At 68.9% G+C, this 57671-nt stretch carries 51 protein-coding genes (1 of these 51 running past the window's edge); 23 read left to right on the top strand and 28 right to left on the bottom strand.

The window, feature by feature from the left end; genetic code table 11:
* Window positions 1-214: 214 nt before the first annotated feature.
* Entirely contained in the window at window positions 215-1885 is a 1671-nt protein-coding gene (locus tag AB0878_RS14700) for a hypothetical protein (RefSeq protein ID WP_366579984.1), read from the top strand.
* Window positions 1886-1902: 17 nt separating this feature from the next.
* Window positions 1903-2580 carry an SDR family oxidoreductase gene (locus AB0878_RS14705; RefSeq protein WP_366579986.1) on the top strand — a complete coding sequence of 226 codons (678 nt, stop codon included), beginning with the start codon at window positions 1903-1905 and terminating at the stop codon, window positions 2578-2580.
* Between the two features lie 4 nt (window positions 2581-2584).
* Here AB0878_RS14705 and AB0878_RS14710 read toward each other — a convergent pair whose 3' ends face one another.
* Both AB0878_RS14710 and AB0878_RS14715 read right to left on the bottom strand, forming a co-directional pair.
* Window positions 2585-3892 carry an amidohydrolase gene (locus tag AB0878_RS14710; protein WP_366579988.1) on the bottom strand — a complete coding sequence of 436 codons (1308 nt, stop codon included), beginning with the start codon at window positions 3890-3892 and terminating at the stop codon, window positions 2585-2587.
* Between the two features lie 34 nt (window positions 3893-3926).
* Window positions 3927-4397 carry a hypothetical protein gene (locus tag AB0878_RS14715; protein ID WP_366579989.1) on the bottom strand — a complete coding sequence of 157 codons (471 nt, stop codon included), beginning with the start codon at window positions 4395-4397 and terminating at the stop codon, window positions 3927-3929.
* 141 nt (window positions 4398-4538) lie between these two features.
* On the opposite strand from AB0878_RS14715, the gene AB0878_RS14720 reads away from it, so the two are divergent.
* Entirely contained in the window at window positions 4539-5561 is a 1023-nt protein-coding gene (locus tag AB0878_RS14720; RefSeq protein ID WP_366579991.1) for a CHRD domain-containing protein, read from the top strand.
* A 61-nt stretch (window positions 5562-5622) separates the two neighbouring features.
* On the opposite strand, the gene AB0878_RS14725 is transcribed toward AB0878_RS14720, so the two are convergent.
* Window positions 5623-6276: a response regulator transcription factor gene (locus AB0878_RS14725; protein WP_366579993.1), complete on the bottom strand. Its 654-nt coding sequence runs from the start codon at window positions 6274-6276 to the stop codon at window positions 5623-5625.
* Window positions 6273-8072, bottom strand: coding sequence for a histidine kinase (locus AB0878_RS14730; protein WP_366579995.1), 1800 nt, complete (start codon window positions 8070-8072; stop codon window positions 6273-6275). The genes AB0878_RS14725 and AB0878_RS14730 overlap by 4 nt, the downstream gene beginning before the upstream one ends.
* A gap of 178 nt (window positions 8073-8250) precedes the next feature.
* Here AB0878_RS14730 and AB0878_RS14735 point away from each other — a divergent pair, with 178 nt between their 5' ends.
* Together AB0878_RS14735 and AB0878_RS14740 are read left to right on the top strand one after the other, a co-directional pair.
* Complete coding sequence (locus AB0878_RS14735) at window positions 8251-8961, top strand: ABC transporter ATP-binding protein (RefSeq protein ID WP_366579997.1); 711 nt, start codon at window positions 8251-8253, stop codon at window positions 8959-8961.
* Complete coding sequence (locus tag AB0878_RS14740) at window positions 8958-11222, top strand: ABC transporter permease (protein ID WP_366579998.1); 2265 nt, start codon at window positions 8958-8960, stop codon at window positions 11220-11222. The genes AB0878_RS14735 and AB0878_RS14740 overlap by 4 nt, the downstream gene beginning before the upstream one ends.
* Window positions 11223-11345: 123 nt before the next feature.
* Here AB0878_RS14740 and trmB read toward each other — a convergent pair whose 3' ends face one another.
* The 8 genes from trmB to AB0878_RS14780 all read right to left on the bottom strand — a co-directional run bounded on the left by trmB (window position 11346) and on the right by AB0878_RS14780 (window position 18549).
* Complete coding sequence (trmB, locus tag AB0878_RS14745) at window positions 11346-12053, bottom strand: tRNA (guanosine(46)-N7)-methyltransferase TrmB (protein ID WP_366580000.1); 708 nt, start codon at window positions 12051-12053, stop codon at window positions 11346-11348.
* 119 nt (window positions 12054-12172) lie between these two features.
* Window positions 12173-12667, bottom strand: coding sequence for a hypothetical protein (locus tag AB0878_RS14750; protein ID WP_220245320.1), 495 nt, complete (start codon window positions 12665-12667; stop codon window positions 12173-12175).
* Between the two features lie 284 nt (window positions 12668-12951).
* Complete coding sequence (locus tag AB0878_RS14755) at window positions 12952-13695, bottom strand: hypothetical protein (RefSeq protein ID WP_366580002.1); 744 nt, start codon at window positions 13693-13695, stop codon at window positions 12952-12954.
* Window positions 13692-14600: an ATP-binding cassette domain-containing protein gene (locus AB0878_RS14760; protein WP_366580004.1), complete on the bottom strand. Its 909-nt coding sequence runs from the start codon at window positions 14598-14600 to the stop codon at window positions 13692-13694. Before AB0878_RS14760 ends, AB0878_RS14755 begins: the two co-directional genes overlap by 4 nt.
* Before the next feature lie 158 nt (window positions 14601-14758).
* On the bottom strand, window positions 14759-15511 hold the full coding sequence (locus AB0878_RS14765; protein WP_366580006.1) for an ABC transporter permease: 753 nt from the start codon (window positions 15509-15511) through the stop codon (window positions 14759-14761).
* Between the two features lie 38 nt (window positions 15512-15549).
* On the bottom strand, window positions 15550-16491 hold the full coding sequence (locus AB0878_RS14770) for an ABC transporter ATP-binding protein (protein WP_366580008.1): 942 nt from the start codon (window positions 16489-16491) through the stop codon (window positions 15550-15552).
* Between the two features lie 202 nt (window positions 16492-16693).
* A complete protein-coding gene (locus AB0878_RS14775; RefSeq protein ID WP_366580010.1) occupies window positions 16694-17350 on the bottom strand; it encodes a response regulator transcription factor in 657 nt (218 codons plus the stop codon).
* Window positions 17347-18549: a histidine kinase gene (locus AB0878_RS14780; protein ID WP_366580535.1), complete on the bottom strand. Its 1203-nt coding sequence runs from the start codon at window positions 18547-18549 to the stop codon at window positions 17347-17349. The genes AB0878_RS14775 and AB0878_RS14780 overlap by 4 nt, the downstream gene beginning before the upstream one ends.
* 200 nt (window positions 18550-18749) lie before the next feature.
* On the opposite strand from AB0878_RS14780, the gene AB0878_RS14785 reads away from it, so the two are divergent.
* The 9 genes from AB0878_RS14785 to AB0878_RS14825 all read left to right on the top strand — a co-directional run bounded on the left by AB0878_RS14785 (window position 18750) and on the right by AB0878_RS14825 (window position 28918).
* Window positions 18750-20249 (top strand): dynamin family protein, encoded by a 1500-nt coding sequence (locus AB0878_RS14785; protein ID WP_366580537.1) that lies wholly within the window; start codon window positions 18750-18752, stop codon window positions 20247-20249.
* 32 nt (window positions 20250-20281) lie between these two features.
* Entirely contained in the window at window positions 20282-20908 is a 627-nt protein-coding gene (locus AB0878_RS14790; RefSeq protein WP_366580012.1) for a hypothetical protein, read from the top strand.
* A gap of 203 nt (window positions 20909-21111) precedes the next feature.
* Window positions 21112-21441 carry a nucleotide exchange factor GrpE gene (gene grpE / locus AB0878_RS14795; protein ID WP_285974398.1) on the top strand — a complete coding sequence of 110 codons (330 nt, stop codon included), beginning with the start codon at window positions 21112-21114 and terminating at the stop codon, window positions 21439-21441.
* The gene (locus AB0878_RS14800) at window positions 21438-23264 is read left to right on the top strand and encodes a dynamin family protein (protein WP_366580014.1); all 1827 of its coding nucleotides are present in this window, start codon (window positions 21438-21440) and stop codon (window positions 23262-23264) included. The genes grpE and AB0878_RS14800 overlap by 4 nt, the downstream gene beginning before the upstream one ends.
* A 98-nt stretch (window positions 23265-23362) precedes the next feature.
* Window positions 23363-24058 (top strand): hypothetical protein, encoded by a 696-nt coding sequence (locus tag AB0878_RS14805; RefSeq protein ID WP_366580016.1) that lies wholly within the window; start codon window positions 23363-23365, stop codon window positions 24056-24058.
* A 354-nt stretch (window positions 24059-24412) separates the two neighbouring features.
* Window positions 24413-26233: a phosphoenolpyruvate carboxykinase (GTP) gene (locus AB0878_RS14810; RefSeq protein WP_366580018.1), complete on the top strand. Its 1821-nt coding sequence runs from the start codon at window positions 24413-24415 to the stop codon at window positions 26231-26233.
* 137 nt (window positions 26234-26370) lie between these two features.
* Window positions 26371-26976, top strand: a complete 606-nt coding sequence (locus tag AB0878_RS14815) for an ABC transporter ATP-binding protein (protein WP_366580539.1) — start codon at window positions 26371-26373, stop codon at window positions 26974-26976.
* A gap of 43 nt (window positions 26977-27019) precedes the next feature.
* On the top strand, window positions 27020-28297 hold the full coding sequence (locus AB0878_RS14820; RefSeq protein WP_366580020.1) for a DUF6297 family protein: 1278 nt from the start codon (window positions 27020-27022) through the stop codon (window positions 28295-28297).
* Window positions 28298-28342: 45 nt separating this feature from the next.
* Complete coding sequence (locus AB0878_RS14825) at window positions 28343-28918, top strand: EndoU domain-containing protein (RefSeq protein WP_366580022.1); 576 nt, start codon at window positions 28343-28345, stop codon at window positions 28916-28918.
* Here the strand turns inward: AB0878_RS14825 and AB0878_RS14830 are convergent.
* Window positions 28915-29190 (bottom strand): helix-turn-helix transcriptional regulator, encoded by a 276-nt coding sequence (locus AB0878_RS14830; RefSeq protein ID WP_366580024.1) that lies wholly within the window; start codon window positions 29188-29190, stop codon window positions 28915-28917. The two genes, AB0878_RS14825 and AB0878_RS14830, sit on opposite strands and share 4 nt — an antisense overlap.
* Window positions 29191-29563: 373 nt before the next feature.
* Between AB0878_RS14830 and AB0878_RS14835 the strand changes: the two genes are divergently transcribed.
* Window positions 29564-29842, top strand: a complete 279-nt coding sequence (locus AB0878_RS14835; protein WP_285971437.1) for a DUF3311 domain-containing protein — start codon at window positions 29564-29566, stop codon at window positions 29840-29842.
* Window positions 29839-31500, top strand: coding sequence for a monocarboxylate uptake permease MctP (mctP, locus tag AB0878_RS14840; protein WP_366580026.1), 1662 nt, complete (start codon window positions 29839-29841; stop codon window positions 31498-31500). Before AB0878_RS14835 ends, mctP begins: the two co-directional genes overlap by 4 nt.
* A gap of 3 nt (window positions 31501-31503) precedes the next feature.
* Here mctP and AB0878_RS14845 read toward each other — a convergent pair whose 3' ends face one another.
* Window positions 31504-32163: a hypothetical protein gene (locus AB0878_RS14845; protein ID WP_366580028.1), complete on the bottom strand. Its 660-nt coding sequence runs from the start codon at window positions 32161-32163 to the stop codon at window positions 31504-31506.
* A gap of 70 nt (window positions 32164-32233) precedes the next feature.
* On the opposite strand from AB0878_RS14845, the gene AB0878_RS14850 reads away from it, so the two are divergent.
* Window positions 32234-32803 carry a peroxidase-related enzyme gene (locus tag AB0878_RS14850; protein WP_366580030.1) on the top strand — a complete coding sequence of 190 codons (570 nt, stop codon included), beginning with the start codon at window positions 32234-32236 and terminating at the stop codon, window positions 32801-32803.
* Here the strand turns inward: AB0878_RS14850 and AB0878_RS14855 are convergent.
* The 5 genes from AB0878_RS14855 to AB0878_RS14875 all read right to left on the bottom strand — a co-directional run bounded on the left by AB0878_RS14855 (window position 32791) and on the right by AB0878_RS14875 (window position 37349).
* Window positions 32791-33078, bottom strand: coding sequence for a hypothetical protein (locus AB0878_RS14855; RefSeq protein ID WP_366580032.1), 288 nt, complete (start codon window positions 33076-33078; stop codon window positions 32791-32793). The genes AB0878_RS14850 and AB0878_RS14855 overlap by 13 nt on opposite strands.
* Window positions 33079-34008, bottom strand: coding sequence for a bifunctional helix-turn-helix transcriptional regulator/GNAT family N-acetyltransferase (locus AB0878_RS14860; protein ID WP_366580034.1), 930 nt, complete (start codon window positions 34006-34008; stop codon window positions 33079-33081).
* A gap of 245 nt (window positions 34009-34253) precedes the next feature.
* Window positions 34254-34403 carry a hypothetical protein gene (locus tag AB0878_RS14865; protein ID WP_162836041.1) on the bottom strand — a complete coding sequence of 50 codons (150 nt, stop codon included), beginning with the start codon at window positions 34401-34403 and terminating at the stop codon, window positions 34254-34256.
* A 255-nt stretch (window positions 34404-34658) separates the two neighbouring features.
* Window positions 34659-35849 (bottom strand): ATP-binding protein, encoded by a 1191-nt coding sequence (locus AB0878_RS14870; protein WP_366580037.1) that lies wholly within the window; start codon window positions 35847-35849, stop codon window positions 34659-34661.
* 750 nt (window positions 35850-36599) lie between these two features.
* Window positions 36600-37349 (bottom strand): MerR family transcriptional regulator, encoded by a 750-nt coding sequence (locus AB0878_RS14875; protein ID WP_366580039.1) that lies wholly within the window; start codon window positions 37347-37349, stop codon window positions 36600-36602.
* Window positions 37350-37538: 189 nt separating this feature from the next.
* Between AB0878_RS14875 and AB0878_RS14880 the strand changes: the two genes are divergently transcribed.
* Window positions 37539-38042, top strand: coding sequence for a DoxX family protein (locus AB0878_RS14880; RefSeq protein WP_366580041.1), 504 nt, complete (start codon window positions 37539-37541; stop codon window positions 38040-38042).
* A 34-nt stretch (window positions 38043-38076) separates the two neighbouring features.
* Here AB0878_RS14880 and AB0878_RS14885 read toward each other — a convergent pair whose 3' ends face one another.
* Window positions 38077-39366 carry an acetyl-CoA C-acetyltransferase gene (locus AB0878_RS14885; RefSeq protein ID WP_366580043.1) on the bottom strand — a complete coding sequence of 430 codons (1290 nt, stop codon included), beginning with the start codon at window positions 39364-39366 and terminating at the stop codon, window positions 38077-38079.
* Window positions 39367-39460: 94 nt separating this feature from the next.
* Between AB0878_RS14885 and AB0878_RS14890 the strand changes: the two genes are divergently transcribed.
* Both AB0878_RS14890 and AB0878_RS14895 read left to right on the top strand, forming a co-directional pair.
* Complete coding sequence (locus AB0878_RS14890; protein WP_366580045.1) at window positions 39461-40795, top strand: 3-oxoacyl-ACP reductase; 1335 nt, start codon at window positions 39461-39463, stop codon at window positions 40793-40795.
* A 1-nt stretch (window position 40796) separates the two neighbouring features.
* A complete protein-coding gene (locus AB0878_RS14895) occupies window positions 40797-41633 on the top strand; it encodes a MaoC/PaaZ C-terminal domain-containing protein (protein WP_366580047.1) in 837 nt (278 codons plus the stop codon).
* On the opposite strand, the gene AB0878_RS14900 is transcribed toward AB0878_RS14895, so the two are convergent.
* Window positions 41622-42296 (bottom strand): TetR/AcrR family transcriptional regulator, encoded by a 675-nt coding sequence (locus AB0878_RS14900; RefSeq protein ID WP_366580049.1) that lies wholly within the window; start codon window positions 42294-42296, stop codon window positions 41622-41624. The two genes, AB0878_RS14895 and AB0878_RS14900, sit on opposite strands and share 12 nt — an antisense overlap.
* A 117-nt stretch (window positions 42297-42413) precedes the next feature.
* Between AB0878_RS14900 and AB0878_RS14905 the strand changes: the two genes are divergently transcribed.
* Window positions 42414-43028, top strand: coding sequence for an SCP2 sterol-binding domain-containing protein (locus AB0878_RS14905; protein ID WP_366580051.1), 615 nt, complete (start codon window positions 42414-42416; stop codon window positions 43026-43028).
* Between the two features lie 19 nt (window positions 43029-43047).
* On the top strand, window positions 43048-43647 hold the full coding sequence (locus AB0878_RS14910) for an SCP2 sterol-binding domain-containing protein (RefSeq protein ID WP_366580053.1): 600 nt from the start codon (window positions 43048-43050) through the stop codon (window positions 43645-43647).
* A 63-nt stretch (window positions 43648-43710) separates the two neighbouring features.
* Here AB0878_RS14910 and AB0878_RS14915 read toward each other — a convergent pair whose 3' ends face one another.
* From AB0878_RS14915 to AB0878_RS14930, 4 genes are read right to left on the bottom strand one after another with little or no spacing between them, the layout of a single operon-like run.
* Window positions 43711-45519 carry a DUF1998 domain-containing protein gene (locus AB0878_RS14915; RefSeq protein ID WP_366580055.1) on the bottom strand — a complete coding sequence of 603 codons (1809 nt, stop codon included), beginning with the start codon at window positions 45517-45519 and terminating at the stop codon, window positions 43711-43713.
* Entirely contained in the window at window positions 45500-48682 is a 3183-nt protein-coding gene (locus tag AB0878_RS14920) for a helicase-related protein (RefSeq protein ID WP_366580057.1), read from the bottom strand. The genes AB0878_RS14915 and AB0878_RS14920 overlap by 20 nt, the downstream gene beginning before the upstream one ends.
* The gene (locus tag AB0878_RS14925; protein WP_366580059.1) at window positions 48679-50199 is read right to left on the bottom strand and encodes an NERD domain-containing protein; all 1521 of its coding nucleotides are present in this window, start codon (window positions 50197-50199) and stop codon (window positions 48679-48681) included. Before AB0878_RS14925 ends, AB0878_RS14920 begins: the two co-directional genes overlap by 4 nt.
* The gene (locus AB0878_RS14930) at window positions 50196-54863 is read right to left on the bottom strand and encodes a DEAD/DEAH box helicase family protein (RefSeq protein WP_366580061.1); all 4668 of its coding nucleotides are present in this window, start codon (window positions 54861-54863) and stop codon (window positions 50196-50198) included. Before AB0878_RS14930 ends, AB0878_RS14925 begins: the two co-directional genes overlap by 4 nt.
* Before the next feature lie 619 nt (window positions 54864-55482).
* On the opposite strand from AB0878_RS14930, the gene AB0878_RS14935 reads away from it, so the two are divergent.
* Entirely contained in the window at window positions 55483-56592 is a 1110-nt protein-coding gene (locus tag AB0878_RS14935) for a DNA cytosine methyltransferase (RefSeq protein WP_366580063.1), read from the top strand.
* Window positions 56593-56595: 3 nt separating this feature from the next.
* Here AB0878_RS14935 and AB0878_RS14940 read toward each other — a convergent pair whose 3' ends face one another.
* The 3 genes in view from AB0878_RS14940 to AB0878_RS14950 are tightly spaced (at most 49 nt apart) and all read right to left on the bottom strand, a layout consistent with a single transcriptional unit that may run on beyond the window.
* Window positions 56596-57018 (bottom strand): very short patch repair endonuclease, encoded by a 423-nt coding sequence (locus AB0878_RS14940; RefSeq protein WP_366580065.1) that lies wholly within the window; start codon window positions 57016-57018, stop codon window positions 56596-56598.
* A gap of 27 nt (window positions 57019-57045) precedes the next feature.
* Window positions 57046-57510: an FxsA family protein gene (locus AB0878_RS14945; RefSeq protein ID WP_366580067.1), complete on the bottom strand. Its 465-nt coding sequence runs from the start codon at window positions 57508-57510 to the stop codon at window positions 57046-57048.
* Between the two features lie 49 nt (window positions 57511-57559).
* Window positions 57560-57671, bottom strand: partial view of a DNA topology modulation protein FlaR gene (locus AB0878_RS14950; RefSeq protein ID WP_366580069.1) — the 3' end only. The gene runs 389 nt beyond the window's last position; only the last 112 of its 501 coding nucleotides appear in the window; its start codon lies beyond the right edge, outside the window — the gene reads right to left on this strand; the stop codon is at window positions 57560-57562.

The following is a 57671-nucleotide window of genomic DNA, read 5'->3' on the forward strand; positions in this document are numbered from 1 at the left end:
TCGCAAATCCAGTCCTACCAGCGGCCCCACGCCTCACCTCACGGCAACACGCACCCCCACCTCGCCCTACTGAGAAAACCTCAATGTGGCGTTCGTTGCGTTCAGCGCACCGAACGCCGCATTGGGTGCGTTGAGCGCAACCAACGCCGCATTGGGGCGCTTGCCGTCCAACCCCGGATGCGAGACTGGGAAAAGACCACAGGGGAGAGGGGCCATGACGACAGCCACCACCGCCACGACGAAATCCGTGGCGGCGCCCACGCCGTGGCTCAAGTCCCCGACCACGTGGCTGACTTTCGCGACGCTGGCGCTCTACGCGTACCTCGCCTGGCGCCGCCGCTGGATGTCGGACGACGGGTTGCTCGTCCTGCGCACGGTCCGGCAGATCCTCGCCGGTCACGGGCCCGTGTTCAACGTCGGCGAGCGCGTCGAGGCGAGCACCAGCCCGTTGTGGACCTGGCTGCTGGCCGCGCTCGGCACGATCCCGGGTCCGGCGCTGGAGTGGCTGTCCGTCGTCACCGGCCTGGTCTGCGCCGTCGGCGGGCTGTTCTTCGCGATGGACGGCGCGCGTCGGCTCTACGACAGCCCGGTCGTCCCGGCGGGAGCGCTGATCGTGTGCGCGCTTCCGCCGTTCCGGGACTTCGCGACGTCCGGCCTCGAAACCGGGCTGGCGATGCTGTGGATCGGGCTGACGTGGTGGCTGCTCGTGCGCGGCAAGGCGCCCAAGGCCACGGCGTTCGTCATCGGTCTCGGGGTGCTGGTGCGGCCCGACCTGGCGTTGTTCAGCATCGTCGCGTTCGTCGCGTTGGTCTTGCTGCGCCGCCCGCGCCTGCGTGCCGGCCTCGGCTGGCTGGGCGTCGGGCTCGCGTTGCCGGTGGCGTACCAGGTCTTCCGCATGGGCTACTACGGCCTGCTCGTGCCGAACACGGCGCTGGCCAAGGAAGCGGGCACGAGCAACTGGTCGCGCGGGTTCGACTACCTGCTCGACCTCGTCGACCCGTACTACCTCTGGCTGCCGATCCTGGCGCTGGCGGTCGCAGCGTTCCTGAGCCGGAAGTCGCGGATCCTCACGCTCACGCCGGTGGTGGGTGCGGTGCTGCTGGCCGCGTACGTGGTGCGCGTCGGCGGCGACTTCATGCACGGCCGGATGCTGCTGCCCGCGTTGTTCGCGCTGCTCCTGCCGGTGATGGCGGTGCCGTTGACGCGCAAGACGTTCGCGCTGCTGGCGGGCGTCGCCGTGTGGTCGGTGGCCGCGGCGGGGTGGCTGCGCGTGCCGTACGCGAACGACCACGCGGCCGTCGGCGTCACCGACGAGCGCGCGTACTGGTCGTGGGTCACCGGGCACGAGCACCCGGTATTGGCGTCGGACTTCCTGGGCGAGCCGGTGATGCGCGCGGCCGTCGAGGCCACCGACGCGACGCGCGCGCCGGCCGTGCTTGTGTACAGCTACGGGGAAAAGCGCTGGTACACGTTCCCGACGGACCGCCCGTACGTCACGCTCGCGGCCGACAGCATGGGCGCGATCAGCAACCTGGTGTCGCTCGACGTGCGGGTCCACGACGGCTACGGCCTGGCCAGCGACCTCGGCTCGCACTCCACGTCGATCCCCGGCGGGCGGCCCGGGCACTCGAAGTGGCTCACCGCCGCGTGGGAGATCGCCGACGCCGGCCGCGGCGACGTCGCAACGGACGGGCAGATGCACGTCTTCACCCCGGCCGAGATCGAAGCCGCCCGGCAGGCGCTGCGCTGCCAGGGCGAGCAGGACGTGCTCACCTCGACGCGCAGCCCGTTGACCTTCGGTCGATTCGTCGACAATTTCGCGGGATCTTTCAGCCGTACGGGCATCCGGTTCGACCGCGACCCCCGCGCGGCGGCGTCCTGCTGACGCTTACGGTGGATCGCATGACCGATCTTCCACTCGCCCTGGTCACCGGTGCCTCGCGTGGCATCGGCGCCGCCGTCGCCCACCAGCTCGCCCCGACCCACCGCCTGCTCCTCGGCGGCCGCGACGAGGCCGCGCTCGAGAAGGTGGCCGCCGAGCTGCCGGGCGCCGCGCCGTGGCGCGTCGACCTCACGGACGAGGCTTCGCTGGCGGCCGCCGCTGCGCAGGTCGAGCGCCTCGACGTCCTCGTGCACTCGGCCGGCGCCGCCCGGTTGAACACCGTCGCCGAAGCCACCGCCGAGGACTGGCGCGTGAACTACGAGGTCAACGTCGTCGCCGTCGCCGAGCTCACCCGCCTGCTGCTGCCCGCGCTGCGCGCCGCTCGCGGCCATGTCGTCGTGATCAACTCCGGCTCCGGGCGCACTTCCCGCGCCGGCTGGGGCCCGTACGCTGCGAGCAAGTTCGCCGCCCGCGCCTTCGCCGACGCCCTGCGCGAGGAAGAACCGGACCTGCGCGTCACCACCGTGTACCCGGGCCGCACCGACACCGACATGCAGCGCGCGGTCATCGCCCACGAGGGCGGTGAGTACGACTCGGCGCGCTTCCTCCGCCCCGACTCCGTGGCGACGGCCGTGCTCACCGCGGTGAGCGCGAGCCCGGAAGCGCACCTGACGGAAGTGATCCTGCGCCCGCGCTGACCGATCAGGCGCGCAGTCGCGCAGCGGTGTCGGCGACCGACGCCTGGATCTTCGCGCGGTCCACGCGCGTCGGCTCGGCGTCGGCGACGACCTGCTCGCCCGCGACCCAGACGTCGCGCACGCGGCGGGAACCCGCGGCCCACACGAGGTTGGACAGCAGCTGCTCGTCGGGCACGTCCAGGCCGGCCGCGAAGGCTGGGTCGTCGAGGTCGACGTGGACGAGGTCGGCCCAGCGGCCCGGCTCGAGGGCCCCGATGTCGATGCGGCCCAGCGCGTCGGCGCCGCCACGGGTGGCCATGACGAAGACGTCGGCGGCGGTCAGGACCGTGGAGTCGTCGTTGGCGAGACGGGCGAGCATGGCCGTGAGCTGGAGCTCTTCCCACAGGTCGATGTCGTCGTTCGACGCCGGGCCGTCGGTGCCGAGGCCGACGGCGACGCCGGCCGCGCGCAGGTCCTTGATGCGGGCGATGCCCGACGCGAGCTTCGCGTTCGAGCCCGGGCAGTGGGCCATGCCGACGCCGCGGGCGGCGAAGAGCGCGATGTCCTCGTCGGACAGGTGGATGGAGTGCGCGGCGAGGGTGCGGCCGGCGAACATGCCGAGCGAGTCGAGCAGCGCCGGCACCGAGCCGTACTCCTTGCGCTGGGCGAGGTCCTCGTTCGCGGCCTCCGCCACGTGGATCTGCACCAGCGCGCCGCGCGCGGCCGCCGATTCCGCGGTGGCGCGCAGGCCGTCGGGGTTGAGCATGTACGCCGAGTGCGGGCCGTAGCCCAGCTCGATGCGGTCGCCGGGGCCGAAGCGCAGGCCGTCGGCGTCGATCCAGCGGTCGATGGCCGCCAGCGACGTGCGCCAATCCATGCCCGGCAGCTCCATCACCGGCGGCGCCACGAGCACGCGCCCGCCGGTGGTGAGCACCGCGTCCACGAGCTGCTCGCCCTCGAAGTACATCTCGGCGCTGGTCGTGACGCCGTGGCGCAGCATCTCGACGGACCCCAGCAGCATGCCGGTCCGCACGTCCTCGGGCCGCAGCTTCGCCTCGGTCGGCCAGATGATCTCGCGCAGCCACCGCAGCAGCGGCAGGTCGCCACCCATGCCGCGCAGCAGCGTCATCGGGCTGTGCGCATGGGTGTTCACCAGGCCGGGCAACAGGATCCCGCCGAGCCGCGTCACCTCGCCGGTGAACTCGGGTGCCTCGGCGACCGGGCCCACGAACGTGATCCGGCCGCTGTCGTCGACGTCCACGACGGCGTCGCGCAGCAGCGAGCAGGCGGGATCGGCGGGCAGGACGACGGGCGCGTGGAAACGGTGCGACATGCGGAGATAGTACGGGCGTCCCAGACAGCTGTGGTCAGGGTGTCTTCTTGATCAGCTTCCCGTCGGCCCCGACGACGAACCACAGGTTGTCCACACCCTGGCCGTCGATGTCACCGGGACCCTGGTCGCCGACGTAGTAGTACAGCGGCCACACCCCGTACTTCGCCTGCTCGACACCCGGCGTCCGTTCCGTCGCGGTGAGCAGTTTCTGATCCGCGCCCGCGCCCGCGGTGAAATTCTTGTCGCCGGTCAGCGCGGGCCACGTCGCGAGGCAATCGGACTCGCACGTGCTGGTTCCCGTTTTGTCATCCGCGAAGGCATAAAGGGTCCGACCCTCGGAGTCGGTCAGAATGGGGCCGACGCTGGACTGCCCGATCTTCACGGCGCCCACTGGCGCCGGCGTCGACCCTTCGGGTGCCGAAGCAGATCCGCTGGTCGCGGTGCTTCCGCAGGCAGCGAGGGTGCCGAGCAGGGCGGCACCGGCCAGGACGATCGAGACACGCATGAGAACTCCTCCACCGATTCACGTCGAATTCGCGACGAGACACGGCGGGCGCGGCGAAACGGTTCAATCGAATTTTTCCCTGAACCGCCGAACGCTGGATTCCGTGTCGGCTGCGGAATCCGACGTGAAAGGACGAACCTGATGCGAGCACGAATCGCGGCACTGGCCGCGCTGACCGCCGGCCTCGGCCTGCTCGGCGCCGTCACCGCCACCGCCAGCCCGATGCCCGGCACCCCGACCACACCCGACATGCCCGGCATGAGCGGGATGAACATGGACATGCCCGGGATGGACATGTCCGGCCAGGGCGCCTCGACCCCGGCCAAGGCGCCGGCCAGCCTGTCGACGGCCATCCAGCGTTCCCAGCAGAAGCCGATCTTCCTGCAGGCCAAGCTCACCGGCGCCAACGAGGTCCCGGTGGCCGGCAAGCCCGCCGTGGGCGACCCGAAGGGCAGCGCCACCGGCATCGTCGAGGTGCAGGGCGACAAGGTCACCTACGCGTTCTCGTGGAAGGGCATCAGCGCCCCCACTCTCGGCCACATCCACGAGGGCAAGGCCGGGGTGAACGGTGACGTGAAGGTGCCGCTGTTCGGCACCGCGATGCCCGACACCGTGACCGCGGCCGCCGGCACCGCCACGATCACCGACCAGGCCACGGCCGACGGCCTGCGCAAGAACCCGTCCGGCTTCTACCTCAACCTGCACACCAAGGAGTTCCCCGGCGGCGCCGTCCGCGGGCAGCTCACGCCGCTGCGCTCCTCGGTCGACATGCTGAAGCTGCTGCAGGGCGGTGGCCTGCACGCGTTCATGTCCGGCAACCAGGAGGTCAAGGCCGCCCCCGGCGAGCCGAAGGCCGGTGACCCGAAGGCCAACGCCGTCGGCTTCGTCCGCCCGACCGGCACGCAGGTGCAGTTCTCCTTCGCGTGGTTCGGTTTCCAGCCGACGCTCGCCCACATCCACAAGGGGAACTTCGGCAAGAACGGCGCCGTGGTGGTGCCGCTGATCGGCACGACCGTGCCCGCGGGCGTGTTCGCCGTGTCCGGCACCGCGACCGGTCTCGACTCGGCCCTGGTCAAGGACATCGCGCGGCACCCGCTGTCGTACTACGCGAACCTGCACGACGCCGCCTTCCCCGGTGGCGCCGCGCGCGGCCAGCTTTTCTGATCCAGCACTGAAAACGGGGGCCGGCTCACCAGCCGGCCCCCGTTTTCCTTGGCGAGAAAACTCAGTTCACGACCCCGCTGCGCCAGGCCCAGGCGGCGATCTCCACGCGGTTGCGCGCCCCGACCTTGCCCTGCACCGAAGCCAGGTGGGTCTTCACCGTCGAGAGCGACAAGTACAGCTCCGCGCCGATCTCCGTGTTCGTCAGGCCACGAGCGGCGGCCTTCACCACGTCGAGCTCACGTGCGGTGAGCGGTTCGGACGGCGGCGGCACCTCGCGCTTGTGCCCGTTGGCGCCGTCGAAGTGCTTGAGCAGCCGCACGGTGATCTGGGGCGACACGAGCGCGTCGCCGCGTTCGGCCGCGCGGATGGCCTCGATCAGCAGCGCCGGGCCGGCGTCCTTGAGCAGGAAGCCGCTCGCGCCGTTGCGCAGCGCGGTGTGCACGTACTCGTCGAGGTCGAACGTGGTCACGACCACGACCTTCAGCGGGTCGGTGACGTCCGGGCCGGCGAGCTGCCGCGTGACCTCGAGGCCGTCGAGGCCCGGCATGCGGATGTCGAGCAGGCAGACGTCCGGGCGCAGCTCGCGCGCCTTGGTGACGGCCGAGACGCCGTCGGCGACGTCGGCCACCACCTCGATGTCGTCCTGCGCGTCCAGGATCATGCGGAACCCCATCCGCACCATCTCCTGGTCGTCCGCGATCAGAACCCGGATCACCCGTCATCCCCGTTCGCCTCGAGTGGCAGCCAAGCTTCCACGCGCCAGCCGCCGTCGGGCCCGCGCCCGGCCGTGAGCCGGCCGTGCAGCAGGGCGACGCGCTCGCGCATGCCGACCAGACCGTAGCCGCCCGACCCGCCGGCCGGTCGGTGAGCCTTCTCCCGGCCGTCGTCACGCACCGACAGGTGCAGCTCGCGGCCGGTGACCTCGGCGTGGACCAGCGCTTCGGTCGCGTCGGCGGCGTGCTTGCCGACGTTGGTGAGCGACTCCTGCACCAGCCGCAGCGCCGAGCGTCCGACCTCGTGCGGCAGGTCCGGCGGCAGGTCCAGCACCAGCGTGGTCTTCACGCCGTGGTTGGCGCCGTCGACGAGCTTGCGCAGGTCGGCGGCCAGATCCGTGGTGGCCTGCTCGCTCAGGTCGCTCGCGCCGGCGGGCGCGTCGCCGCGCATGCTGCGCACGAGCCGGCGCATCGCCGCGAGCGCTTCCGTGCCGGCGTCCTCGATGCGGCCCATCGCCTCGAGCGCGAGCTGCGGGTTCTTCTCGCCCATCATCCGCGCGGCCTGGGCCTGCACGACGATGCCGGTGACGTGGTGGGCCACCACGTCGTGCAGCTCGCGCGCGAGCGCCATCCGCTCGGTGGTCTGGGCGTCGGTGACCGCGGCCTTCATCACCTGCGTGCGCTCGGAGTCGCGGGACCGCAGGAACATCCCGACCGCGATGGAGATGCCGAGCACCAGGCCCGCGCCCACCGCGAACGAGCCGATCTCCTGCGGATCGGTAAGCGGGGAGAAGCTCGACCGGCGCGTGTTGAGGATGGTCCCGACGGCCACCACGGCCGACAGCACGGCGATGCGCGGCCACGCCTTCACCAGCGGCACGGCGCGGACCAGGTTCACCACCACGCCGATCCCGGCCGCCATCTGCGCCGGCGGGATTCCACCCGCCAGCTGGTAGTCGTAGCCGAGTTTCAGGAACGGCATGACCAGCGCGGACAGCAGCATCAGCCCGGCCACGCCGAGCATCGCGTCGCCCGGCCGCCGGGGCGAAAGCACTGCCACCACCGCGGCGCCGATCGAGCAGAACAGCACCGGGAAGCCCGATGCCCCGCCGTCGTAGGTGAACCCGAACTCGAACAGCAGCGTGATCGCGAGCGCGCCGATCAGCGGCCACTGCCCCATCGCCAGCGCGTTGACGCGGCGCAGCTTGCGCAGCCGCTGCTCGCGGACTTCGCGCCGTCCGTCCGACTGCGTGCGGCCCGCCACCCCGATCACGACGGCCGCGGTGAGCAGGGTGGCGCCGAACAGCATCGCGGACACGATCGTGGAGGACGAGACGTCGCCGTAGGTGTAGCGCCCGAACACTGCGATCAGCGCGCCGACCACGAGCGACGAGATCGCCGCGAACGCGACTCCGGGGCGGGCTCGGCGGGCGAGGTAGTAGACCATCTCCGTGCCCGCCACCACGTCGGTGATCGAGAGGTTCGCGAGCACGCTCGAATACGCCGGCGTATGCAGGTAGCGCTGGAAGATCGTGAAGAACGCGAGCGCGAAGGCCGCGACCATCGCCGCCACTGCCGCGCGCCGGCGGGCCCAGATGGCGCATCCCGCCATCGCGAAGATGCCGGGGAACAAGGCGAAGTCGACGAACTTGGGGCCGTGGTTGTCCAGCGCCGCGTCGGTCACGAACACCAGGTCGAACAGGAGCGCCGCGAGCAGCACCACCACGGGCATGCCGAGGCGGCGCACGACCTCGGTCACGCGCGTGGAAAAGGAGGAAGACGGCGGAGCTTGGGACACAACCGAACGGTAGAGGATCTCGGGCCGCGCGCACCTTGGCCAGGTGGTTCGAGCCGCATCGGCCGATCGGCCGATGCGGGTGATCGCCGGACTGGCCGTCTGCCCGAAGTGGACACCGGCCCCGATCCGTGAAGGTGGTTCCCGACAAGCCGATGATCAACGAGGGAGAAGCACCCGGATGAGCAATCCACAGTGGACTTCCGGCCCGGTGCTGTCGGGGCGGGGGCTGGTGAAGCGGTACGGCGGGCAGTACGCGCTGGCCGGTATCGACATCGACATCCAGCCCGGCGACGCGGTGGCCATCGTGGGGCCGTCCGGGTCGGGCAAGACGTCGCTGCTGCACGTGCTCGCGGGCATCCTCCGCGCCGACGGCGGCGAGATCCACCTGATGGGCCGGCGCATCGACAACCTGAACGAGAAGAAGCGCAGCGAGCTGCGGCGCACGGAGTTCGGGTTCGTCTTCCAGTCCGGGATGCTCGTGTCCGAGCTGACGGCCGAGGAGAACGTGGCGCTGCCGTCGCTGCTCGCGGGCAAGGCCCGGCGGGAGTCGATCGCCGCGGGCCGCGAGTGGCTGGCGCGCCTCGGCCTCGCCGGCAAGGAGCAGCGTCGTCCGGGTGAGCTCTCCGGTGGTGAGGCCCAGCGCGTGGCCATCGCCCGGGCGCTCACGCACCGGCCGAAGGTGATCTTCGCCGACGAGCCCACCGGCGCCCTCGACACGCGGACCGGCCGCGAGACCATGCAGGCGCTGCTCGGTGCCGCGCAGGAGTCCGGCGCCGCCGTGATCGTCGTGACCCACGACCGCGAGCTCGCCGAGTCGATGCCGAAGACCGTGGCCATCCGCGACGGCCTCATCGCGGCGGCGTCTCAGCAAAAGAGGTTGGCGGTATGAACTCGCTCCAGCTCGCCCTGCGCGTGCTCCGCGTCGACCGGCGGACCCGCACCTCCGCGATCCTCACCGCGGTCGGCGTCGCCGTCGCGACCGGGCTCGTGCTGCTGCTCGCGTCACTGCCCTTCGCGACGCAGGTGCGCGAACAGCGCGGCATCTGGCAGTCGTACTACAACTTCGACACCAGCGGCACGCCCGTCATGCTCGTCACCGGGGCCAAGGACTACTTCCACGGCCAGGAGATCATCCGCGTCGACGTCGCGGCCACCGGCAACACGGCCGGGGTGAAGCTGCCGGCCGGGATCCCGAAGCTGCCCGGACCGGGCGAGACGCTCGTGTCGCCCGCGCTGGGCCGGCTGCTGAACAACACGCCGGCCAACCAGCTCGGCGACCGGTTCGGCAAGCCCGTCGCCGCGCTGGGCGACGAGGCGCTGAAGTACCCGGAACAGCTCGTGGCGCTCGTCGGCCACAGCGAGCAGGAGCTCAGTGCGACGGAGGCCGAACGCGCGACGGAGGCCGTCGCGCAGCCGGTGAGCGCGTTCCCGGACCAGAAGGCGAAGGCGGATCCGCTGCTGACGCTGCTGGCTTGGGTCGGCATCATCGTGCTGCTCGTGCCGAGCCTGGTGCTCGTCGCGTCGTCGGCGCGGCTGACCGCGGCCCGGCGTGAACGCCGGCTCGCCGCGATCCGCCTGGCCGGTGCGACGCCGGGGCAGGTCACGTCCATGGTCGCCGGGGAAACGATCCTGTCCGCGGGCGTCGGGGCCCTGCTCGGCCTGGGGATCAGTCCGGCGCTGCACGGCCTGGCGAGTTTCGTCCCGTGGGACGGCGGCACGTGGCTGGCCACGGACTTCACGCTGCCGATCCCGCTCGCGGTGTTCATCGTGATCGCCATCCCGGCGCTCGTGGTGCTGGCCGGCGTGCTCGGCCTGCGGCGCGTGCTGCGCAACCCGCTCTTCGCGACCGGCGGCCACACGGTGAAGCCGCTGCGCTGGTGGCGCCTGCTCGTGCTGCCGGTGGCGGGCCTGTTCTTCCTCTACGCCGTGGTCGGCTCCCGGGACGGCGGCTCGGCCGACATGGTGCTGGTCGGACTGTTCCTGCTGATCGCGTCGGCGATCGTGGTCGGTCCGTGGGTGACCTCGGCGGTCGGCGGTACGTTCGTGCGGGGCTGGCGCGGACCGTCGGCGCTGCTGGCCGGGCGCAGGCTGCGTGACGACCCGAAGGGCGCCTACCGCGCCACGGCGGGCATCGTGCTCGCGGTGTTCACCGGCTCGATGGCGCTCACGCTGCTGCCGTCGTTCGAGTCGCTCGCCGGTGGCGGGCGGACGTACGCCGACTCGGTGCTCTACGCCGACAGCACCCCGGACAAGGCCGCGGCCGTCGTGGACCACGCCAACTCGACACTGGCCCGCTACGGCCAGCAGGAACGCGCGATCGCCGTGGGCCAGGTGTACCTCGTGCAGGGCACCGGCAACGAGCGGTCGTACCAGCGGGCACTGGTGATGTCCTGCGCCGACGCGGCCCGGCTCACCCGGCTGGGGATCACCGCGGCCGACTGCAAGCCCGGCGTCGGGCTGTATGCGCCGTACGAGCTGAACCCCGCCGAGTACCACGTGGTCGGCGACCCCGAGCCCAGCGACCCGGGCCAGCCGCTCGGCTCGGTGCCGGTCGGGACGTTCAAGATGAGCGACAACGTGAGCAGCTCCTACCTGCTCGACCCGGCGGCAGTGCCGGCCGGCGTGAAGCTCGGCGCGGCCACCGTGATCGCCCCGACGACGGACGCCGACCGCGAGATCGTCCGCACCGCCCTGGCCTCGGCCGCGACGGGCGCGGAGGTCGGCAGCCGCGACCAGTACCTCTACGACCAGCAGACGCAGCTCTCGGACCTGCGCCGGGTGACCGTGATCGGCCTGGTGGCCGCCGGCATCCTCGCCGGCTGCAGCGCGGCCGTCGCCACGGCCGGCTCGATCATGGACCGGCGCCGGACGTTCGGGGCTCTGATGGCGGCCGGCACCCCGGTGAAGGTGCTGTCGAGGGCGCTGCGCATGGAGACGGCGCTGCCCGCGCTGGTCGCGACGATCGGCGCCGGCGTGGTCGGCATCCTCGTCGGGATCGGGCTGTTCAGCACGGCCGGAGAGGGCGGCGTCGTGTTCAGCCCGTGGATCTTCGCCCCGGTCGTGCTCGGCGTCGGGGTGGCGCTGCTCGGAGCCTCGATCTGCACGCCCGCCCTGCGGCGCGTGCAGGCGGAACCGCTGGCCGACGAGTAGCGGGCGGTCCGCCCTTCACGGGGTGGGGCGGACGCTGGGGGTGAAAAAGGGGGAGAAAAGGGCCGCTGCCGGGGGTGGGAACCCGGCAGCGGCCCTTTTCGAAGACCTTTTTACGACAAATTGTCAGCGTTTCTCGAAAATGAGGTCGTGTGACACGCGGCCTTCGGCGTCGGCGCGCTGTTCGAACTTCGTCCGCGGCCGCCATTCGGGCCTCGGTGCCCAGCCGCCCGGTTCGTCCGCGTAGCGGTTGCGCAATGCGGGCTCGGCTGAACACACTTCCAGCATCTGCTCTGCGTAGTGCTCCCAGTCGGTGGCGAGGTGGAAGGTGCCGCCCTGCGCGAGCCGCGACGCGACGAGAGCCACGAAGTCCGGCTGCACGATCCGGCGCTTGTGGTGGCGCTTCTTCGGCCACGGGTCCGGGAAGTACAGCCGCACGCCGGCGAGCGCACCGGGCTTGACGTGCTCGGTCAGCAGCACCACCGCGTCGCCGTGCATCAGCCGCAGGTTCTCGACGCCGAGCTTCTCCGCGCGCAGCATCAGCTGGCCCAGGCCGGGGTCGTAGACCTCGGCGGCCACGTAGTTGAGCTCGGGCGCGGCCGCCGCGAGCTGCGACGTCGTCTCGCCCATGCCGGAGCCGATCTCCAGCATCACCGGCGCCTCGCGGCCGAACCACTCGGCGAAGTCGACGGGTCCGGCCGGCAGGTCGGCGACCGTGCGGCCCAGCTGCGGCCAAAGTTCGTCCCAGGCACGCTGCTGGCCGACGGTCATCCGGCCGCCGCGGTTGACAAAGCTGACCACGCTGCGCAGCCGGGGCTGGTCCTCGTTCTCCACCCCGACAAGATACTGATCCGGCCAAAAGCAGGCCGACGCCCACGCGGCACGTACGGTTGCAACGAAGCCATTCGGCGTGACTGTGGTCGGTTCAGTATCCCTCGGCGCAGCCGGGCGGGTCAGCGGACCGCTTCGAACTCCCCGAGCCGGGAGCGCAGGCCGGCGAGCCCGGACACGGCGATCGGGTGCGGCGTCGTGCCCGTGTGGGCGGGCAGCACGTCGATCCAGCCGGGATGGCGATCGGTGTTCAGCACGGTCGTCGGGACGGAGTGCCCGGACTTCCCGCGCTCGGACGGCATGAACTCCCAATAGCCCGATTCGCCGTCGGCGGCCCAGGGCACGAACTCCCAGCCGGAGCGGCGGGAAAGCAGTTGCTGGATGCGGTCTTCGATGCGGAACCCGAGCTCACGCGACTCGAGCCGGCCGCTCGCGACGGCGCGCAGCCACCACGGCGCGGGCAGCGGACCCTGCATGCCGCTGGCTCTCCGGTAGAGGGCGAGCACCAGGTCTTCGGCCGCGCGGTGCACCCACGCCTGGCGCAGGTCGCCGGGTTTCATCGCGGGCTGCGCGAACCGGGGCAGCTCGATCGCCTGCGACCATTCGAGGTCCAGCATCGGTTCGAGCCGGGGTTGGGGCGCCGCTTCGTTGTGGCTTTGGGAGGCCGCTTCGGTGCGGGCCGAGGGAATGGGACTCATGAGCCCCTGACCAGCGTCCACCGTCAAGGTTCACCTCCGGGGAGCTGAGACGGACGAGCACGCTCTTGATCTCGAATATCCTGGGGACTTTGCCAGTATGTCCGCTCCCTGTGAGAGAAGCCACAACGACTTAACGCGGTCTTAATCCGTTTGCCTCGTGGACACCTGTTCTGCACGTGCAGATTAACGCGAATGTGCTCTCGTCAGGCGTCGCGGCGGTTCGCGGTCACCACGCCGGCGACGAAGAACGCGAGACAAATGCCGCCGAAATACGCGAGGTAGCCCCACGGGCCGAAAGCGGGCGTCACGTTCAGCGCCGCTTGCGTGAAATCCCCACCGGCGAACTGCCCGGCCGCGAAGAACGGCAGCCACGGGTAGACGTCGGGGCCGACGCGCGGGATCAGCAGCACCAGCCCCTCCACGAGCTGGGTCCAGACGAGCACGAGCGTCAACGCGAGCGCGGTGCTCCGCAGCAGCAGCCCGACGCCGACGCCGAGCAGCCCGGTGAGCGCGAAGGTCACCGTCTGCCCGAGCACCAGCCGCCAGTCGCCCGCGGAGTGCAACGCGAGGTCCGCGTCGGGGCGGATCAGCGCCGCGATGCCCCACGAGCCCACGCCCGCGAGCAGCCCGAGCACCGCGCAGACGACCAGGACCACGGCGCCCTTGGCCAAGAGCGCGGGCACGCGCGTCGGCACGGCCTGGAACGTCAGCCGGAGCGTGCCCCAGCTCGTGTCGGAGGTCGCGGCGAGCACGGCCAGCACCAGCGCGACCGTGCGGCCGATGCCGGTGGCGAGCTGGGTGTTGCCGACGCTCGCGGTGACCTCCGAACCGGCGAGCGCGAAGAACAACGTCGTGAACGCCAGCGGCGCGAGCACCGAGAGCGCGCCGCACCACCAGGGCGCGCGGGTGGAGAAGAGCTTGATCCGTTCGGCCCGCAGCACGTTCACCGGGCACCTCCGCTCGTGAACTCGGCCGTCTGGCCCGTCAGCTCCAGGTATGCCTGCTCCAGCGACCCGGCCAGCGGGCTCAGCTCGTGGAGGGTGGCACCGACCGTGAACGCGACCTCACCCACGGTGTCGCTGTCCACTTCGGACACCACGAGCGCATCGCCCTCGTCGGTGAACGTGATCCCGCGCTCGGTCAGCGCGGTGCGCAGGGCGCCGGCCTGGGGCGTGCGCACGCGGACACCGCGGGAGCCGGCGCGGTGGACGAAGTCGGCCATGGTGCCCTGGTAGGTGAGCCGCCCGCGGCCGATCACCACGAGGTCCTGCGCCGTCTGCTCCATCTCCGGCAGCAGGTGGCTCGACACGAACACGGTGCGTCCGTCGGCGGCCAGCGAGTGCATCAGCTGCCGGACCCACAGCACGCCTTCGGGGTCGAGACCGTTCACGGGCTCGTCGAACAGCAGCACCTTCGGGTCGCCCAGCAGCGCGGTCGCGATGCCGAGGCGCTGCAGCATGCCGAGGGAGAACTCGCCCGCGCGTTTCTTCGCGACGGACCCGAGGCCGACGAGGTCGAGCACCTCGCCCACGCGCCGCTCGGGCAGGCCGTTGGTCGCGGCGAGCCAGCGCAGGTGCTGCCGGGCGCTGCGGCCGGGGTGGCGCCAGGTCGCGTCGAGCAGGGCGCCGACCGTCCGGAGTGGATCAGCCAGCTGCCGGTAGGGCTTGCCGTCGATGTGCGCGGTGCCGGCCGTGGGCGTGTCGAGACCGAGCAGCAGCCGCATCGTCGTCGACTTGCCGGCGCCGTTCGGGCCGAGGAAGCCGGTGACGCGGCCCGCTTCGGCGGTGAAGGTGAGGTCGTCGACGGCCAGGGTTTCGCCGTAGGACTTGGTCAGCCCGTGGGTCTCCAGCACGCGGGCACCCTACCGAGCCGAGCGCGTGCCGAAAACGAAAAGATCCGGGTCGCCCCCCGAATTGGCGACCCGGATCTTTCTTCTATCCCCTTTTCCCCCGTTCAGCCGGTTTCGGCCCCCGCCGCTTCCGCCCGAACGTCCCTGTGGTGGGTCTTTCGTCAGGCGTCGCGCTTCTTCGCGACGCCGATCGCGATGGCCAGGAGCACGATCGCGATGCCCGCGAAGTAGGCCAGCGACCAGCCCTGCGAGAGCACTGCGTCGGACTGCGGCGGGCCGCCCCGCGTCGCCCCGCCGCCACCGCGGAGGAACTTCTCCGCGACGTTGAACGGCAGCCATTCGTGGATCTTCGGGCCGACGGTCGGGATCAGCTGGACCAGGCTTTCCACGGCCAGCACGTAGATCAGCAGCAGCGCGATCGCGCCGGCGCTGTGGCGGATCAGGATGCCGACCGCCACCGCGATCACCGCGGCGAAGGCGAAGAGCACGCCGACGCCGGCCACGTTGATCCACTCGGCCGAGGTGTCGAGCGCCAGTGCGTCCGACGGGCGGATGGCGTAGCCCAGTGCCCAGGCGCCGAATGCGCCGACCTCACCGATCACGAGCGAAAGCAGCGCGACGACAGTGGCCTTGGCGATGAGCACCGACGTGCGGCCCGGCACGGCCTGGAACGTGGTGCGGATGGTGCCGAAGCGGTACTCGGTGGTCACCGAGAGCGCCGCCAGCACCATGATCACGGCGATGCCGAACTGGTAACCGAACTGGGTCGTCGCGACGTCGATGGTCTCGTCGCTCGACGCCGCGCTCGCCACGAGCGCGGAGAAGCCGGCGGTGAGGATGATGGCGATGAGAGCGCACCACCACGGTGAGCGGGTGGTGAACAGCTTGATGCGTTCGACCGCGAGCAGAGTCATGGTTCTTTTCCCCGGAATCCTTGTCGTACGAGTGGTCGTCAGCGGGCGGTGGGCTGAAGGGCTTGCTGCGCCTCGGCCTCGAGCCCGGTGTGGTACTCGACGGAGTCGCCGGTGATCTGCATGAAGGCCTGTTCGAGCGAACCGGTCTGCGGGCTCAGCTCGTGGAGCACGACGTTCGCGGAAGCCGCGAGCTCGCCGATCTTGGCACTGTCCATCCCGGACACGATGAGCGCTTCACCCGAGTCGGTCACCTGGGCGCTGGCGCGCACCAGCGCCTCGCGCAGCACGGGCAGCTGCGGCGAGCGCACCTTCACGGTGTTCTCGGCGGCGCGCGCCACGAACTCCTCGGTGGACGACTGCGCGATCAGCTGACCCTTGCCGATCACCACGAGCTCGCTCGCGGTCAGCGCCATCTCCGAGAGCAGGTGGCTCGACACGAACACCGTGCGGCCGTCGTCGGCCAGGCGGTGCATGAACTTGCGGATCCAGAGGATGCCCTCGGGGTCGAGGCCGTTCACCGGTTCGTCGAACAGGAGCACCTCCGGGTCGCCCAGCAGCGCGCCCGCGATCCCCAGCCGCTGCGACATGCCGAGCGAGAACCCGCCGGCGCGCTTGCCGGCCACGCTGGTGAGACCGACGACGTCGAGCACTTCGTCCACACGCGACGCCGGGATGCGGTTGGACTTCGCCATCCACGTCAGGTGCGCGCGGGCCGAGCGGTTGGGGTGCACCCACTTCGCGTCGAGCAGCGCGCCGACGGTGCGCAGCGGGTCCTTCAGCTCGTGGTACTTCTTGCCCCCGATGCGGACCTCGCCGCCCGTGGGGTTGTCCAGCCCCAGGATCATGCGCATGGTGGTGGACTTGCCGGCGCCGTTCGGGCCCAGGAAGCCGGTGACCTTCCCCGTGGCCACGCTGAACGACAGGTTGTTCACCGCCAGCGTGTTCCCGTAACGCTTGGTGAGACCTGATGCCTCGATCATTCCTGCTCCCTCGTTGACGGCTGTGCCGCTGTACCCGCAACATCGTGACCGAGCGAGACCGGTCTTCGCGTCATCCTGTGGGTCGAACTCGTCACCCGACCTGAGTAGTACCCAACCGCTCCGGCGGTGGATGTGCGATCGGTGAAACCCCTGAGACGACCCTGAACTTCAGCGTCCGAAATGGATCAAGTGGATCAAGACCTCAGCCGAGGCCGGGGCGCGCGAGGCCGGTCTCGTAGGCCAGCACCACGGCCTGCACGCGGTCGCGCAGGTCGAGTTTCGCCAGGATACGGCCCACGTGCGTCTTCACGGTGGCTTCGGAGAGGAAGAGGGTTTCCGCGATTTCGAGGTTGGACATGCCCTTCGCGATGAGCACGAGGACTTCGCGCTCGCGGTCGGTCAGCACGTCGAGCTCGCTCGCGTCGCGCACCGGGGAGCCGCCGGCGCCCACGAAGCGGTCGAGCAGCCGCTTGGTCACCGAGGGTGACACCACGGCGTCGCCCGAAGCCACCGACCGCAAAGCCGACACGAGGTGGTCCGGTGGCGTGTCCTTGAGCAGGAAACCCGACGCGCCGCCCTGCAGGGCCGCGTAGACGTACTCGTCGAGGTCGAAGGTGGTCATCACGAGCACCCGCGCGGTCCCTGCGGCCACGATCTGCTTCGTGGCCTCCACCCCGTCGAGCACCGGCATGCGCACGTCCATGAGCACGACGTCGGGCCGCAGCTCGTCGGCCAGCCGGATGGCCTGCGCGCCGTCGCCGGCCTCGCCCACCACGTCGATGTCGGACTGCGCGCCCAGCACCATGCGGAAGCCGACGCGCATCAGTTCCTGGTCGTCCACGACCACCACTTTGATCACGGCGCCAACCTAACGGGCAGCACGGCCCGCACCTGCCACCCACCGGCGGGCGCGGGGCCCACCTCCAGCGTTCCGCCGTACACGTTCGCGCGCTCCCGCATCCCGATCAGCCCGTTGCCGCCCGCGACCTGCAGCCGTGGGGTCTTCTTCGACGGCGCCGCGGCACCCACCGTCACCTGTTCGAGCTGGCGAGCGCGGCCGGCGCCGTCGTCGCGGACGAGCACCTCGACCACGTCGCCGGTCTTGCTGTCACCCTTGCGGTGCACGTGGACCTCGGCCCGCGCACCCGTGCCGGCGTGCTTGAGCGTGTTCGTGAGCGACTCCTGCACGATGCGGTAGACGCCGAGGGAGACGCCGGCGGGCAGGTCGGCGAGGCCTTCGCCCACTTCGAGGTCGACAGGCACGCCCGCGCCGCGCATGCGTTCGGCCAGCTCGCTCAGCGCGTTGGCGTCGGGCTGCGGCACGCGGGGCTCGCCGTCGCCGTGGTCGCCGCGCAGCACCTCGAGCAGCCGGCGCAGCTCGCCGAGGGCGCCGCGGCCGGTTTCGGAGATCGTGTGCAGCGCGCGCCCGGCCAGCTCCGGGTTCGTGGGCAACGCGAGCGCCGCGCCGTCGGCCTGCACCACCATCACGCTCACGGAGTGGGCGACCACGTCGTGCAGCTCGCGCGCGATGCGGCCGCGTTCCTCGGCCACGGCGATGCGCGTGGCCTGGTCGCGTTCGGTCTCCAGCAGGTGCAGGCGGGCTTCCACTTCCAGCTGGTACGCGCGCCGCGCCCCGACGAACTCGCCGAGCGTCCAGCACAGCGCGATGCCGAAGGCGGTGAACAGCGCGTTGCCCAGCCACGGGGTCGACTTGTCGGTGAACACCTCGACCCCGGTCATCAGCACGAGCGCGCCGACGTAGATCAGCCCCTGCTTGCGCCCGATGTAGACGAGGATCGAGTACAGGCTCATCGCCAGCGCCGCGACGGAGGAGAAGCCGAGCGACAGCGCCGCGTGCGCGATGGCGACGAAGTACACGACGTAGGCCGAGGCCAGCGGTTTCTTCCGCCGGAACACGAGTGGCGCCACCATCGCGATGTCGATCGGCAGCGAGATGAACCACGGTGGCGGGTGGTTCTCGGTGCCGACGGTGCCGCCGACGAACAGCATGAAGTCGATGAACAGCAGGACCACGGCGAGCAACGTGTCCCCCGCCATGGGGTGGGCACGCATCCAGAGGCTCAGCCGTCGCACCCGACAAGATTAGGTCGGCACTCGGGCACGCCGCGTCATCCTCGGGTAGCACTGTCGGTAGCACTCGCGGCGACGTGGCATGGCACGATTTCCCGGCGAGAGCAGCCGGGCGAGAGGGGACTGGGGCCGTGACGGAGCCGGGGCGCCTCGCGGGCCCGCTGTCGATGTCGGTCGCCAACCTGTGCCACCGGCTCGCCTCGCAGGTCTCGCCACGTACGGCCGCCGGGTTCGCCGAGGTGCAGCGCCGGCTCGCCGCGCCGCTGCAGGTGGCTGTGGCCGGGCGGATCAAGTCGGGCAAGTCCACGCTGGTCAACGCGTTGATCGGCCGCCGGGTCGCGCCCACCGACGTCGGTGAGTGCACGCGTCTGGTCACGCGCTTCCAGTACGGCACGGTCGACCGGGTCGAGGTCGTGTTCACCGACGGCACCAAACAGGTGCTGCCGTTCGCCGCCGACGGGTCGATCCCGGCCGAGCTGGGCGTGGACATCAAGAAGGTCTCGCACCTCGAGGCCTACCTGACCAACGCGGTGCTGCAGGGCATGACCGTGATCGACACTCCGGGCCTGGGCTCGCTCGACGCCGCGTCCGTCTCGCGCACGGAGCAGCTGCTGGGTGCCGCGCAGGAGGACACCGGTTCGGACCACCTCGACGACACGTCCCGCAACGCCGTCGCCGGCGCCGAAGCCGTGCTCTACGTGGTGACGCAGGGCGTGCGCGCCGACGACCAGCAGGCGCTCGCCGCGTTCACCGCCGCCACCGCGAGCCGCGAGGCGGGCCCGGTGAACGCGATCGCCGTGCTGAACAAGGCGGACACGATCGTCGCGGAGACCGTCGAGGGGTCGGGTGGCGACATCTGGCTGGCGGCGAAGTTGCTGGCGGAGAAGCAGGCGAGCACGCTCAAGCCGCGCGTGGCCGACGTGCTGCCGGTGATCGGCCTGATCGCCGAGTCCGCCGAATCGGGCGGCTTCACCTCGGCCGATGCCGACGCGCTGCACCAGCTCGCCGACCTCGAAGACGACGTCCTCGAGACCATGTTGATCTCGGCCGACATCTTCACCAGCTGGGAGTGCGACGTCCCCGCCGGCGTCCGCCTGCGGCTGCTGGAGAAGCTCGACCTCTACGGCGTCCGCCGCGCCGTCGACGCGATCCGCGCCGAGCCCGCCATCACCGCCGGCGCGCTGCGGAGGGTGCTGCTCGACGCGTCGGGACTCGACGCCGTGCGGCAGCGCCTGGCCGTCGTCTTCGCCGCGCGCGCCGACGGGATCAAGGCGGCCGCGGCGCTCGCGTCGGTGACCGCGCTGGCCCACGCGTCGGGCGATCCCGGCGAACGCCAGCGTGTGCACGACGCGATCGAAGTCCTGCTCGCGAAGCCGGAGGCGCACCAGCTGCGGCTGCTGGAAGCGTTGACGCTCGTGGCCTCCGGAGCCGTCGACATGCCGGAGGACCTCGCCGAAGAGGTGCTGCGCGTCGGCAGCAACGCCGATCTCGGCGCGCAGCTCGGCCTTCCCGGCGCCGCCCGGCCGGAACTGGCGGCGCACGCTCTCGAACGCGCGGGCTGGTGGCGCTCCTTTGCCTCGTTCGGCGCAACGCCCGCGCAGAGCCGCGTGGCGCACGTCGTCCACCGCGCCTATTTCCTGATCTGGCAACAGATCCGCATGCCCTAGGTTTGTCGCCGTTCACGCGTAGGGTGGATTTCGTGCGGCTGGAGAACACCACCTCGTGGCGGGCGTCCTGGGGGAGCGAGCAGGAGATCGACATCGCTCTGTACCTCCGGGACGTGCTCGCGCTGTCGGTCGCCGAGGGCCAGCTCCTGCCACCGGTGGAGCCCGCGGTGCCGGTGCGGGTGCCGCCGGCCATCGACCGCGCCGCCGTGCAGGCGCAATGGGCGGACTGGTGGACCGATCTCCTGGAGTTCGTCCGGCTCCGCGGTGAGTCGGGTTCGCGGACGCCACGCGGCCGCTTCGGCCGGCCTGCTCCCGGCGACGGCTCGGCCATCGACCTGGCCATCCAGCACTTCACGCCCGCGGCCGCGCGCCACTTCACGGAGGCCCGGCGGCCCGCGCTGCACGCCGCGTTGGGCGCCGCCGGCTTCTACCGGCGCCAGATCGTGGCGGGCGACCGGCTGGGGCAGCTCGTCCGCGAGACCGAGGTCGACCTGGGCCGGCGGGCGCGGCCCTTTCGGCTGTCGGTCATCGAGATCTCCGTGGCGGGCCGCGTCTGGCTCCGGACGGCCGAGGACCAGATCCTCGTGTCTTCGCGCTTCGCCGAAGACGTGCCTTCGCTGGAACAGGCGATGCGCTCGGTGATCCGCGACCTCGCCTGACGCCGTTCGCAAGCGTTTGCGCTCCCGGATTCGCGCCCGACTGGCGAAGATCTGCTCCAGACTGGTGCAATCCCGGTGGGCCGAACGGGCGGTCCGCGGGGCGAGGCGGGGGTGAGGGTGTGGCCTGGTTCCGCAACCGCGGCACGGAACCCGTCGACGGGGAGCCCGGAACCACCGCCGACCCGGCCACGTCGAACACGGATGTGGACGTCGTAGCTGCCCCCGGTGATCTCGAACGCGCGCTGGCCGATCGTCAGGCGCTCATCCAGCTCTGCCTCTACGCGCTCGACCGCGCCCGCAGCGGCGGCGTCGTCCAGCGGCTCGAACACGGCCTCGCCGACATCGGCGTCACCGCGCTGCGCCCCGACGGCGAGCGCTTCGACCCCTCCTGCCACGAGGCCGGCGGCGCGATCCCCACCGACGACCCGGCGCTCGACGGCGTGGTCGCCGAGACCGAGGTGATCGGGTTCGCCGAGGGCGAGCGGCTGCTGCGCGCGCCCGTCGTCACCGTCTACGCGAAGCGAGCCCAGTGACCTCTCCCAGCCTTCCCGCCCAGGTCCAGGCCGCGCGCGAGCAGCTGCTCACCGTGGTCCGCGACGCCGACCCGCAGGCCGCCAAGTGGGTGGACGACGTGCGCCGGGCGCGCGCGGCGAAACCGTCGGTCGTGGTCGTCGGCGAGACCAACCGGGGCAAGAGCACCCTGGTCAACGCGCTGCTCGCGGCCCCGGGACTGTCCCCTGTGGACGCCGACGTCGCCACGGCCACGTACCTCGTCTTCGAGCACGCCCAGGAGTGGGGCGCGCAGGCCTGTTACCCCGGGCAGCTCGCGCCCGTGCCCATCCAGCTGGGCGAGCTGGTCAACTGGGTCTCGGCCGCCCACGAGCTGCCGCCGGGACAGATCCCGCCGCGCTACGTCGAGGTCTCCGGGCCGGTGCCGCTGCTGGAGCGCCTGACGCTCGTCGATACCCCGGGCGTCGGCGGCCTCGACTCGCTGCACGGCGAGCTGGCCCGCGAGGCGGCGGCGAGCGCGACGGCCCTGGTGTTCGTGCTCGACGCGTCGGCGCCGTTCACCTCCACCGAGCTGCAGTTCCTCCGCGATGTGGCCGACCGGGTCGAGACCGTGCTGTTCGTGCTGGCCAAGACCGACGCGTTCCGCGGCTGGCGCGAGATCCTCGAAGCCGACCGCCGGCTGCTCGCCCAGCACGCTCCGCGCTTCGCCGACGCGGTGTTCCACCCCGTCTCGGCACGCGTGTTCGAAACGGCCGCGAAAGCGCCGAACGAGCAGGTCGCGGCCATGCTGCGGGAGAAGTCGGGCATCGCCGCCGTGCAGGTGGCGCTGCAGGAGATGCTCGTCGGCCGCTCGATGATGCTGGCCGAGGCCAACACCCTGCGCGCGCTCTCCAGCGCGTTGGCCGGCATCAAGGCGAAGCTGCAGGCCGAGAGCCGGGCGCTCTCGGCGGGTGAGGCCGAGGCGGAGCAGCTGCGCGAACGCCGGGACCACCTGCAGGCCGAACGCCGTTCGTCCACCCGCGGCTGGCAGCTCAAGCTGCGTGGCGAGATCCAGCGCACCCGCGTGGAGGTGGGCCACGAGAGCAGCCGCGAAATGCGCGACGCCCAGACCCACTTCCGCCAGCGCATCGACTCGGCGAAACGCGACGAGCTGGCCGCGTTGCCGCAACAGGTGGACCTCGCGTTGCAGACGACGTCGCAGCGCGTCTCGATGCTGCTTTCGCAACGGCTGAACCACGTGACCAACGTGGCGTTGTCCGAGCTGTTCTCCCCCGAGGAGCTCGACGTGATCCGCGCACAGTTCGCTCGGGCCGGCGGGCCGCCCGTGGTGCTGCGGCCGCCGGACAAGAAGCCGCCGACGGCCGAGGACAAGCTGCTGGTGTTCATGGGCATCTCGGGTGGCGTCGGCGCGGGCAAGATCGCCGCGTTGCCGCTGGCCGGCGTCGCGATCCTGAACCCGGTGGTGCTGCCGGCCACGATCATCATCGGCCTCGGCGCCGGCTGGTGGATGGCCCGCACGCGCAAGCACGCCGCCGACAAGCAGCACATGAAGCAGTGGCTGGTCGAGGCCATCGCCGACGCGCGATCCACGCTCGACCAGCTCGTGGCCGAGCAGCTCATCGAAGCCGAGCAGCAGCTGTCGATGGCGCTCGACGAGGCGCTGAGCCGCCGCATCGAGGCGATCGAGGCCGAGCTCAAGGACGTGGACCGCACGATCAAGATGGGCGCGCAGGAGCGGGCGAAGAACATCGCGATCACCGCCAAGCGCCTGAAGGAGGCCACCGACGGCCACGCGAGGGCGGAATCGCTGCTCGGGCGCATCCGAACGCTGCGTGACCGGGGTTGATCAGCTTGTGGACGGGAACCGAACCGGCCTAACGTGAGTCCTACCGATCGACAGCAGACGCAGCCGGCGAGACCCGGTCCTAAAAGGGGGCTTTTCCCATGTGGGTCGACGAGAGTGGCGGCACCGACACCGACGCCAACGGACCCGAGTCCATGACGGTCCACGTCGAGGGCCAGGACTACCAGGCGGAGGTCAACTACGACGTCGACTCCGACGGCGTGAACGACACCGCCATCGTGGAGCACGACGACGGCACAGCGCAGGCGTTCATCGACTCGGACGGCGACGGCGTCGCCGACCAGTACGCCGTGCTGGACAGCTCCGGCCACGCCGTGGACCAGGCGGTCTACGACGAGGCGAGCGGCGCGTGGGTCGAGTCCGGCGGCGCTGAGCACCCGGGCGGCACCGACACGCACTCGCAGGACGACTCCACGACCGGCCACATCCACGCCGACCTGCCCGACGGCGAGGTCGACGCCGGCGTCGCCACGATCGACACCGACCACGACGGCCACAACGACACCGCCATCGTCGAGACCAAGGACGGCGGCACGATGGCTTTCACCGACACCGACGGAGACGGCGAGGCCGACGTCGCGGTGGAGATCGGCGCCGACGGCAGCACCACCACCTACGAGCACACCGGCGCCGGCCAGTGGACCGAGGCCGAAAGCGCCGGCGTCCGCGCGGCCGACCCGGCGAGCGACTCCATCTGGGGCGGCGACGGCACGCAGCTGCTTTCGGGAGTCGCGAAGATCGATTCGGGAACCGGGCAATGGATCAGCCCCAACTGACCCATTTGTAACTCACGTCACAACGGGCCCGGCACTCGCCGGGCCCGTTGTCGTTTCCGCGCCCGCTGACCCTCGTCCGAATTGGGTACCCCGCATCGAAAGGATTTCCGGCACTGGACCAATCCGGTGACAACTGAATCGATTCCCTTATCGTTCTTGTGAGAGAACCGACAGGTCAGCTCTCGGTTACCTGCCGGTCATCCGGCTACAGTCGAGGAATCCCAAAAACCCGCACACCGGCTCACCCCCGGTGTGCGAAGCCATTCGGTCGCCGGCAACGAGGCCCGCACCCGGACATCGCGGTCCGGCGTGTGGGCTTATTTGTCGTCGGAAGTTCGGAAGTCAGGAGTAGAGATGACCGCAGTCGCCATCCCCGGACTGGACAATGCGCCGACGACGCACAGTGGCGTGCTGTCCTGGGTCCGGGAGGTCGCCGAGCTGACCACCCCGGACCGCGTGGTGTGGGTCGACGGGTCCGACGAAGAGGCCGCGAAGATCAACGACGAGCTGGTCGAGGCCGGGACCTTCGTGAAGCTGAAGGCCAAGCCGAACTCCTACTGGGCCACTTCCGACCCGGGTGACGTCGCTCGTGTCGAGGACCGGACCTTCATCTGCTCGCAGCGTGAGGAGGACGCCGGCCCGACGAACCACTGGGTCGCGCCCGCCGAGATGAAGGCCACGATGACCGAGCTGTACCGCGGGTGCATGCGGGGCCGCACGATGTACGTCATCCCGTTCTGCATGGGACCGCTTTCCGACGAGAACCCCAAGCTGGGTCTGGAAATCACTGACTTCGCCTACGTCGTGGCGTCGATGCGCGTGATGACCCGCGCGGGCAAGGCTGCACTGGACAAGTTCATCAACCCCGACGGCACCGAGCGCGAGTTCGTGCCGGCGCTGCACTCGGTGGGTGCGCCGCTCGAGCCGGGCCAGAAGGACGTCGCCTGGCCCTGCAACGACACCAAGTACATCTCGCACTTCCCCGAGGAGCGCGCGATCTGGAGCTACGGCTCGGGTTACGGCGGCAACTCCTTGCTGGGCAAGAAGTGCTACTCGCTGCGCATCGCCTCGGTCATGGCGCGCGACGAGGGCTGGCTCGCCGAGCACATGCTGATCCTCAAGCTGATCTCGCCCGAGGAGAAGGTCCACTACGTCGCGGCGGCGTTCCCGAGCGCCTGCGGCAAGACCAACCTCGCGATGCTGCAGCCGACCATCCCGGGCTGGCGCGCCGAGACCCTCGGCGACGACATCGCGTGGATGCGCTTCGGTGAAGACGGCCGCCTCTACGCCGTGAACCCGGAGTTCGGCTTCTTCGGCGTCGCGCCGGGCACCGACTGGCACACCAACCCGAACGCCATGCGCACCATCGAAAAGGGCAACACGGTCTTCACGAACGTCGCCCTGACCGACGACGGCGACATCTGGTGGGAGGGCATGGAGAACACGCCCGAGCACGCCACGTCGTGGAAGCACCAGGACTGGACGCCGGCGTCCGAGGAGAAGGCCGCGCACCCGAACTCGCGCTACTGCACGCCGATGTCGCAGTGCCCGATCCTCGCGCCGGAGTGGGACGACCCGCAGGGTGTGCCGATCTCGGCGATCCTGTTCGGCGGTCGCCGCAAGACCACGGTGCCGCTGGTGAACGAGGCCCGCGACTGGCAGCACGGCGTGTTCATGGGCGCCACGATGTCGTCGGAGACCACGGCGGCCGCGGCCGGCGCGGTGGGCAACGTGCGCCGCGACCCGATGGCGATGCTGCCGTTCCTCGGCTACCACGCCGGTGACTACTTCAAGCACTGGCTGACGCTGGGCAAGAACGCCGACGCCAACAAGCTCCCGAAGATCTTCTACGTGAACTGGTTCCGCCGCGGCGACGACGGCCGCTTCCTGTGGCCGGGCTTCGGCGAGAACTCGCGCGTGCTCAAGTGGGTCATCGAGCGCGTCGAGGGTAAGGGCAACGCCGTCGAGACGCCCATCGGTTTCGTGCCGCGCGCCGAGGACCTCGACACCGAGGGCCTCACCGAGCCGGCCGCCGACATCGAGGCCGCGCTCGCCGTGCACCCCGAGGAGTGGCGCGAGGAGCTGCCGCTGATCGAGGAGTGGTTCGCGAAGATCGGCGAGGTGCCCACCTCGCTGCGTGACGAGCTCGACGCGCTGGCCCAGCGCCTGAGCTGACGTTCTGTCCGAAGGGGACGTTCGCACCGTTGTGGCGCGAACGTCCCCTTCGTGCTGCCCGTGGCCCCAAGATCGTCGGCGGCGCCCGGTAGCGTGAGCCGCATGCAAGCGTTCGCGCACGGGTGGTCCTGCCGATGATCATCGACGCCCGCGGCCTCGGCGTGAAGGCCGGCGACCTGTGGCTGCTCGACGACCTGGACTTCTCCGTCGACCCCGGCGAGTGCGCCGTGCTGGTCGGCCCCAACGGCGTCGGCAAGTCCACCCTGCTCCGCTGCCTGTACGGCATGCAGGAACCCCAGCGCGGCCGCGTCCGCATCGACGGCGAAAAGCCCGACGAACGCAGCGTCGCCTTCCGCCGCAAGGTCTCCGTGCTCTTCGACGACTCCGACTTCTTCGCGGAGCTCACGCCGATGCAGCACCTGGAACTCCTGGCCGGCTCCTTCGGAGTCGATCTGGGCGACTTCGACGCGCTGCTGGCCGACGCCGGCCTCGCCGACCGCGCCCGCGTCACCGCCGGCCACTTCTCCGCCGGCCAGCGCCGCCGCCTGCTGCTGCTCGGCGTCACGGCCCGCCCGCACAAGGTCCTGCTTCTGGACGAACCCGAACGCGCCCTCGACACCGCGGGCAAGGACTGGCTCGTGGACCTCATCAAACGCTCCACGTCCTCCGGCGCCGCCGTCGTGGTCGCCACCCACCACCAACCCCTCCTCGACGCGGCCGACAGCGTCCTCGAACTGTGGTGACCTCGAACTGCCCCGCGTGCGCGGCCGAGAGCGGGGCCCTCCCGTGGTAGCCCTCGCCACCCGCCTGCGCGTCCCCGGCCGGAAGCGCTTCGGCGGGATCTTCAGCGGCGACAGCGCCACCTTCGTCCTCATCTTCGGCGTCGGCTTCCTCTTCACCGCGTTCTTCCGCACCGAGGCCTGGCATCGAGTCCTTTTCGGACCGTCCCCTGTGGACTACCCCGCCGTGCTCGGCCTGGTCACGCTCTGCTGCGCCGTCGGCTGGCGAAGCCTGCTCCGGCGGGGCTTCGTCTGGACCGAACCCGCCGAACTCACGTGGATGGACTTCGCCCAGGTCGACCGGCGCCGAGTCGTGGCGGCGCGGCTGGCGGGCGGCCTGACCGGCTTCGTCATCGTCGTCGCGTACCTCGCCGGGCTGATGCTGGCGGTGGGCGGCAGCTCCCTGGACCTGTGGCGCGCGGCGCTCGCCCTGGTCGTGAGCAGCGCGGTCCTGGTGTTCGCGACCGCGCGGCGCACGGCGTTGCGGATCGACACCGCCGGGCCGGTGCTGCTGGCCGTGCTGGGTGTCGTGGTCGCGGCCGCGCACCTCGGGCCCGTCGCGGTGCAGTACGCGGGCGGCGGCATCCTGTTGTGCGCCGTCGCGTTGTCGTTCGGCGGTGAACCGGTCACGCGTGCGGGCCGGGCGATCCTGCTGGACGGCTGGAACGCGCGCGTGCTGCGCTCGGTCGCCGTCACGTTCCTCGACCCGATGATGATGCTGCCCGAGGCCACGGCGTCGGGCCGGTGGTCGCTGGGCCGGCCGACGCCGCTGAGGCTGGCCGTCGCGGGCATCGCCGGTCGTTCGCGCTACGCGGGGATGCTGCTGCTCGTCGCGCTCGCCGTCGCGGTGGGGCACGTGGCCGTGCCGACGTTGCCGGGTTCCGTGCTCGTGGGCCTCGGGGGTTACGTCGCGCTGACCCCGTTCGGCGCCGGTCTCGGCGTGCTGTGGCGCAACCCCGGCCGCCGGCGTTGGCTCGGCTCCACGGATTCCGAGCTCGTCGTCGCCCACGGCGTGGTGCTCACCGTCGTCGCCGTCGTGTGGTCGGCGCTGCTCGCGGCCGCGCTCGCGGCGCTCGGCACGTCGGTCGACGCGCGGTCGTGGGTCACCGTGGCACTCGCTGTGCTGTCGGTGTTGCGCACGGTCACGCGCAAGCCGGTGGACTACAGCAGCGCCGGATTCGTCGACACCCCAGCCGGTCCGCTGCCCGCCAACCTCGCCCGCCAGCTCTTCCGTGGACCGGACCTCCTGGTGGTCGGAATCGCGGCGCTCTCACTGCTCGGCTGACCCGCGTCCGGCGGGTTAGGCTCCCACCGGACGAGAGGAGCTGACGTGGGCGGTGGACACGCTCCGGGCACCGGCCGCCGGGCAACCAGCGAGTTCCCACCCGGCTGGAGCGACGAGCAGATCATCGCGGTGATCAAGGACGTCGCCAACGATCCGAGCGAACCCCGCACCCGGCAGTACAACGGCCGCTGGCGCTGCGTCGGCGAACGCTACGGCGTGCAGGTCGTGGTGCTCGTCGACCCGGAGGGCTTCGTCCACACGGGATACCCCATCGCCGGCGACGGCGTGATCCGCAACCCGGACACCGCGCGCGACCCCGCGAACCCGACGGTGGCCGACCGCGCCGAGAACCGCATCAGCTACTTCACCGACAGCCTGCTCGACCTGCTGTCCGACCGACTCCCGCCCGAGGACCTGGCGCACTACCGCACGCTGCAGTGGGCCGGCGAATGGGAAGAGCTCACCGACACCCTCGCCGCCCACATCACCATCGCCGACGTGCCGCTCAACCCGGACGAGACCTCGGACCTCGAGAAGCTCCTGAACTCCTTCGACCTCCCGGTGCGCGCGTGCGCGTTCATCAACGACCGGGAGCACATCCTCGCGAAGCTGCGCGCCTAGCTGGCCTGCGACATCTTGAACGCGGGGTCCGGCTCCTCGCACGCCGTCCGCAGCACGTCCAGCGGCACCCCCACCGCCTTGGCGATCGCCGAGACCGTGAAGAACGCCGGCGTCGGGATGCGTCCGGTCTCGATCTTCCGCAGCGTCTCCACCGAGATCCCGGCCTCGGCCGCGACGTCGACCATGCTGCGGCCCGCGCGGGCAGCGCGCAGCGCCACCCCGAGGCGCTCACCGCGGGAGCGCTCTTCGTCCGTCAACGGCACCCGAACCATGCCTCGCAGTCTAGTCGAAAGTTGTCCACTGCCTGTGGACAACTCTGTGCACAAGGTGTGGAAACCGCCGCGAGCCACGCAACCACAACACCTGGGCGACGCCGAGCCGGGCGCCCACAGCCCCTAGATCAACGCCGAAACCGTCCCCAGGCAGCTGTCCACGAGGTTGTCCACAGCTCGGATCCGGACACTTCGTCCCCCGAAGGCCGGATTGACCGGGTCGGCGCAAGTGCCCTGGAAACGGCCCCGAAGACCGTTCCCAAGTCGTTGACCTGGGCTGATCAAATCGTTGTGCCGTTCACGTGACGCCCGTGTGGCCGAAGTTCTAGGGTCAGGCCCGTCGCGTGTTGCGTGAGTGTTAGGTGAGGTCCCGATGTCCACAACAAAACCGGACGGGCGGGTGCGCGGGTTCCAGTTCAGCCCGTGGAACCTGTTGCTGATCGTCCCGCTGTTGATCCTGGTCACGCCGTTGTTCAACTTCGACGGCCCCCGGCTCTTCGGCATGCCGTTCTTCTACTGGTTCCAGCTCGTGTTCGTCGCCGCAGGCGTGCTGTGCACCGGCATCGTCTACTGGGCGACCCGCAAGGAGCCGACCACCGACGAGCCGGACAAGCTGAGCGTGGACGACCTCGACGAGGGTGAGAGCCGATGACCATCCAGTGGGTCCAGCTGACCATCTTCATCATCCTCTTCGCGCTCGTCACCGTGCTCGGGTTCGTCGCGTCGCGCTGGAAGGCCGGCGCGAACTTCGACCACCTCGACGAGTGGGGCCTCGGCGGCCGCAAGTTCGGCGCGTGGATCACGTGGTTCCTGCTCGGCGGTGACCTCTACACGGCGTACACGTTCGTCGCCGTGCCCGCGCTGGTGTTCAGCGCCGGCGCGCTCGGCATGTACGCGCTGCCCTACACGATCGTCGTCTACCCGATCGTGCTGCTGCCGGCGCTGCGCATGTGGTCCGTCAGCCGTTCGCGCGGCTACGTGACGCCGGCCGACTTCGTGCGCGGCCGCTTCGGTTCGCCGACGCTCGCGTTCCTCATCGCCATCACCGGCATCGTCGCGACCATGCCCTACATCGCGCTGCAGCTGGTGGGCCTCGAGGCCGTGCTGCGCACGATGGGCATCAACGGCTCCGGCATCGTCGGGCACCTGCCGCTGCTGGTCGCGTTCCTGATCCTGGCGCTGTACACGTACCAGTCGGGCCTGCGCGCGCCGGCGCTGATCGCGTTCGTCAAGGACATCCTGATCTACATCGTGATCATCGTGGCGATCGTGTACCTGCCTTCGAAGCTCGGCGGCTGGGACCACATCTTCAACCAGGCGGCGACGAAGCTGGCCACGCCGAGCCCGGCCACCGGCAAACCGGCCGGCTCGATCCTGCTGACGTCGACGAACCAGCTGCAGTACGCCACGCTGGCCCTCGGTTCGGCGCTCGCGCTGTTCCTCTACCCGCACTCGCTCACGAGCGTGCTCGCCTCGCGCGGGCGCAACGTGATCAAGCGCAACATGGTCGCCCTGCCCGCATACTCGCTGGTGCTCGGCCTGCTCGCGCTGCTCGGGTACGTCGCCATCAGCGCCGGCGTGAAGCCGCTGACCAACAACGCCACCGGCAAGCCCGACGGCAACACCATCGTCCCGCTGCTGTTCGACTCGCAGTTCGCGCACTGGTTCGCCGGCATCGCGTTCGCCGCGATCGGCATCGGCGCGCTGGTGCCGGCCGCGATCATGTCGATCGCCGCGGCGAACCTGTGGACGCGCAACATCTACAAGGAGTACATCCGCAAGAACGCGACGCCGAAGCAGGAAGCCAAGCAGGCCAAGCTCGCGTCGCTGATCGTGAAGCTCGGCGCGGTGCTGGTGATCATCCTGATCGACCCGCAGTTCTCCATCGACCTGCAGCTCATCGGCGGTGTCCTGATCCTGCAGACGCTGCCGGCCGTGGCGCTCGCGCTGTACACGCGGTGGCTGCACAAGGCCGGCCTCATCGCCGGCTGGGTCGTGGGCATGGGCTGGGGCCTGATCATGCTGTACGGGATCCCCAACCCCGCCAACGGAAAGCTGCACTTCGGCGGCTCGGCGCTCGCGATGGGCAACCTGTCGATCTTCGGCTGGCACCCGTTCTCGGGCACCGGCCTGGCAACGGTGCAGATCTACCCGGGCTTCGTGGCGCTGATCGCGAACATCCTGGTCGCCGTGATCGTCTCGGCCATCGCGCACGCGGCGAAGTGGAACCCCGGCGTCGACGAGACCCAGCCGGAGGACTACCACGCGGACGAGCACGACAAGGACCTGCGGCCCATCGGCGTGCACTGAGTTCTAGTCCACTGTGGACGGCCCCCTCGCCGGATTCGGTTCCGGCGAGGGGGCTTTCTCTTTGCCGATCATCGCGTTCGACACCACGTAGAGCACCACGGCGTTGAGCAGGTGCCACAGGAAGTGCGTGCCGACGGGGAAATCCCCGCACACGACGCCGTCGATGGTACGGAACGCCAGCGACAGCGCGAACACCGCGCCCGCCACGGCGAAGTGCGTCCAGTACGGGTCGCGCGCGTACGCGAGCACGCCGGCGAACACCGCCAGCCCGATCAGCGCCGGCAGGTACAGCCCACCGCCGAGCGCCGCCAGCGCGGCCGTGAGCACCACGAACGCGGGCGCGGCGAGCCAGGACCATTTCGGCCTGACGCCGAGGAAAACGTGGGGGAACTTCGCGGCGTAATAGAGCACGAACACGAGGATGAAGCCGGAGTCGGCGGCGCCGCCCCAGCGCGTCGCGAGCAGGTGGAACACCGTGCTGGCCAGGAACACCAGCCCGACGAGCACCGCGAGCGTCCGCCCGATCCGCCGCCCGTCGGCGCGCCACCACACGGCGATTGCCGACACGAGGAACGCCAGGTTGGTGACGTCGTTCAGCGGCTCGCCCCACGGCCCGGGCGCGAGGCGTTCGCAGTAACCGTCCACGTATGCGGTCCAGTTCACGGGGTAAGCAAACTCCACCCGGGTGAACGCGTGGTGCCAAGGGTGGCGTGTTTGGCGTTAGCGTGGGGCTATGAGCGACAGCCGGTTCCCCGTGACCGAACTCGAAGACCTGCCCGAAGACCTGCGCGCGCGGGTGGCCGCGATCGCGGAGAAATCCGGCTTCACGCCGAACATCTTTCGCGCGCTGGGCCACCGGCCGGCGGAGCTACGGGCGTTCATGGACTACCACGACGCGTTGATGGAGCGCGAAGACGGCTTGACGAAGGCCGAGCGCGAACTGGTGGTCGTCGCGACGTCGGGGGCGAACCACTGCACGTACTGCATCGTCGCGCACGGGGCGATCCTGCGGATCCGCGCGAAGGACCCGGAGCTGTCCGACCGCGTCGCGGCGAACCCGTGGCAGGTGGAGCTGGACGAGCGCGGCCGGGCGATCGTCGACCTCGCGCTGGCGCTGGCGCAGGATTCCGCCCTGTTCGGCGAAGCCGACCTCGAGGCGGCGCGCGACGCGGGGCTGACCGAGGACGAGATCTGGGACGTCGGCGCGATCACGGCACTGTTCGCGATGTCGAACCGGCTGGCGCACCTCACCGCGCTGAAGCCGAACCCGGAGTTCTTCCTGATGGGGCGTCAGAAGCGGTAGAACGGGCCGGGCAGGTCGCGGCTCACCTCGAAGTGGCCGCGCAGCCAGGAGCGCAGCTTGTTCATCGGTTTGGTCCAGATGCGCGGCGCCGGCCCGAAGTAGCGCGGGTCTTCGTGCGGGGTGAACGCGTCGCCGGTCAGGATCACCACGTCGTGGCCGCGCGGGCAGTGGCCGGACACGGAGATCATGCCGCGCGTGAGGTTCTCGACCCACTCGACCTCGTCGACGCCGAGCAGGGTGCGGCGATCGCAGACGGCGCAGTAGACGACGAACATCTAAAGCTCCATCCGCCAGGTCTCGCCGGTGACCGGCGGGCCGAAGTCGCGGGTGGGTTCCGCGGACTGGAGTTCGAACCCGGCGCTGCGGTAGATGCCGCGGGCGGCGTCGAGGGCCGAGAGCGTCCAGAGCTCCATGGCCGCGTAGCCGCGGCCGCGGGCGAACTCGACGCATTCGTGCACGAGCCGTTTGCCCACGCCGTGGCCGCGGGCGGCGGGTTCGAGCAGCAGGAGGCGGAGTTTGGCCGTGCGTTCGTCCGCGCTCGGCATGCAGAAGATGCTGCCGACGCGTTCGCCGGCGAGCTCCGCGATCCACGCGGCCTGGCGCGGGTCGTCGCGGTGGTCGGCGAAATCGGCGACCACGCGGGCGACGAGGGCTTCGAAGCGTTCGTCGAGGCCGTACTCGCGGGCGTAGAGGGTGCCGTGGCGGTGGACCACCCAGCCGAGGTCGCCCGGTCGCGGGGTGCGCAACACGAGCGTGGGGTCGGTGGCTTTCTCACCGACGAGCTGCGTGATGGTCCCCATCGCGCCGAGCAGGCGGCGCTGGTCTTCGTCGGGGAAGCGTTCGAGGAGGCCGCCGATCTGGCGCACCGAGCGGCCGTCGAGGTCGGCGAACGCCTCTCGGCCGGCGTCGGTCAGGCGCACGATCTGGCGGCGGGCGTCTTCGCCGCTGCGCTCGCGGAGGACCAGGCCGCGGCTCTCGAGGCGGCCGAGCAGCCTGCTCGCGTAGCCGCCGTCGAGATCGAGGCGTTTTCGCAGGTCACTCACGTGGAGCTCGGTTTGTTGGGCGACCTCGAACAGCACCCGCGCTTCACTCAGCGAATATTCGGCGTCGGCCGGTCCTTCGTCGAGGACGCCGATCACCCCGGTGTACAGGCGGTTGAACGCGCGCACGGTGGCAACGCGCTCGGCCAGGCTCACGTCGTTCATTGACCACCTCAACCAAATCGTTGACGGAGTCAAGCATCGCGCCGCAAGCCGGTTCGCGCAAGGGTTTCGGGGAATCGGACAAAGGGTCCAGACATATGGAAACCCCGTGATGCTGCCAGGTCGGGGGTCCGCCAGCATCACGGGGTCGTAGTGGGTATCGATGCCGCGAGTCGCGGCGTTACACCCACAGCACTTTGTGGTCTAGGTCACTCATGTGAGTGACACACTAACCAGTTACGGCTGGGTCAGCGCATGAACGGCTGACGCGCCTGGGCGAGGGCGATGAGCTCCTGGCGCACCGTCGAGGTGGCCGCGGTGTCGATCGCCCGGTTCAGTGCCCGGCGAGTACGAGCCTCGGCGCGACGAGCACGGAGCTTGGCGGCGATGTTGCTCATTGTTTCTGCATCCCCTTTGGAGGTTCTCGGTGGCTGTGTCTCTAGTATGCGCCTTTTTTCACATGGATGCCAACGAATCAGCGGTGACGTGGCTTACTTGCCGATGAATCATCGGCAATATCCGGGTTTGCGCCGGACAAATCGCGTGTCTCGGGTCACTTTGCGGTAACGGCCTAGCGGCGTATCGGATCGTCTAGCGTTATTGCTAGATATTGCTAGGCAGCGTCATACAGCGGTAGTGAGGGAAGACGGCGCTCAGTCGCGGCCGAGCAGGTAGTGCCCGAAGTGGGGCACCGTGAAGGCGATCTGCCCGCGTTCGGCGGAGTAGACCAGGCCCTTCTTCATGAGGCTGTCGCGCGCCGGCGACAGCGAGGAGGGCTTGCGCCCCAGGTAGACGGCCACGTCGGCGGTGCCGGCGGCCTCGTCGCGGCCTTGGGTCAGCTCGGCCATCGCGAGCAGGTACTCGCGCTCGGCGGGCGTCGCGCGCTCGTAGCGCGAGCCGAAGAACCCCACGGCCAGCTCGGACTCCGCCTCGGGCGCCGCGACCTGCACGTCCTTCACCGTGATCGGATCCGCGGGCGCGGCGTCCCACGCCGCTTTGCCGTAGGCCTGGATGAAGTAGGGGTAGCCGCCGGACGCGTCGAACAGCGCGTCGAGCGCCTCGGGCTCGATGCCGGCTTCCTCGCGCTCGATCGGCGCCATCACGGCGAAGTCGGCGTCCTCGCGGCTCAGCCGATCGATCCGTGCGTAGCGGAACAACCGTTCCGAGTAAGACTTCGACGCACTCAACACGGCCGGTACATGCGGCAGTCCAGCCCCGACCACCACCAGCGGCGCCCCGGACTGCGACAGCTCATGGCACGCGGCGCACAGAGCCGAAACGTCGTCGGGCTGCAGATCCTGGATCTCGTCGATCAGGAGCGCCACCCCGGTGCCCACGTCGGCGGCCAGCTCGGCGACGTCGGTGAACAGCTCCACCAGATCGATCTCGATGTCGCCGGAATCGGCCCGCCCCTGTGCGGCCGGCGCCTCGATCCCGGGCTGCCACCGATCCCTCAGCTTCGCGTCGGCCTTGTTCGCCTTCAACGCGAACGCCTTCAGCACCCCCAGGACCTCTTCAACCCGGTCCGGCGCCCGGTGCCGGACCGCGAGATCCCGAATCGCCCGGTGCAGCGCAGCCGACAACGGCCTCCTGAGCTCCGCATCCGGCCGCGCCTCGATCTTCCCCGCACCCCACCCGTGCCGAATGGCCATCGACCGCAACTCCCCGAGCAGCACGGTCTTCCCCACACCCCGCAGCCCGGTCAACACCAGACTCCGCTCCGGCCGCCCCCTCGCGACACGCTCCAGGACCACCTCGAACGCCCTCAGCTCACGCTCCCGCCCCGCCAACTCAGGCGGCCGCTGCCCAGCCCCGGGCGCGAACGGATTGCGGATGGGGTCCACTCTGCCACCGTATCGGCCTATCTAGCGTGGGCCCGATATTGCGCCATATCCCGCTAGCGCGTGTCGCCCCTCGCCGCGCTGCGGCCGTTTGGTCTGCACGACCGGTCCCCTCACCCCGCCCCGACCTCGCGACCGTCCCCTTCGCCCCGGCCTCGGAGCGCGAACGGACCCCTCACACCACGCCCGCACGCGAACGGACCGTTCGCACCGGCGCCCCTCCCGACAGACCCGTCGCATCGGGCGAAATGCCCGAGTGGACCCTTCGCGCCCACGCCGCCACGGGATGGGTCCGCCTGCACCGGTTCCGCCGCGAACGGACTCTTCGCCCTCGGCCGCGTGCACGACAGGACCGTTCGCGTCAGTGCGCGGCGCGAGGGGACTGTTCGTGCCCGGTCGGCCGGGACGGCTGGACCGTTCGCCGTTCCCCTGGCGCGCGAGGGGACTCTTCGCGCCGTGTTGCGTGTGCGAGTGGACCGTCGCGCGAAGTCACCTTTCGTGCCGGTGCGAGGGGTGCGACTGGACCGTTCGCACCGACGCCGCACGAGGGGTCCGTTCGCGTCTGCGCGCGGCGCGAGGGGACCGGTCGTGCCGGGCCCAAGGGCGCCACTGGACCGGTCACGAAGAGACCGGTCGTGCCAGTCCAGCAGGCGCCACTGGACCACTCGCCAACACCGACCAACCCAAGCCAGAGGGATGGGCGGGTCTGCAGCCCCGACCATCCCCACCCCCAGCGCTCACTCCGACGTCGCCCTACTCCGTCAGGTTCCGTTCCGCATAGATCCGCATCGCGTCCCGGATGTACGCCGCCGTTCCGGGGCCGAAGTCGGCGTCGTAGGACCCGTACCGCGGATCGTCGACGTACAACTGCCCCAGCCCCGCGAAGTACCCGCGCGACACCGTCTTCACCGCCGGCCGCAGCCAGGCGTGGAGCCGGCCCACGATCGCCTGCGCCTCGGCAGACTCAACCGACAACCCCGCAGCCCGCGCCGCACCGAAAGCGGTCGCGATCTCGCCCTGCTCCCGCTGGTGCGCCGCACGCTCCGAAGCCGACAACGACCGCCACCACCGGTCACCGGTGCGGTAAGCCGAAGCGCCCCAACGGGACGTCACCTCAGCCTCGTGCACCGTGTGGTCGAAGCCGTCGAAAACTTCCTCCGCCATGAGTGGTTCACCTCCCTCCAGTTTCCTCAACGTGGTCCGCACGGAGTCGATCTGCCGCCCGATCCGCGCCCGCTCCTGTTCCAGCAACGCGAGGTGCGTCGACAAGGCGACAACGCTGTCGCGCTCGTCGTCGAGCACGGAAGCGATTGCGGGCAGCCCCAAGCCGAGCTCACGCAGCAACAGGATCCGCTGCAGCCGCACCAGGGCGGCCGAGTCGTAGTAGCGGTAGCCGTTGCCGCCGATGCGGCTGGGCGCGAGCAGCCCGACAGCGTCGTAGTGCCGCAGCGTCCGGCTGGTCGTGCCCGCCGCTCGGGCGATGTCCTGGATCGACCACTCCATGTCGTCAACGGTAGAAGTTGACGCAGCGTCAAGGTCAAGCAAGACGGAGCCGCTAAAGCCCTCTAAGTAAATCTAGTAAAAACACGATAGATACCTAGGCAACGCTAGCGCGGTTCGGCGACCCGCCGGCGGGGAATCCCGGTTGTAGGTTCGACCAGCACCGAAGACCTCGCAGGAAAGGCGACGACCGTGATACTGCGCCGGGTGGCCCGTCCACTGCTCGCGTCGACGTTCATCTATGGCGGTATCGGCATGCTCCGCGACACCCAAGGGCACGCGAAGGCGATCGAGCCGTTCCTCACCGAGACGTTCGACAAAGTCGAGGGCCTCGTCCCCGAACAGGTGCCGCGGGATCCCGCAACGCTCGTGCGCATCGACGCCGCCGTGAAGATCGGGGCCGGCCTCGCGCTCGCGGCGGGCAAGGCGCCGCGGCTGGCGTCGCTCGCGTTGCTGGGCACGCTCGTGCCCACGACGGCCGCCGCGCACCGGTTCTGGGAGATCAAGGACCCCGCCGAGCGGCAGGCGCAGCAGGTGCAGTTCCTCAAGAACGCGGGCATCGCCGGCGGCCTGCTGCTGGCCGCGAGCGACACGGCGGGCAAGCCGTCGCTCGGCTGGCGCGCCCGTCGCGCCGCGAAGCAGGCCGGCAAGCAGGCAGAAAAGCTCAGCAAGAAGGCCGAAAAGCAGCTCAGCTGACGACAGGCGGGCCCCACGCCGGGGGCCCGCATCGTCACTTCTCCAGAATCGCCGTCACACCCTGGCCGCCGGCCGCGCAGATCGAGATCAGGCCACGCCCGGATCCCTTCTCGTGCAACAGCTTCGCCAGCGTCGCCACGATCCGCCCGCCCGTCGCGGCGAACGGGTGTCCGGCGGCGAGCGACGAGCCGTTGACGTTCAGCTTCGCGCGGTCGATCGAGCCCAGCGGCGCGTCGAGACCGAGCTTCTCCTTGGCGAACGCCGGGTCCTCCCACGCCTTCAACGTGGCCAGCACCTGCGACGCGAACGCCTCGTGGATCTCGTAGAAGTCGAAGTCCTGCAAGGAAAGTCCCGCGCGCTCCAGCATTCGCGGCACCGCGTATGCGGGCGCCATCAGCAGCCCTTCGGCGCCGTGGACGTAGTCGACGGCCGCCGTCTGCGAGAACGTCAGGTACGCCTGCACGGGCAGGTTGTGCGCCTTCGCCCACTCGTCCGTCGCGAGCAGCACGGTCGACGCGCCGTCGGTCAGCGGCGTCGAGTTGCCGGCCGTCATGGTGCCGTCCGGGCCGCCGTACACGGGCTTGAGCTTGGCCAGCTTCTCGACCGTCGAATCCGGCCGCAGGTTCTGGTCCTTGGCCAGTTTGAGGAACGGCGTCACGAGGTCGTCGAAGAACCCGCGGTCGTACGCGGCGGCGAGGTGCTGGTGGCTGGCGGCGGCGAGCTCGTCCTGCGCCTCGCGCGTGACGTCCCAGACCTTCGCCGTGAGCGCCGCGTGCTCGCCCATCGACAGGCCGGTGCGCGGCTCGGCGTTGCGCGGGATCTCGGGCACGATCTGGCCCGGCCGCAGCTTCGTGAGGAGCTTGAGGCGGTCGCCCAGCGTCTTCGCGGAGTTGAGCTGCACGAGGATCTTGCGCAGGTCGGCGTTCACAGCCAGCGGAGCGTCACTCGTCGTGTCCACGCCACCCGCGATGGCGGAGTCGATCTCCCCCAACGAGATCTTGTGCGCCACGTTGATCACGGCCTGCAACCCCGTGCCGCACGCCATCTGGACGTCGGACGCGGGCGTCGCGGCCGAGAGCCGGCTGCCGAGCACGCTCTCGCGGGCGAGGTTGAAGTCTTTGGAGTGCTTGAGCACCGCGCCCGCGGCGACCTCGCCGATCACCTCGTCCTGCAGCGCGAAGCGGCTGACCAGGCCGTCGAGCGCGGCGGTGAACATGTCCTGGTTCGACGCCTTCGCGTACGGGCCGTTCGACCGCGCGAAGGGGATGCGGTTGCCACCGATGATCGCGACCTTGCGGACCGCGGCGGTTTTCCTGGTCGCCATGGCGTCCACCTCTCTGAGTCGTCCCTTTCACACTGTAACCTACTAGCGAGTAGGTTAGACTGCGACGTGACGCAGACGGCACGGGAGGCGCTCGATGGCTGACAGGTACCAGCAGTTCACGAAAACCCCGGTGGGGAAGTTCGTGGTGCCGAAGCTCGGCCTGCCCAACCCCGCCACGCTGCGCCGGTACCGCGCCGGCCAGCCCGCACTCGAGGGTCCCGCACTCCTCGGCGCCGCGCCGGGCGGACGGCTCGAAAAGACCCTGAAGAGTCAGCTCGACGATGCCGGCATCGAGGTTCTTTCGACTGCTGCGGACCGCCACGCGGCCCTCGTCTTCGACGCCACCGGCATCACGGACCCCGCCGATCTGCGCGAGGTCTACCGCTTCTTCCACCCGGTGATCCGCAAGGTCGGGCCGTCGGGCCGGGTCGTCGTGTTCGGCACGCCGCCGGAGCTGGTCGAGGGCCGCGAGCGGATCGCGCAACGAGCGTTGGAGGGCTTCGTGCGCTCCGTGGGCAAGGAGCTGAAGCGCGGCGCCACGGCGCAACTCGTGTACGTGGCCGAACGCGCCGAAGCCGCGGCCGAGTCGACGGTGCGGTTCCTGCTGTCGGCGAAGTCGGCGTTCGTCGACGCGCAGGTGATCCGCGTCGGCACGCACAGCACCTCCGCCACGGCGCCCGCCAGCTGGGAAAAGCCGTTGGCGGGCAAGGTCGCGCTGGTCACCGGCGCGTCGCGCGGCATCGGCGAGGCCATCGCGGAGACCCTCGCCCGCGACGGTGCCCACGTTGTCGCCCTGGACATCCCGGCGCAGGGCGCGGATCTGTCCACAGTGGCCAATCGCGTCGCCGGATCCGCGCTGCAGCTGGACATCACGGCGGCCGACGCGCCGGCCAAGCTCGCCGAGTACCTCACCACGCGCCACGGCGGTGTCGACGTCGTCGTGCACAACGCCGGCATCACGCGCGACAAGACGCTCGGCAACCTGACCGAGGGCGGCTGGGACGCCGTGCTCACCGTGAACCTCGCCGCGCAGCTCTCGGTGAACGACAAGCTGCTCGCCGACAAGGTCCTGCGCGAAAACGGCCGCATCATCGGCGTTTCGTCGATCGCGGGCATCGCCGGCAACGTCGGTCAGACGAACTACGCGACGTCGAAGGCCGGCGTGATCGGCATGGTCAACGTCGGCGCGCCACAGCTCGCTGAGTACGGCGGCACGATCAACGCCGTCGCGCCGGGCTTCATCGAGACGAAGATGACCGCCGCCGTCCCGCTGTTCATCCGCGAAGCCGGGCGGCGCCTGTCGAGCCTCGGCCAGGGTGGCCTGCCGGTCGACGTCGCCGAGACCATCGCCTGGTACGCCAACCCGGCGTCGGCCGCGGTCAACGGCAACGTGGTCCGCGTGTGCGGCCAGGCCCTGCTGGGGGCGTGACATGTCCGTTCGCGAGCTGACCAGCGCCCCCAGCCTGGCGACGCTGTACCCGAAGGCCCTGCTGCGCCGTGGCGGCGGCTCGACCCTGCCGGACATCGAGCTGGTGCGGCCGTCGGTCACGGTGTCCTCGGAGCACGTCGCTGCGTACGCGGAGGTGTGCGGGTTCCGGTATTCGGATGTGCTGCCCGCGACCTACCCGCACATGCTGGTGTTCGGGCTGCAGATGGCGCTGATGACGGAGCCGGGATTCCCGTTCCCGCTGCTCGGCCTGGTGCACGTCGCGAACTCGATCACGGTCCGGCGCCCGCTGTCCTTGACCGAGACGTTCTCCGCGCGCGTCCGCGCGGAGAACCTGCGGCCACACGAGAAGGGCCGGCAGTTCGACATGGTGAGCGAACTGTGGGCCGGCACGGAGCTGGTGTGGTCGGAGGTGTCGACTTACCTGCGCCGCGGCGGTTCCTCGGGCTCCTCGAAGCCGCACGCTTCTTTGGTCGCCCCGACGCCGACCGCCCTGTGGACCGTCCCGGGCGACATCGGCCGCCGCTACGCCGACGTCTCGGGCGACCGCAACCCCATCCACCTGCACCCGCTGACCGCGCGCCTGTTCGGCTTCCCTCGCGCCATCGCCCACGGCATGTGGACGAAGGCCCACGCCCTGGCCTCCTTCGAGGGCCGCCTACCCGACGCGTACACGGCGTCTGTCCGCTTCAAGCAGCCCGTGCTCCTACCGGCCCGCGCGGCCTTCACCGCCTGGCCGACGGATGACGGGTGGGCGTTCGAGTTGTGGAATGCCCGGAAACCCAAGCCACACTTGGACGGCGTGATCTCAGCTCTCTGAGTTCATTTCGGGCAGCGGCTTCCAGACCTGACCTTCGACGAGGTCGTTGAACCCCAGCCACACCAGGTTCATCAGCCACGACGCCAGCACACCGTCGGAGATCTCCGGGTGGTCCAGCGCCCAGTCGGCCAGCGACTCCGCCGCACCGACCAGCGCGGCGGCCAGCCCGGCGCCCGAGAACTCGGCCTGCTCCCCGAGGCCCTTCCGCGTTCCCGCCGACACGACCAGCGCGGCGACCAGCTCGATCGCCCGCCCGCGCATCGCCGTGATCTCCGCGGCGAACGTGCCGCCGACCGTCAGCGCCTGTCGGTGCAGCACCGTCCACGACTCGCGATACTCGGCGACGAAGCGGTAGAACGATCGCAGCCCGTGCCAAAGCTGCATGTCCGGCGGCAGATCCGGCTGGACGCCCGCCTGGATGGCCTCGAGCAGGCGCGTCGCCTCGCGTTGGATGCTCTTGCCGAAGAGGTCTTCCTTCGAGCCGAGGTAGGTGTAGATCATCGGCTTGGAGACGCCGGCGACGTCGGAGATCTCGTCCATCGAAGCCGCGTGGTAACCGTGGCGGGAGAACACGCGCACGGCGGCGTCCAGGATCTGCCGCTCACGCACCGCGCGCGGCAGCCGCCGGGCCCGCTCGGGCGGGCGCTGATCTTCGTCGGGCACTCTCCGACCTCCCTCTCGCCAGCAGGAGACGGTACCTGCCGCCGTGGTCGTCGCGTGCTTGCCCGCTTACCTACTCATGGGTAGCCTTTGCTGGAAGATCACGGAAGGGGCTTTGCGATGGACCTGTCCGGCCTGCGCGGCGCGGCCCTGCTCGACGCCCTCGACCACGTTGCGCCCGACGGCCTCGACGTCAACACCGTCGCCGACGCCATCGACCCCCGCGAACTCGGCCGCGACGACTTCCGCCGCCTGCTGGAATCGCTGATGCGCCTCTCGGAAGACGCCCCGGCGTTCTCCCTGGCCAAGGTCGACCCGACTCGCTTCGCCACGCTCGTCTCGCGCGCGTCCCGGCCGCAGCTGGAGGCCGTCGTCGCCTCGCTGGAGCTTCGCGAACGTGTCCTCGACGAGATCTTCGCCCGCATGGGCGCCCACCTCCGCGTCGACCGGCCTCTCGAAGCGGTCATCCACTGGCGCCTCTCCGGCGGCACCGGCGCCGGCGGCTACGACCGCTACGCCACCACCATCTCCGGCGGCTCGTGCACGGTCTCGCGGACCGTCGAGGGCGCCCGCCCGCGCGTGACGATCACGTTGTCCCCGGTCGACTTCTTCCGTCTCATCACGCACCAAGCCACCCCGGCGGTGCTGTTCGTGACGGGCAAAATCAAGGTGAAAGGCGACCTCGCATTCGCGGCCGGTTTGATCGGCTATTTCGACCTCCCGAAGCCCGCCTGAGCCGTTAGACTCCGTTTTCGTGTCCCGATTCTCGCGTTCCCGTTCCGCCGCCTCCGAGGGGCACGCGGTCAACGGCTTCGCCCGCAAGCTGGACGTCGGCAAGCTCACGCCCGCGCAGTTCGTGCAGGTCCTGGAAACCTTGCACATGCTCGGAAACGCGGGCGCCGGCATCGAACTGAGCAGCCTGACGACGCAGGCCCTGGTCGACGTCGTCCACCGCGCCTCTCGCGACCAACTCAAAGCCCTGGCCGACCACCCCGAGTTACGCGCGGTCTTCCTCGACGAGATTTTCCGCAGAATGTCCGAGCATTTCCGCGCCGACCGCGCCCGCCACGTCGACTTCGTCATTTCCTGGCGCTTTTCCGGCGGCACCGGCGCCGACGGCTACGACCGCTTCCAAACCGTCATCGAATCCGGCGCGTGCGTCTCCAGCACCGACCTGTCCCGCACCCCGGACACCACCCTCACCCTCTCGGTCGACGACTTCATCCGCATGGCCACCGGCACGTCCGCCCCCGCGGCCATGTTCGTGACGGGCCGCGTCAAGGTCAAGGGTGAATACGCCCCGGCGGTGCGGTTCTCGAGCTACTTCGACATCCCGAAGCCCACGGACGATTAGGAGGAACTCATTCTTCCAACCGTTGACTTCGAGTGCCAGGTGGCGCAGGGTTCAACTCGAGTTTCACCAGCCTGCAGTTCGGCGCACCTCCTCAAGTAAATGGTCGAACAGGCCGGGCACGGTCCCGCCGCCGAGCACCAGTTGTCGATCCAATAGCCGGTTTCCTGTCTCGCAGGAGGTCTCGCTGACCAGCGCGCAGCCATGGCAAGCGGACAGGTTGAGGTTCGACGAGCCTTGGCGATCGCTTTCGATGCACACCGGGTCGTTCGAACAGACGTCCGCGTCGCCCAGAGCGGCCAGCAGCAACGGGACGAGCTTGTCGGGATGTCCGAGGCGGACGAGGCCGCCGAGTGTTCCATGTGCGTCCCCGCCCGCCGTGTAGATCAGGATTCCTGCGGTGCGATCGGGACGATCGGAGTGAGCGTAGATGCGTTCCCGCAGGGAGGCGGACGAATATCCGCTTGCGAAGGCCAGTCGCCGGATGAGCAGGTGAGCGATGGTGTGCAACGCGATGAAGCGTGGTTCCGGCACGGCCAAGCGGTGAGCCCATGGGGTCGCGGCCCGGCGGCCGATCAAGATCTCTGCGCGAGCACGGACTTCGGGCGCCCTTTCCCACTCGGACACCTGGTTGTCGTCGAAGCGGAGGAAGATTCCTTCGCCGAACATCTCGATGGCCGGGTAGACCGGCTTCCGGTCGCGATCGGGACCTAGGTCGGCTTTGATGAGCGCTGCGTCGTTGTCGTGGCGCCGGAAACCTTTGAGTGCCCGCACTTCACGTACCCGCCGCACCTGGCCGATACCGGTGAGCTTGCTCTTCAACGCCGGAGGCCACGTGGACTCGGCTGATACCTGCCAACCATCGACGACGAAGTCACTCTCTGTGTGGTCTCGGCCGCCATCGAGCTTCTTGAGGAAGGCGGCCCACTCCCCGTCTTTCAATTCGAGCAGTGGCGATTCCTCGGCTTCTTCGCCGGCTGCGGCGAGAGTGAGCACGTTTGCCGCGGTTGTGCCGAGTTCGTCCGCGATCCATCCCGCCACCATTTCGGCCTGGGGGCCGCCATTGTCGGCGACCACTTTTTCGAAGTAGACATGGTTGCGGATCTTGTCTGCTGTCTCAGCCGACCGAGGTGCTTCTTCGGGGATATCCAGGGCGCTGAGGTGCTCGGAGATGTAGTTGGCGGTGGCGCCTCGCTGAACGGCGCGGAGCTTGTGTTCGCAGGCAGTTCCGCTCTTCGGATCTTCCCACGGCTGACTACCGGTGCAGTGGATACCGTCGCGGTGGAGTGATTCCTTGCTCACCAGCTCGGTGAGCGGTCGTGACCGCTTGCATCCCGTGCAGTGGACGCTGAGCGCTGCCAGGCCTTCGCCACGTCGAGAAGATCGGATGAACTTCAGTTCCTTGTGGGCCCGACAGAAACGTACGGAATCGGTGACCTCCGCACTGTTGCCGCGATGGGCCCATTTGAACCAGGGAATATCCTGTATGTGGCTGCCTCCCTCGCAGACGGCGACGTACCGCATGGGAACCAACTTGCCACCGCATTCGCACTTGTTGGTCCAGCGCCCCTTGTTCTTGCCGGTGAGCTTCGAGAGTCTTGTACACCGCTCGCAGAAGCGCCAGGCCGGAAAGCGCCAATAGAGGAGGTGTGCGGTCTCCTTGGTCGCGTGGCCGGCGTGCGTCGGCGGCTGCCGGAGGATGCCGGGGCCGAGCCGCGCGAGAAGCCGATCGCAGCTGATCTCGGGGGCACGCTTGCGGTCCCACCAAGAGGTGTCGGCCGCGATGAGTGATTCTCCCAGCACGTCGACGATGGCGCCTACCCCGAAGGGCGTGATCGTTTCCGAGAGACGGAGATCATGAACGATCGGTTCCACCGGTGCCCCCTTCCAGCGGCTCACGCACATGGACGGCGACATTCGGCTCGACCGTCCTCATCGAGTCGGCGACGAGCCAACCCTCCCCGCTCTGCCCGAACCGTTTGAGTAGCGCTCTTTCGTCCCTCTTGCGGCGGTCATACACCAGCGCGACTCTTTCCTCGCGGGCGATCTTGGCGCGGTGATCCCAATTGCGCAGCAGCCGCCACACTTCATCGTCGGTCTCCTCGGCCTCGACGTCGTCGGAACGATTCACCAAGTCCAGCAAATTCGCTACTAGTTCCTCGATTGCGTCTCGCATTCGCTCGTCATCGAGGTCCAAGCGTGCTGCCGCATCGTTGGCAGCCAGGGCGGGCAACGAGTGCCTCAGTAACGCCACGAGCGCGCCGGCTAGGGAGCGTTTGCGGGACGACAAGGACCACGGAGTCACACTCGTCGGCTCGACGTTGCGGTAGAGAGTCTCGTGGTAAGAGCGGAAGCTTTCGAAGTGCGAGCGGTCGCGCGCCCGGTTGGAGCGAAACAGCGTGGTCACGATTCCGCTGTTGCGGCCGCGGCCGACCCGACTGGTGGCTTGAATGTACTCGGCAGTCGTCTTGGGCTGACCAACCATCAGCATCAGTGCGAGGCGAGGGATGTCGATCCCGACCGACAGCATGTTCGAGGACAGGACCACGTCGATCGCCTCGGTCGATTTGTCGACGCTGCGCCCCAGTTCGCGGAGGTCATTGGGTAGCTCCTCCGGACCACGGCGACTGGTGAGTTCCAGGATCCGCTCTGCGCGGACCCGCCGCAACGACAGCTCCAGCCGATCCGAGCGCGGCTCCAAGCGTCCGTTGACGTCGTCGACCACGAGGGTCCCCGTCCGGCCGAGTTCACGAAGGCTGTTGTGGTACATCACCAGGGTCCAGTACGAATCCCTGGTCGTGTCCGGGACTGAGCGTTCGGCGAGGACCTCAGGTACCTCGACCAGGGGCGCCGTTGCCGCAACGACCGCAGACACCTGCGATACAGACTGCGGCATCAGACCGACATAGAGCCTGCCTTCGCCGCTCTCCACCGGACGGGAGAAGAAGGTCCGATCGCCGTCGAGCCCCGCCGGGGGGTAGAGCGCGACCTTCCGCCCATACAAGCCCTGGACCTGTTCATGCGAGGCCCGGATTGTGGCGGTTGACGCGACGATCTTGGGAGGCCGCCCGCCGCGACTCAGGAGTAGCTGGATGACCGCATCGAAGACGGCGACGGTCGTGCCGAGCGGCCCGGACAACAGGTGCAGTTCATCCTGGATGACCAGCGACGGTTGACGGAACGGAGTTCCGAGCCCGAGCAGCTTGCCGGCGTCGGGCAGGAACTGTAGTCGGGCGAACTTGTCGACGGTTGCCAAGAGGATCGTCGGCGGTTCTTCGTACAGGAGGTCGTCGACCACGGCGACCGGGATCTCTTGGTGGAATGGGCAGTTCGCCCGGGTGCAGTGGATGACGACGTCGTTTCCGGCATCGCGAAACCCGTAGCGGTCCGGATCGGTGGACTTGGCCTCCGGCAGCAGCGCGACACCGCACCACGGACAGCTCTCGATCTGAAATTGGTTTGCTTCTTCCGGACGTGCAGCCCGGTGCAGGCGATCCAGTGCCGCTTTTGCGTCTCCGCGACTACGGGGAGTGACCTCATTGCCGACCCACAGGCCGATGGAGAACGGAGCCATGCCCTTCGCTCGCAAATCCTCCTTCCGGAGCAGCTCCATCGCACAGATGAGTGAGGCCGCTCGCTGGAACTGCTGCGAGGTCAGCAGGCGCAGAGTGTACCGCGTGATCACAGCGGTTCCGGCGCCCGCGACACCGTGGACGATGCGGCGGCGGAAGATCTCCACCGCGGAAAGGCCGAGGTACGCCTCGGTCTTTCCGCCGCCGGTGGGGAACCAGATCAGGTCCACGAGTTCCCGGTCGGCGTGCGCCTCCTCGATCGTCGACGCCAAAGCGACCAACAGAAAGCCGAGTTGGAACGGGCGCCATCGGGGTTCGTCGAGGGTGGCCGGATCTTTGCCGCTTTTGATCGAGGTCTGGCGGATCTGCAACCGCATAGCGGTCATGCCGAGCGCGAAGGCGGTCCTGAGTTCAGTTCGTTCGGGATCCCGCAGCAGATCGACGCCGGCCGTCATCCGACTCAGAGCTTGTTCGGCCCGCTTGGTGATGGACCGCGCGATCTCTGCGTCGTCGCCGAATCCGTCGACGCTCTCAGCCTGCTCCGACACCCAACGGCCGAAGGCTGCGACGAAGGCGTCCAACATAGACGTCACCTCGACCCGTTCCGCGTCGATTCGCGCCAGGTTTTCGAGCACGAGAGCCTGGGCCTCAGCGGTTGTGGGCTCGAAAGCGGTTGTCTCGATCGCCGGAACGACGAATGCCGGTACTGGTTCGAGGAACACCCGTGTACAAGTGCCATCGATGAGTTCCCAGTCGGCCGCCATACCGTGGCCGACCCCGAAGACCTTCTTGTTCCGGTAGCGGAGCCTCAGCTCTGCGGATTCAGGATCGGAGTCAAACGCGTTGGTCCTGTCGTACTCGAGGATCCGACCCGCAGCAGCGGGGCTCACGCTGAGGGCCACTTGGAAGAGCGTCAGGCCGATGTCACGACGGTCGTCGTCGGTCGACGCGACCGAGACGCGTGCGTGCACTGTAACGAGATGAACAGTCCCGTATGTGCGCCACCTCGATCCGATCTCGATCGGTACCTCACCCGCGATGAGCCTCTCCACCGGATGGTCCTTGCCGAGTTCGACACCTTCGAACCGGAATGGTGCACGTTTCCAACGCGGCGGGCCGTCACCCGTCACAGGGCGGTAGGTACCGCCCGAGAAGTCGCACGAGACGTTCGGCCGGTCCGTGACGAAGGAGATTGCGACCGACGAGGGGCGCCAGTCCTCGGCGAGTGGGATACCCGCACCCGCTTCTTCCAGATCGCCCGGGAACACGTCCGATGCAACCGTCGGGTCACTCTCGACCGCCTGCGTATCCGGGTCTGTGGACGAGGATGCTGCAGGGAACAACATTCCCACGGCATACTGCCGATCCGGCAGATTGAAGAGCACCTCTTCGCTACCGTGATCCGGGCCTGCGTAGGCAGCCCTCAGGTGGCCGAGCGTGATCTCCTGGGCCTTGGTCCGAGTCACTTCTTCTCCAGCTGTCCGCGGACGAGGCGTTGCAGGCGTCGTTTGTCGTCTCGCGTGACGACGATGTCCAACGAGACACGTGCGCGTGTCACGGCGACGTAAAAGGCAGCGGTTCCCGCATCACCGAGGGCATCGGGTAGATCGCAGACGACCACGTGCTCCGCCTCGAGGCCCTTCGCGTACCGAGGGCTCGTCACCAGGAACCCCCGGTCCGTCTTCTCGGGCGTTTTGGTGGATCCGGCGCGGATGATCCAGATATCTTGAGCGCGAACCCCGTCGGCCACCAACTCCTCGGCCACGGATTCGGCTCCGGCCAGGTCGGAATCGTCCTCGACCGTTCGCCACCGCACCTTCTCGCCGTGGACGATGCCGGGATCCCCGACGTCCGCTCCGAGGTACTCCTGCACCATGTGCACGATCGCGCGGGTGTTCCGGACGTTGAGGTCGAGGTCGACCGAAAGGGCCTCTGAGGTGACGATCTCCAGTACGTCCCGGTCGAAATGGCCGTCCACATGCGCCTGGTTGTTCATGTCGAGGAACATCCGCCACCGGCCCGCCCCTCTGCCGCCGGCGACCACCCCGTCGATCTTGTCCATGCCTTCGGCCGTCATCAGGTCCTGCGCCTCGTCGACGAACACGGCGTCGTAGGTCTTGGCCGCTTCCAATAGATCGAAGGGCAGGAGGTCGATGTCGCGACTCCCGATGTGTGGTGCGAAGAAGTCCCGAAGCGCTGGTGAGCGGAAGGTGATCAGGACGGATTTACCCTGATCCGCTTCCTGCTTGGCTGCCTCGACCAGAACAAGCGACTTGCCTGTGCCGGCCCCACCGAAGACCAGCACCCGCGGGTTTCGCGCCAGCGAGGCGAGAACCCTGGCCTGCCCCGCAGTGGCCCGGTTCTGTTCCTCGATTACCGCACCACGCTGCGCGTCGATCACCGGCATGCGAGTGAAGTGACCGAACAGCCGAGCCCGCAGATCGTCGGTCCTCGCAAGCTTCCGGTCTGTGGGCGGACTCTGCGCATTACCCGCAATCGTGTCGAGAGCGCGGGTCAACCCCGCGATGCTCATGTCGTTCCGCGACAGCCAGTGGGTCGGCTGCCACTCGACGGAATGCGGTGGGGTGTCGATGTCCGGCGTGATAACGACGGCCTCGTGAGCGAACCACCCGACCCCCTCTTGACGGAGGATATTCTGCAAGGCGTACATCGCCGACTGCGCCTGCTCCATCGGTGAGGTGGCCAGTTTGTGCCAGTCCCCTCGTCGGTCGATGCTGTACCAGACGCCGTCGTGCTTTCTGATGCCGCTGCCTTTGGCCTCGATCACGATCACGACTTTCTTCCACAGCACGACAAAGTCAGCCTCGGCTTGCTGTTTGTACGCGTGAGACCGCAGTTTCACCGAGTGGAAAGCGACGGCATCTGGGTCGCCGTCGACGTCCCGGAGCAACCGTGCAATCCTGCGTTCCGCGTCACTGGTTGCGCTCTTCTCAATGTCGGCCAGGTCCGGTACGAGGATCATGCGCGTTGCTCCTGCCAGAGGTCTTCGTATTCGCGATAGCCGAGCCAGTCACTGAAGGACCCGAAGTTGTCCGCCACGTCCACGATCAGACACTCCTCCTTGCCGCCGTTCTTCGGACCCCGCAGACCACGACCGGCCATCTGGATGTAGGCGTTCGGGCTGAAGGTGGGGCGGGCGATGTAGAGGGCGCGGACGCCCGGGGCGTCGAACCCTTGGACCAGCAGGTCGCAGTTCGCGAGAACGCGGATCTCGTTCTTCTTGAACTTCTCGATGATGTCGCGACGCTCCTGCCTGCCGGTCTGGCCGCTCACCGCCGCGGCCTCGATGTCTCGGTATCGCAGGGTCGCGGCGAGTACCTGGGCCGATAGGACGTTGGGCGTGAAGACCAGCACTGGCCAGCTCTCGTCCAGGGCCATGATGTGGTCGACGAGGATCGACATGCGAGCCTGATCGGCGCCGACGCGGTCCATCACCCGGGCAGGGACCCGCCGCTGCTGTTCGGCTTCGGCTATCTCGTCAGGCTCCAATACGACCTCGACGCCCGGCAGCACCTCGTGCTCGACGCGGGCGAGCACACCCAGTTCCGCGAGTGGTCGGTAGGCGTTGGCCGTGTCGAAGACGTCCAGTTTCCGATTGCCGAACCGACTCGCCAGCGCGGCTGTCGCAGACGCGGAGGTGCCTTTGAAAGGCGTTGCGGTCAACCCGACGAGTGGTCGTTCCCAGCCTCGGCCGGCCACACCGAGCCAGTTGAGAATCCTGGTGTACCGCTCCGAACCGCCCGCGCGGTGCCCTTCGTCGACGATCACCGCGGTCGACTCCCTCAGCCACGCGTACTCGGCATTGTCGAGGATGACGTCAAGCTTGGCGTCGGTCGCGACGATGACCGAGAACTTCGTGTCCGGTTCGTGGACGACGTTGTTCTCCCACAAGCGTCCCATCGTCAGCGGCCGCTCGTCTCCGAGTCCTCGCCATACCGTGCTCCAGGTCTGCACCGCCTGCTCGCAGAGTTCTTGGGACTGCGCGATCCACAGGACAGGCCCTTGAAGGCTTTCGTCGATGAAGAGCCTGAGGACAGTCTCGGCGGCGACCCGTGTTTTGCCCGCACCGGTCGGCAGTTCCACCATCGCCTTGAGGTGGCGGCCGTTGGCCTCACGGAGCGTGAGCACGTCCCTGAGCTGCCTGCTGATCTTCTGCTGGAACGTGTGGAGCGGGTTGAGTTTGACCGCGCCGGGAACGACGAACTCGTCGTCTTGATGCTGGGTGCGGCGGCCGGCGAATTCAGTGCCGAACCCCATCTTCCGGAGCCAAGAGATGGTTGCTGCTCCGCCTGCCCAAGCCTTCGGGATGTCGACGAATCCTTCGTTGCGGAACTGCTCGGCGAGCAACTTGAGCGAATCGGAGCCGTATACCCTGAGGAAGAGCTTGGCGACCGAGGTCGTGTCGTCGACGAGATGCTGCGCCTCGAGTGCCTGCCACAGTCCTTTGGGCAGAGCGTCGCGCAGGTCGTCTGGGCCGAAGTAGACGTCCAGCCGCTCGGCATCGGTGGACGCAGCTTTTGCCTCTTGCCGAAGTGCCTGGAGCCGCTGGTCGAGACCTGTCTTGAGGACGTTTTCCAAATCGGCATGCGTGAAGCCCAACTCGAAGGCGTCGTTGACGACACGGATGAGGCGGCGCTCGTCGGCGTCGCTGCTGACCACCAGATCCAGTCCGTCCAGGTGCCACTCGAGCGTCTGGTCTTCGACGCCGTCTTCCGTGGTCACCCGCTTGACCACCTGGAGTGCCCGTGTGACCGTCGCGCTCATCACCATGTCGGCGACGGGCGTGGCGCGAAGTCCACTGAACATATCGATGACACGCTCACTGTCCTGTTTCCCTTCGATCACCATGGAGAACGCGAAGCTGTCCTCGAATTGGCGGCAGCCGACTGAATCCCTGAGCTTGGTCGCCTGATCGTCGGTGACCCGCAGGTAGGGCCGTTGACGTGACGAGAGGAACTCTTCTTGCTCGTCGGTGGTGGCGAGATACACCGAGTCAGGAGAACGTGCTTCGACCACACGTCCCACCCTGGCGGGAATGGTCGGGGGGTGGCCGTCGGGATAGGCGACTTGACTTGCAGTGCCGATGAACTCGACGAGCACGGCGTTGTCGAGAGCCGTCGGAAAAAGGTTCGCGGTGAGCGCCTCTTTGAGCACGGGGGCCGGTACTGCGTGCAGCTCGTCGGGCAGCCCTAGCACCTCGGCGACCTGGCGGGGCCCGCGGAACAGGGGAAGGAGGTTCTTGTACTTGAGCATCGAAGGAGCGACCACAGCGCCCGGTGCGCGGTACCCCCGGTCGGATTCGAGCAGCCCGGCGCGCTCCGCCGCCCATCGCACGGGTGACTGCACGTGGTAGGACGTGCCCGTGTCGAGGTCTTCACAGGTCCAATCCGAATCTCCGGCCTGAAGCAAGCCGGTGGTCCAGCTCGCGCGTATCCGTTCGGCGGCTTCGGCGTCCTTCAACAAGAAGAGCACGGAGAACGGACCAGGGCCCTCGCCCGGGTAGAGCTCTACATGCTCGACAGGGCGCTCACCGGGCCCTCGCCGTGAGTTGAGTGTGGTCAGGACCCACTCGCGGTATTGCTCGAGCAAGGGCTCGTCCTCTGCCGCGTACTTGCCGACGGGGCTGTGCACGACGCCGAGCCGGTGTGCCACCGCGGGCAAGCACCTTTCGTGATCCAGCGTTTTGGCCGCCATTTCCTCGCCCAGGGATTCGGCGAGGTCGAAGACTTGCGTGGGCCATGCCCAACCACCGTCCCGAGTCGGGACCTGGACCGTGGCGGGGTGCGCGGTCAGGGCCTTCACCGCGAGCGGAACGGGAACCCCAAGGACGGCGTCCCAAAGCTTGGTGAGTTGCTCGTCGTTCGGTGTCGTCGAGAGCTTCGCCAGGCGTGCGTTGAGGATCGCGACCGGATCCAGGTCGCGGAAGCCGAGCTCGCGAAGGAGCTTTTCAAGCCCGGGCTGGGCGAGGAAGTCGGGGTCCACGAAAATCGCGCGTTCGATCCCGACGCCCTCTTCCTGGTGTAAGAAGATGACATTCTTCTCCCGCAGCGCTCGCATGCCATCGGTGGTCGGGATGACCTTGGCTTGCTCGATGTCGGTCAGGTTACGGTGGGTCTGGACGAATTCCAGTGCGCCTGCGGAGGACGCGACGTCGATTCCTTCCGCCCACTCGCGTAGCCAGGAGAGGAGCCCGCGCACGGGCACGTTGTCCAAGGCGCGCTTGCTGTCCCTGTCGTTTTCGAGCAGGCCCTTCGAGGCCGAGGCAGCGAACAACTGGCGAAGGCGTGTCGTTCGTTGTGTCGAGGTGTAGCACCGCCAGTGTGGAACATTGGTGCCTGTGTTCGGAGAGCTGTTCCACGCACGGTGATCATTCGCCTCGACGTTCGCGATGGCGAAATCCAGAGGGCGCAATCCTGCGGCACGTGTCAGTGCTCCGGTCGCATCGGGTATAAGGTTGACACTCGTCGACATCTGAGGCACGTGCGTGCAGAGCAACCCGTCGCCGAACGACAGCGGTTCCCTTCCTCGCGCGGGCATATAGTCGAGGTGGGCGGCGGGATCGTCGGATGTGCTCACCTTTGGCAACAAGTTGATGAACATCGTGGAGAGAGTCTTGATCATCTCGCGGTTGTAATCGTTCTTGAGCAACGTGGTTCGGTCGTCGTTCACACTCCACGGAGCATTGAACAGGGCCGAGGCAGAGGTCTGGTCCTGGAGGGGGAAGTAGGACCAAAACTGCCCGATGCGTTGCCTGGCTTGTCGCCTGGGAACCGCAACGGTAACTTTGACCGCTTTACGTGAAACGGCTTCGCCGACCTGCTTGCGCGCTTCTGCGGATGGCGCGTGCATCTCGTTCTTGACGATCCACTCGTCACCGCTGCCGTCGGGACGTTCGATCTTCAGGACCCCTCCCCCGAAGTCGCGGGACACGTGGGTCGTTTCGAAGGGGGTGCTACCGAGCACCCGGAGCCTGATCTCCCGCACGTCACCGACGAAGAGGAGGAACTCCGACGGGAACCGCTCGATCTCGCGGTGGAGTCGCGCCAAGCCTACAGCGCGGGGAAGTTTGACGATGGTGGTTGCCCACTCGGCGAGATCGGCGAGAATCGGGTCCTCGGTGAAGGCAGTCACGGCATCGACGACAGTTGCGGTCCGGAGAATCGGGCGGCGTTTCGCGGTGGAGTTGAGTCCGGCGATTGCAGCGCGGGCAGCAGCCGAGTTGAACTCGAAGGACACGGAGCGGCTGTACACCTGAGGGGCGTCTGAAACCGCCAGTACGGACTTGAACCCGAGCCCGAATCGGCCGATCTCGTCGCCGCGCTTGTCGCTCAGGTGCGCGTGCATGATCGTGGTGAGCCCGTTCTGCGAGAACGGGCGTCCGGTGTTGGCACAGTAGAGGGTCTGGTGCTCCGTGTCGAGGACGATCTCGACCCGTCCCGAGGGGTCCCCCTGCCCCTTGGTGCCGGACATGGCGTCGGCGCCGTTCTGTACGAGCTCGAGCAGCGTTCGATCCGAATACCCGCCTACCCGGATCGATTCCTCGTGGTTCGCATGCTCCGAGATGAGGTCGTTGCTCTTCCCGTAGACCTCGATAACTGTCTCGAACTGATCCTTGACCTTCTGCACGAGCAGAGGGTCCGGTCTCCAGGACTGCGGGTTCATCACCACTGGCTCTTGCTCCTCTTCGCCGACAGTCGAGCGTCCAGGCCGACTGGGGTCCTTAGCGTGGGACGGGACATTCGTCCAGGCAGGTGGCTTGCCAACGGGATGGTCTCGGGGGAGCCCCTCGCTACCGGGTCTTCGGTCTCGTGACGATCGGCGATCCGCTGCATCCGGTCTCCCTCGAACCTGGAAAGCGTCAGGCCTTTCGTGGTGATCTCCAAGCCTGCGCAGGGGCTCAGCCGGCCGAGTGACGTCCGATGCCACCGATCGAACTTGTCGGACACGAATCCTCCATGCTGCCGTCCGGCCGCGCCGACGGGTCGATCTTCGTCGATGTGATCCACCGTAGAGCTGCGGGCGCGCTGTCGTCACGGCTTTAGGTGAACGGCCCTTGATCGGAGCGTTCGCCCTCGCGTCCTCGCGCGCTCTGTGACTGTCAAGGTCGCTCGGAGGGGTGGCGCCGTTACTCCGTGTGGTTACGAATATGTCACGACTGTGTGCGCGTTGAGTGAGGTGCATGGCCGGCGTGTCGGGTTCGACGCGCGCCCGTTCTTGTCGGGCCAGCCTCATATACTTCCGTCCCATGACCGACGGACAGCCGCCCTTGCCTTCGCCTGCGCAGGTCGCGATGGTGGATCTCTTCGCCGGTCCGGGTGGTCTTGACGTTGCTGCTCACTGGCTCAAAGTGCCCGTTGCCGGGATTGAATGGGATACGGATGCCTGCGCCACACGTAAGGCCGCGGACCTGCACACCAAGCAGGGCGACGTCCGTCATTCCAAGCCCCTCGACTACCCCGAGGCTCGCATCCTGACCGGTGGGCCACCTTGTCAGACCTACACGGTCGCCGGAAAAGGCGACGGGCGGCGGGTGCTGGACTTGGTGGTCTCATTCGTCGACGACATGGTCAAGATGGTTAGGGGCGAGGTCCCGCTGCCGGACTTGTCGATTCTCGAGGACGAGCGCACGGGTCTGGTCCTCGAGCCCTTGCGTTGGGCAGTCGATGCTGCCGAGCGGGGCGCTCCTTACGACGCGATCGTCCTTGAGCAGGTCCCTGCGGTGTTGCCCATATGGAAGGAATTTGCTCGTGTCCTCAAGGAGTACCGGTACAGTGTTGATTGTGGAATCCTTCACACTGAGGATTTCGGCGTTCCGCAGACCCGTCGTCGAGCAATTCTGATCGCTCGACGCAACGGCGAAGCCAAGCTTCCAGAACCGACCCATCGTCGTTACCGCAAGGGCAAACCTCGCGGAGATGGTGACGCGCGTTTGAGACCCTGGAAGACGATGGGTGAAGCACTCGGCTGGTCGGAAGAATTCACCGTGGTGTCGAACTACGGCACTGGAGGCGACCCGAAGGCGCGGGGACAGCGTCGTTGGAACGAACCCGCCTTTACCGTCACTGGGAAGGTTTCACGCAACCGACTCGTCGGTCGGCCAAAGGGTCGTCCAGAGCGCTTCACCGATGACGAGGCCGGCAGGCTGCAAACCTTCCCGCCGGACTATCCCTGGTCCGGGCGGGGTATCGCCCAGCAAATCGGAAATGCGATCCCACCGAGGTTGGCCGCCCACGTGCTTGCGGCGGCACTAGGCAAGAAGCTCGACGTGAAGGTCCTGGACCAGTGTGTCAAGCGACGCTGGAAGGATACGCGGAACGGGGTCGACGGGCTCCTGAAGGACACCGAGGAAAGCTGAGCCTCAGCGCCGTTCCTGAACCGCTTCGATAACTCGGGCCGCAGCGGTTTCCACAGCTTCGTGTTCCCAGATGCGGACCGCGAGCCAGCCGGCGTTGTGGAGGCGAGCGTCCGTGTCGGCGTCGCGGCGGCGGTTGGTTTCGATTTTCGTGCGCCAGAAGTCGGCGTTGTTCTTGGGCCAGGTGGCGTGGTCGGGGCAGCCGTGCCAGAAGCAGCCGTCGACGAAGACTGCGACGCGGGCCGGGCCGAACACCAGGTCGGCTTCGCGGCGGACGCCTTTCACCGGTCGGCGGTGCACGCGGTAGCGGAAGCCGGCGGCGTGGAGGATCTTGCGCAAGGCGATTTCGATCCCGGTGTCGCGGGACTTCTGATTGCTCATGCGGGCGCGCACGGCGGACGTGGTGTTCAGACTCTCCACGGCGGCCATTGTGGCATCGGAGGCTGTCGCGGGCCGTCAGCCCTCGACGATGCGCCCCTCGATCACCGGGTGCGTTGTCGGCCGAGGATCTTCGGCGACGACCTCGCTGTCCACCACCATCACCGGGCCGCGGCGGGTGTTGGCGTACCGGATCGCGCGCTTCTCTGCCCGGCGCAGCCACCACCGGCGCACCAGCGCGCGCGAGGGCGGGAGCAGCACGAACAGACCCAGCAGGTCGCTCACGAACCCCGGCACCATGATCAGGATGCCGCCCACGGCGATGAGCATGCCGTCGGTCAGTTCTTTGTCGGCGGGGCGGCCCGATTGGGCCTTGGTGACGAAGGCGCGCATCGCCTTGCCGCCCTCGCGGCGGGCGAGCCAGGAGCCCACGAAGGCGCCCGCGATGAGCAGCGCGATCGTGCCGAGGACGCCCACCAGGGAGCCCACGGCCCAGATCGCGGCGACCTCGGCGATGACGTAGAGCAGGAACGCGACAGCCATACCGTCTCAACGAACGAGCTGTCCGATTTTCTCCCGGTCCACGAGACGGCTAGACCGAAGCCAGGAAAGCCGCGACGTCCGCACGAGTGTGCAGCAGGTGGTGACGGGCTTGCGGAGCATCCGCGGCCACCGACGCCAGGAGGCGGCTGCGGTGTGTACGC

This window comes from Amycolatopsis sp. NPDC047767, from assembly GCF_040704195.1.
Classification (GTDB): Bacteria; Actinomycetota; Actinomycetes; order Mycobacteriales; family Pseudonocardiaceae; genus Amycolatopsis.

What these genes read in the sequence shown, in the direction of transcription:
- AB0878_RS14705 (WP_366579986.1), top strand. Translation starts at nt 1,903, where the DNA reads ATGACCGATCTTCCACTCGCCCTGGTCACCGGTGCCTCGCGTGGCATC.
- AB0878_RS14865 (WP_162836041.1), bottom strand. Translation starts at nt 34,403, where the DNA reads ATGAGCAACATCGCCGCCAAGCTCCGTGCTCGTCGCGCCGAGGCTCGT.
- AB0878_RS14830 (WP_366580024.1), bottom strand. Translation starts at nt 29,190, where the DNA reads ATGGTTCGGGTGCCGTTGACGGACGAAGAGCGCTCCCGCGGTGAGCGC.
- mctP (WP_366580026.1), top strand. Translation starts at nt 29,839, where the DNA reads ATGACCATCCAGTGGGTCCAGCTGACCATCTTCATCATCCTCTTCGCG.
- AB0878_RS14805 (WP_366580016.1), top strand. Translation starts at nt 23,363, where the DNA reads ATGTGGGTCGACGAGAGTGGCGGCACCGACACCGACGCCAACGGACCC.
- AB0878_RS14940 (WP_366580065.1), bottom strand. Translation starts at nt 57,018, where the DNA reads ATGGCCGCCGTGGAGAGTCTGAACACCACGTCCGCCGTGCGCGCCCGC.
- AB0878_RS14750 (WP_220245320.1), bottom strand. Translation starts at nt 12,667, where the DNA reads ATGCTGGACCTCGAATGGTCGCAGGCGATCGAGCTGCCCCGGTTCGCG.
- AB0878_RS14715 (WP_366579989.1), bottom strand. Translation starts at nt 4,397, where the DNA reads ATGCGTGTCTCGATCGTCCTGGCCGGTGCCGCCCTGCTCGGCACCCTC.
- AB0878_RS14925 (WP_366580059.1), bottom strand. Translation starts at nt 50,199, where the DNA reads ATGATCCTCGTACCGGACCTGGCCGACATTGAGAAGAGCGCAACCAGT.
- AB0878_RS14850 (WP_366580030.1), top strand. Translation starts at nt 32,234, where the DNA reads ATGAGCGACAGCCGGTTCCCCGTGACCGAACTCGAAGACCTGCCCGAA.
- AB0878_RS14780 (WP_366580535.1), bottom strand. Translation starts at nt 18,549, where the DNA reads ATGGCGGGGGACACGTTGCTCGCCGTGGTCCTGCTGTTCATCGACTTC.
- AB0878_RS14885 (WP_366580043.1), bottom strand. Translation starts at nt 39,366, where the DNA reads ATGGCGACCAGGAAAACCGCCGCGGTCCGCAAGGTCGCGATCATCGGT.
- AB0878_RS14855 (WP_366580032.1), bottom strand. Translation starts at nt 33,078, where the DNA reads ATGTTCGTCGTCTACTGCGCCGTCTGCGATCGCCGCACCCTGCTCGGC.
- AB0878_RS14710 (WP_366579988.1), bottom strand. Translation starts at nt 3,892, where the DNA reads ATGTCGCACCGTTTCCACGCGCCCGTCGTCCTGCCCGCCGATCCCGCC.
- AB0878_RS14895 (WP_366580047.1), top strand. Translation starts at nt 40,797, where the DNA reads ATGTCCGTTCGCGAGCTGACCAGCGCCCCCAGCCTGGCGACGCTGTAC.
- AB0878_RS14735 (WP_366579997.1), top strand. Translation starts at nt 8,251, where the DNA reads ATGAGCAATCCACAGTGGACTTCCGGCCCGGTGCTGTCGGGGCGGGGG.
- AB0878_RS14860 (WP_366580034.1), bottom strand. Translation starts at nt 34,008, where the DNA reads ATGAACGACGTGAGCCTGGCCGAGCGCGTTGCCACCGTGCGCGCGTTC.
- AB0878_RS14720 (WP_366579991.1), top strand. Translation starts at nt 4,539, where the DNA reads ATGCGAGCACGAATCGCGGCACTGGCCGCGCTGACCGCCGGCCTCGGC.
- AB0878_RS14765 (WP_366580006.1), bottom strand. Translation starts at nt 15,511, where the DNA reads ATGACTCTGCTCGCGGTCGAACGCATCAAGCTGTTCACCACCCGCTCA.
- AB0878_RS14905 (WP_366580051.1), top strand. Translation starts at nt 42,414, where the DNA reads ATGGACCTGTCCGGCCTGCGCGGCGCGGCCCTGCTCGACGCCCTCGAC.
- AB0878_RS14740 (WP_366579998.1), top strand. Translation starts at nt 8,958, where the DNA reads ATGAACTCGCTCCAGCTCGCCCTGCGCGTGCTCCGCGTCGACCGGCGG.
- AB0878_RS14890 (WP_366580045.1), top strand. Translation starts at nt 39,461, where the DNA reads ATGGCTGACAGGTACCAGCAGTTCACGAAAACCCCGGTGGGGAAGTTC.
- AB0878_RS14945 (WP_366580067.1), bottom strand. Translation starts at nt 57,510, where the DNA reads ATGGCTGTCGCGTTCCTGCTCTACGTCATCGCCGAGGTCGCCGCGATC.
- AB0878_RS14810 (WP_366580018.1), top strand. Translation starts at nt 24,413, where the DNA reads ATGACCGCAGTCGCCATCCCCGGACTGGACAATGCGCCGACGACGCAC.
- AB0878_RS14835 (WP_285971437.1), top strand. Translation starts at nt 29,564, where the DNA reads ATGTCCACAACAAAACCGGACGGGCGGGTGCGCGGGTTCCAGTTCAGC.
- AB0878_RS14700 (WP_366579984.1), top strand. Translation starts at nt 215, where the DNA reads ATGACGACAGCCACCACCGCCACGACGAAATCCGTGGCGGCGCCCACG.
- AB0878_RS14935 (WP_366580063.1), top strand. Translation starts at nt 55,483, where the DNA reads ATGACCGACGGACAGCCGCCCTTGCCTTCGCCTGCGCAGGTCGCGATG.
- AB0878_RS14770 (WP_366580008.1), bottom strand. Translation starts at nt 16,491, where the DNA reads ATGATCGAGGCATCAGGTCTCACCAAGCGTTACGGGAACACGCTGGCG.
- AB0878_RS14875 (WP_366580039.1), bottom strand. Translation starts at nt 37,349, where the DNA reads ATGGAGTGGTCGATCCAGGACATCGCCCGAGCGGCGGGCACGACCAGC.
- AB0878_RS14785 (WP_366580537.1), top strand. Translation starts at nt 18,750, where the DNA reads ATGTCGGTCGCCAACCTGTGCCACCGGCTCGCCTCGCAGGTCTCGCCA.